Source organism: Burkholderia sp. Bp9142, from assembly GCF_003853415.1.
Taxonomy (GTDB): Bacteria; Pseudomonadota; Gammaproteobacteria; order Burkholderiales; family Burkholderiaceae; genus Burkholderia.
Genome location: NZ_QTPP01000001.1, coordinates 343,619 through 400,108, shown reverse-complemented (window position 1 = coordinate 400,108; position 56,490 = coordinate 343,619). Strand labels below are relative to the sequence as shown.

The following is a 56,490-nucleotide window of genomic DNA, read 5'->3' as shown; positions in this document are numbered from 1 at the left end:
CTCGCGTGGGGCAACGCGACCAACAACTTCGTCGGCCCCGCGTTCCTGCGCGTGCGCAACGCGATGCGCTACACGTCGCCGCGCTATGCGGGCTTCATGCTGCGCGCGATGGCCACGCGCGGCACCAACGGCGCGGCCGGCCAGCCGGCGACGCTCGGCGACACATACGGCGCGGGGCTCAACTACGTGCGCGGCGGGTTGTCCGTCGACGTCGACACCATGCAGCAGAAGTTCAGCCCGGTCGCCGCATCGACGCTCGGCGCAGCGAGCACGGCCGCGAACGGCAACTACACGCTCGGCGCGATCTCGTACGACTTCAACGTCGTGAAGATCGCCGCGCTGTACATGCGGCATCGCGGCGGCCCCGACGTCGCGGCCGCGATCGACAGCCAGAGCGCGTATCCGCACAGCGACACGATGGAACTCAGCGCGACGGTGCCGATCGGACGCGCATCGCTGCTGCTGAGCATCGGCCATTACCGGAAGGTCGCCGACAGCGACGGCAACGCCGATTCGTACGGCATCCGCTTCGACTATCCGCTGTCGAAGCGCACGGTGCTGTACACGGGCGCCGCGATGGTGCGCAACGGCGCGCATGCGCGCTTCGTCGTCAATGGCGCGGCGGGCGGCGGCGTCGCGGTCGCCAAGCCCGGTGCGACCGCCAGCTCGATCGTCGCGGGCATCCTCACGGCGTTCTGACCGCCGAGGGTGGCCCATGCCCGCCCGCGCCGCTACGCGCAGGCGGGCGGCTGCGGCGCGAGCCATGCGTCGAACGGCGCCTGCCGGCCGATATCGAACAACTCCAGCAGCAGCGCACGCAGCCAGCGATGGCCGGGGTCCGCGTCGAAGCGCCGGTGCCAGTACGCATTGACGGCCCATTCGCCGGCTCCGGCGATCTCGTACAGCGCGCACGGCTGCCGCGCCGCGAACGTGATCGCGATCGTCTCCGGCAGGATCAGCGCGTAGTCGCCATGTTCGAGCAGCGCCGGCACCACCATGAAATCGGGCAGCGCCGCCCGCACGCGCGGCATCAGTCCGTGCCGCGCCAGCAATTGCATCGACTGCGGATGCGTGGTCACCGCGACGAAGCGCAGCGTGTCCGGCGCGTCGCCGTCCAGCACGAAATCGTCGGGCAGCGCGACGCGCTGCGCGGTGCGGCGCGGCGTCAGCAGCACGCAGCGCTCGTGCAGCAGCGCGGTGCGCTGGAAGTGGCTCGACGCGTCCGCGAAATGCCCGAGCGCGAAGTCGATGCGGCCCGACTCGAGCGCGACGTTGAGCTGGCATTCGTCGACATGCAGTGTCTCGATCACCGCGCCCGGCGCGCGCCGGTCGAATGCCGCGAGCAGCGTCGGCAGGAACGCGCTCGCCGCGAAATCGCTCATGTGCAGCCGGAACACGCGCTGCGTGCTGTCCGGCGCGAAGCGCGAGCCTTCGTCGAGCACGTCCTGCAGGATCGCGAGCGCCTTGTCGACCGATACCGCGAGCCGCCGCGCGCGCGGCGTCGGCTCGACGCCGGTGCCGGTGCGCACGAACAGCGCGTCGCGGAACATCAGCCGCAATCGGCCGAGCGCGTAGCTGACCGACGGCTGCGTGACGCCGAGCCGCAACGCCGCGCGGCCGACGTGCCGTTCCGTATAGACCGCGCGAAACGTCTTCAACAGGTTCAGGTCGAGGTCCTGCACGCGCAGGCCGTCGGGCGCGTCCGCCTCGTGCGGCGCGGGTTCGTGGCGGGCCGGCGGCCGGCCGGTGGCGGCGTGCGTCATCGTGCTTGTCTCGCGGTGACTGAAGGCGCGTGGCCGTAACGCCGCGCATAGGCCTTCGCGAAATGGCCGAAGCCATGAATGCCGTGCGCGATCAGCACGTCGGTCACGCTGCGTGCGTCGCCGCGTTGCAGCGCGGCGTGCACCGCGGCCAGCCGGCGCTCGCGCACGTAGGCGGCCGGCGTGGTGTTCAGGAACGCGCGAAACGCGTGCTGCAGCGTGCGCGGCGCGACGCCCGCGACGGCCGCCAGTGCAGTGAGCGCGAGCGGTTCGCCCAGGTGCGCGCCGACGTGGTCGCAGGCGCGGCGCACGTGCGCCGGCAGCGGCGGCGTACCGCGCGCCAGCGCGTCGCTGTACGAATGCGGCAGGTGCGTGAGCAGCAGCGACATCAGCCACGCGGTGAGATCGGCGCCGAACGTCGTCGCCGATGCGCCGATGCCCGGCTGCGCGCCGAGCCGGCAAAGGTATTCGAAGGTCGGCGGCACGAGCGCGGCGCCCGCGCCGTTGCCGCCGGCGGCGGGATCGAAGTGCAGCGGCCGCGTGAGCGTCGCGTGCAGCATGTCCTGCAGCTTGCGTTCGAGCGCGCCGCGTTCGAGCCGCAGCACCAGGTTGCGGCAATCGGGGCTCGTGCTCAGGCGGCTTGCGAGGGCGGGCGACGACACGGTCAGCTCGCCCGGCCCGGCGCGCGCAACCCCATGTCCGGCCTGCAGCTCGCACGCGCCCGACAGCGTCAGCCGGAACAGGAAGTGATCGGCATCGTCGCCGAAGTCGATGCGCGTTTCGCGGCCGTAGCAGAGCTCGAGCAGCGCGCCGTGATGCAGCGGCACCTCGTACAGTTCCGCATGAAACGGATCGCGGCCATGCGCGGCCATCCGGTGCGGCCCGAGCCGGTGCGCGACCGCCCGTTCGACTTCGTCGGGCGCATGCAGCGTGCCGAGCCGGTTCGGCGCATGTCGGGAAAGGGCGATATCCATGCGGTGGCCTCGTGTCGGATGGGTTGGCGCGGCGCCGTACGCATCGCCGCGATTGTGTTGCGCGAATGGGCGTGCCGTTGCGCGTTTCGAAGCGACGCGCCGCGCGCCGCCGCGTAGTCTCGGAAACACTCACTCACCGGGAGACAACGATGAAGGTATGTGTACTGGGCGGCGGCCACGGCTGCCATGCGGCCGCGATCGACCTGTTCGAGAAGGGCCACGACGTGACGTGGTGGCGGCGCGACCGCGAACCGCATGCGCGGCTGCGCGAGCTCGGCGCGTTGCACGTGACCGACTATCGCGGCAAGCGCGCGGTGCCGCTCGGCGATGCGTCCGGCGCGATCCGCCTGACCGACGATCTCGCGGCCGCGCTGCGCGGTGCGCGGCTCGTCGTGGTGCCGCTGCCGGCCATCTCGCACGACACGCTCGCCGCGCAGGTCGCGCCGCTGCTCGAGGACGGCCAGGTCGTGTTCCTGCCGCCCGGCACGTTCGGCAGCGTCGTGTTCGCGCGCGCGGCGGCCGACGCCGGCAACCGGGCGCGCGTCGCGTTCGCCGAGACGGGCACGTTGCCTTACCTGGTGCGCAAGCACGGCGACAACGCGGTCGTGGTCAGTGCGTATGCGACGCGCCTGCCGACCGGCGTGTTTCCCGCGAACGCGGCCGGCTGGGCGTTCGACGTGCTGCGCGCGGGCTACCCGTCGGTCGAGCCGGTCGAGGACGCACTGTCCGGCGCGCTGATGAACGCGGGCCCGGTGATCCATCCGCCGCTGATCCTGATGAATGCCGGGCCGCTCGAGCACTTCGACGCGTGGGACATCCACAACGAAGGCACGCAACCGTCGATCCGCCGCGTGACGAACGCGCTCGACGCCGAGCGCATCGCGGTGCGCGAGGCGCTCGGCTACCGCGCGCCGCATTTCCCGCTCGCGGACCACTACGCGGCCGACGGCGACGAATGGATGTACGGGCGCGGCGCGCACGGGAAGCTGACCGACAGCGGCGACTGGCGCGAGAAGATCGATTTGCGCACGCATCGCTACATGCTCGAGGACACCCGGCTCGGGCTGTCGTTCATCGTGTCGTGCGGGCGCTGGGCCAACGTGCCGACACCGGTCGCGCAAGGGCTGCTGAGCGTCGCGTCGGCGGTCACCGGCCGCGACCTGTATGCGCAAGGGCGCACGCTGGACGGGCTCGGCCTTGCCGACCGGTCGCGCGGCGCGATGCGCGCGCTGCTGGATGCGGGGTACGCCGCATGACGGCCGCCACCGACGTGACGCAGGTGCACGTGCTCGGCGCGGGACGCATGGGGCAGGGGATCGCGCTCGTCTTTGCGTTCGCGGGTCTCTACGTGACGCTGATCGACTTCAAGCCGCGCGACGCGCAGGGATGGCGAGCCTTCGAGAATCGCACGCGCGGCGAGATCCTGCGGCCGCTGCACGCGCAGGTCGCGCTCGGCCGCATCGATGCCGCGCAGGCCGAGGCCGTCGTCGCGCGCATCGCGCTGGTGCCGCGCGACGATGCGGCGGATGCGGTGCGCGACGCCGGCATCGTGTTCGAAGCGCTGCCCGAAGTGCTCGACACGAAGATCGACGCGCTGCGCTGGCTCGGCGCGCATGTCGATGCGCGCGCAACGATGGCGTCGACGACGTCGACCTTCGTCGTCACCGAGTTGCAGCGCCATGTCGAGCATCCCGAACGGATGCTGAACGCGCACTGGCTGAACCCGGCGCTGCTGATGCCGCTCGTCGAGATCAGCCGCAGCGGTGCGACCGATCAGCGGGTCGTCGACACACTGGCCGCGCTGCTCGAACGCGTCGGCAAGAAGCCGGTGATCTGCGGGCCGGCGCCCGGCTATATCGTGCCGCGCATCCAGGCGCTCGCGATGAACGAGGCCGCGCGCATGGTCGAGGAGGGCGTCGCGAGCGCGGAGGACATCGACACGGCGATCCGCACCGGCTTCGGCCCGCGCTTCGCGGTGCTCGGGCTGCTCGAGTTCATCGACTGGGGCGGTTGCGACATCCTGTACTACGCGTCGACGTACCTCGCCGGCGAGATCGGCCCGCGTTTCGCGCCGGCCGACAGCGTCGTGCGCAACACGGAGGCAGGGCGCGACGGCGTGCGCACGGGCGCCGGGTTCCATGACTATGCGCAGGTCGATGTGCCGGCGTACATGCGGCAGCGGCTCGGCGAGTTCGCGCGGCTGCTCGATCATCTGGGGCTGGCGCCGGTGTTCGACAGCGCGCGGCGGGCATCCGGCACGTAGCCGTCGCGGCGCGGGCGCGGGTAGGGGGGCGTGCCGGCGATGCGTAGCGCGTCGCCGCGTCGCCGACCGCCGGCGGCTGCGCATTGTCCGGCCCGCGCGAGCGCGCGCCGCACTTTCACGTCGCGTCGCCGTGCGAGTCACCGGCGCGCGCGACACGCGTCTCGCGCATCACGCACAGCGTCGCGATGGTGATCGCGCCGAGCAGCACGAGGAACAGCGACACGGGCCACGATGCGTGATAGCGCGCGAGCAGCGCGGTCGCGATCAGCGGCGACATCCCGCCCGCGAAGATCGACGCGACTTCGTGCCCGAGCGCGACGCCCGAATAGCGCACCTCGGTGCTGAACAGCTCGCCGACCAGCGCGGGCAGCGTGCCGATCATCGCACCGTGGCTCACCGCCGTGCCGACCGTCAGCGCGAGCCACACCAGCGGCGTCGCGCGCGTGTCGAGCAGCCAGAAGAACGGGAAAGCGCATGCGACGAGGCTCAGCGCGCCGATCAGGTACACGGGCTTGCGGCCGATCCGGTCGGACAGCCGGCCCCACGCGAGCATCGCGCCCATTTCGACGACCATCGCGATCATCACGCCGGTCAGCATCACGCCGTTCGGGATGCCGACGTATTTGCCGTAGACGAGCGAGAACGCGAGGAAGATGTAGGCGCCGCCGTTTTCGGCGACGCGCAGCCCCATCGCGAGCAGGATTTCCTTCGGATGGCGGCGGATGCATTCGACGATCGGCAGATGCGTGTGCGCGCCGCGCTTGCCGGCCTGCTCGTAGTCCCGGCTTTCCGGCAGGTGGCGGCGGATATAGATGCCGATCGCGAAGATCGCGATGCTCGCGAGGAACGGCAGCCGCCAGCCCCAGGTGCGGAACGCGTCGTCGGGCAGCGCCTGCGCGGCGAGAAACGCGGCCGACGACAGCACGAAGCCGCCGCCGACGCCGAGCTGGCTCCAGGCGGCGTAATAGCCGCGCTGTTCGGGCGGCGCGTTTTCGCTGATCATCAGCACGCCACCGCCCCATTCGCCGCCGGACGCGATGCCCTGCAGCAGCCGCAGCGCGACGAGCGCCGCGGGCGCCCACAGGCCGGCCTGCGCATAGGTCGGCAGCAGGCCGATCGCGAAGGTCGACGCGCCCATGATCAGCAGCGTCCACACGAGCGACGCCTTGCGCCCGTAGCGGTCGCCGACGTGGCCGAACACGATGCCGCCGAGCGGCCGCGCGACGAAGCCGAGCGCGAACGCCGCGAACGCGGCGAGGCTGCCCGCGAGCGGCGAGGCGCCGGGCGGAAAGAACACGTGGCCGAACACCAGCGCGGCGGCCGTGCCGTACACGAAAAAGTCATACCATTCCATCGCGTTGCCGGCGACGGAGGCGATGACGATCCGGCGAAGCTGCCGGTCGGCGAGCGGCCGGGCGGCGCTCGGGGACTGCACGGTGTCGGTCGGGTACATGGCGGACTCTGAAGGGGGGCGGGCGCGTGCCGTCTTTGCGGCACTGCGGGCTAGTGTTGTCGGCACCGCCGCCCCGGTCAAATCCGCAGAAAAAGGGAAGTGTCATCACTCCCGCAAATGATGGTCGCGGCGCGCGCGGCCGTGCCCGCGGGCGCTCGGGCCGCTCACCGCTCGATCTGCCGGTTCCAGCGCGTATCCCACTGCGCGCGCCGCGCGTTGATCGCCGCCCAGTCGACCACCGTCACCTTGCGCACGAGATCGTCGACGCTGCCGAGGCTCTGCTGCATCGCGGCGGGCATCTTCGCGAGGCGGTTGGTCGGGATCTGCTTGCCGGCCTCCGCCGCCTTCGTCTGCGCCGGCGCGGACAGCAGGAACTGCGCGAGCTTCTGCGCGAGCTGCGGATCGGGGTTGTTCGCGACCACGCACAGGTCGACGAGCAGCAGCACCGGGCCTTCCTTCGGGTTCGCATACGCGACCGGGATGCCCTTGTCCTGCAGGTCGCCGACACCGGTCGGCGTCAGCGGGAACAGGCCGGCCTCGCCGGTCTGCACCATCTCCGAGATCTTCGCCGAGTTCGGGATGTACTCGACGACGTTCGGCCCGACCGTGCTCGCCCACTTGCTGAAGCCGGGCTCGACGTTCTGTTCGCTGCCGCCGAGCAGCCGGTTGATCGCGAGGAAGCCGTGCAGCCCGAACGTGCTGCTCGACGCGGACTGGAACACGACCTTGCCCTTGTATTTCGGGTCGGCGAAGTCCATCCACGACGTCGGCGGCGCCCAGCCTTTTTCCGCGAATAATTTCTTGTTGTATGCGATGCCGGTCATCCCGAGCTGCACGCCCGCGCCGACGTCGTCCTTCATCCGCGCGAACGGATACAGCTCCTTCAGCACCGGCGAATCGTCGAGCTTCTGGCACACGCCGAGGCTGACCGCGCGCGCCATCACGCCGTCGTCGAGGAACGCGACGTGGATCTGCGGCTTGTTGCGGTTCGCGAGCAGCTTCGCGAGCACGTCCGACGACGTGCCGGGCACGACGACGACCTTCACGTTGTTCGCCTTCTCGAAGTCGGGCAGCACCTGGCTCGTATAGGCCTTCTCCATCGGCCCGCCGTTCATGCCGATGTAGATCGTCTTCGTTTGCGCGAACGCGGGCGCGCCGGCGCCTGCGATGCAGAGGGCGGCAGCCGCCGCGATCGTTCCGAGCAGTTTCATCGTTGGGTCTCCTCATGAGGGAAAGGGGCGGTCGGCGCGGTTTGCGGCGCGAAGCGGCCGATCGAGAATGCTTCGAGTGGCGTGGCGGTTGCGCCGGCCGTGACGAGGTCGGCAAGCACCTCGCCGACGCCCGGCGCGAGCAGGAAGCCGCCGCCGGAAAAACCGAACGCATGCAGCAGGTTCGGCGTCGTGCGGCTCGCGCCGACGATCGGGTTGTGGTCGGGCGTGCAGCCTTCGACGCCGCTCCACGTGCGGATCAGCAGCGCGTCGCGCAATTCGGGCAGCAGCGCGCATGCATCGCGCATCACCGCACGCGTCGTGTCGACCGACGGCTGGCCGAACTCGCCGTCGCCGCGCCCGCGCCCGCCGCCGATCACGCAGTTGCCGCGCGCGACCTGCCGCGCGTACACGCCGCCGCCGTAGACGCCGAGGTTGTGCGTGATGAACGGCGGCAGCGGCTCGGTCACCCACATGTTCGGGTAGATCGGCTCCATCGGCACGGCTTCGCCGAAGCGTTCGGCGATCGTGTTCGCCCATGCGCCGGCCGAGTTGATCAGCCACGTCGCGGTGCACGCGCGGCCGCCCGCACGGACGTGAAAGCGCGTGCCGTCGTGCCGGACGTCGTCGACCGGCGTGTGCTCGAACACGTCGGCGCCCGCCGCGCGGGCCGCCCGCGCGAACGCGGGCGACACGACGCGCGGGTTCGCGTGCCCGTCGATCGCGCACAGCGAGCCGCCGAGCGCCGCGCGGCCGAGCCACGGGTAGCGGCGGCGGAACGCGTCGCCGCGCATCACCTGCAGCGGCAGGCCGTGCTCGCCCGCGAGTACCGCGTAGGCGTCGAGTGCATCGAGATCGGCGTCGCTGCGCGCGAGCCGCAAATGGCCCGACACGACGAACTCGCCGTCGATGCCGATCAGCTCGGGCAGGCGATCCCAGATGCGCCGCGCGCGCAACGCAAGCGGCAACTGTTCGGCGGGGCGGCCCTGGCAGCGCACGCCGCCGTAGTTCACGCCGCTCGCCTGCGCGCCGCAGTCGCGGCGCTCGAACAGCGCGACGCGCAGCCCGTGGCGCGTCAGCGCCAGCGCGGCCGACGCGCCGACGAGCCCGCCGCCGACGATCGCGACGTCGTAGTGACGGATCTCACTCATCGCGCGCCTCGTCGGGAATCGCCGCGACGTCGTCGCCCGCGAGCGCGGCGGAGATCGGGAACGGCTTCACCGGCGGTTGCGCACGCAACCGGCCGATGTCCGCCAGCGGGCGGCCGGTTTCGGCGGCGAGTACGAGCGCGGTCGCGTCGCCGCACATGCGGCCCTGGCAGCGGCCCATTCCGGCGCGCGTCAGCGCCTTCAGCCGGTTCAGCTCGGTCGCTTCGCCGCCGCGGATGCAGCGCCGCAGCGTGCCCGCGTCGATCTCCTCGCAGCGGCACACGATCGTGTCGTCCGGGCAGCGTGCGGCGAGCTCGGGCGGCGGCGCGAACGCCGCTTCGAGGCCGGCGCGGAACGCGCCGAGCCGGGCGAGCGTGCGCTCCAGCGTGGCCGCATCGGGTTTGCCGGCCGGCGGCGGCGATGGCGTCGCGATGCCGGCGTCGTCGAGCAGCGCGAGCGCCGCGCGGCGCCCGGACGCCTCGGCCGCGTCGGCGCCCGCGATGCCGGCGCCGTCGCCCGCGACGTAGATGCCGCGCACCGACGTGCGGCCGGCCGCGTCGCGTTCCGGCAGCCAGGCGCGGTTGAGCGGATCGAACCGGAACCGGCAACCGGCGAGATCGGCAAGCTGCGTTTCGGAACGCAGCCCGAAGCCGAGGCCGAGCGCATCGCAGTCGATCATCCGCGGCGATGCGTCGCCGCCGCCCGCATGCCACGCGAGCCCCGTGACGTGCCGCTCGCCGAGCACGCGTTCGAGCGTGACGCCCGTTTCGATCGCGACGCCATGCGCACGCAGCCAGCCGATGTAGTACAGCCCCTTCGCGAACGTGGACGGCATGCGCAGCAGCGCGGGAGCGGCCGCCGCCTGCTGGCGCAGCGGGCTCGTGTCGACCACGGCCGCGACCCGCGCGCCGGCCTTCGCGTACTGATACGCGACGAGATACAGCAACGGTCCCGTGCCCGCGAACACGATGCGGCTGCCGATCGCGCAGCCCTGCGACTTCAGCGCGACCTGCGCGCCGCCGAGCGTATAGACGCCGGCAAGCGTCCAGCCCGGCACCGGCAGCATGCGATCGGTCGCGCCGCTCGCGACGATCAGATGCGAGAACGGCACGGTCGTTTCGCGGCCGTCCTGCAGCGTGTCGACGCGGCCCGCGCCGCACGCCCAGGCGAGCGTGTCCGGCCGGTAGTCGACATGCGGCAGCAGCGCGGCCATCGTCCGGTGCACGGCGTCCGCCTTCGCGGCCTCGAAGCCGTACAGCACGCGCTTGCCGCGGGCGAACGTGCCGCCGGCCGGCGGCTGCCGGTAGATCTGGCCGCCCCAGCGCGCGTTCTCGTCGATCACGACGGGGCGCAGCCCCGCGTCGACCAGCGCCTCGGCCGCGCGCACGCCGGCCGGCCCCGCGCCGACGATCACCGGTCGCAATGCATCGTTCATGACGCGTCTCCGGTCATGGCGGGCTGCGCGCCGGTGAGAATCCGCATGCCTTCGGCGATCGGCGTCGAGCATGCGCGCACGCGCGTGCCGGCCTCGGTACGCACCCAGCAGTCCTGGCACGCGCCGATCAGGCAGAAGCCCGCGCGCGGCTTGCCGCTGAATTCGCTCACGCGCACGCGGCGCTGTGCGACGAGGATTGCGGTGAGCACGGTGTCGCCGGCGAGCGCGTGCGCCGGACGACCGTCGAGCGTGAACGCGACGGCGGCGCGCTCGCGTTCGGCGACGCGCACGAACTGTGCGCCGTCGTCCGCGACGTCGGTGGAACGGGAAACGGAAGTCATCATCAGTGTTGGCCGATCAGGATGCGGTTCAGGCCGTACACGCGATCGAGCAGCAGCATCGCGCCGGCGGTGATGAAGATGACGAGCGCCGATACCGACGCCATCATCGGGTCGATCGATTCGGTCGCGTACATGTACATGCGCACCGGCAGCGTGACCGTCTGCGGCGACGTGACGAAAATCGACATCGTCAGCTCGTCGAAACTGTTGATGAACGCCAGCAGCCAGCCGCCCGTGATGCCGGGCACGATCATCGGCAGCGTGATGCGGCGGAACGTCGTCCACGGATCGGCGCCGAGCGAGCACGCGGCCTGCTCGACGCTGCGGTCGAGGCCGGCGACGGAGGCGAGCACGAGCCGCATCACGAACGGCGTGATGACGATCATGTGCGCGACCACCAGCCACGCGAACGAGCCGGTCGCGCCGATCAGCGCGAAGAAGCGCAGCAGCGCGATGCCGAGCACGAGGCCGGGAATCACGAGCGGCGACAGCAGCAGGCCGTTCAGGAACGCGCGGCCGGGAAAGGTCGCGCGGCCGATCGCGAGCCCCGCGGGCAGCGCGATCGCGAGCGACAGCGTCGCCGACGCGAACGCGAGCTTCACGCTGTTGGCGAACGCGGTGACGAAGTCGGGATAGTCGAGGATCGCACGGAACCAGCGCAGCGACAGCCCATGCGTCGGCAGCGTCAGCGTTTCATCGGGCGTGAACGCGACGAGCACGACGATCACGAGCGGGGCGAGCACGAACAGGATCACGAGCGTATGGAACGCAAGGGCGAAGGGGCCGTTCTTTCTCATCGGGAAGCGCCTCCGAGGCTGCGCGCGTAGCGGCGTTCGAGCACGCGGTAGTAGGTGAGCATCACGACGAGGTTCGCGACCAGCAGCAGCACCGCGATCGTCGCGCCGAGTGGCCAGTTCAGCGAGCCGAGGAATTCGTCGTAGACGGCGGTCGCCGCGACCTTCAGCCGGCGTCCGCCGAGCAGGCCGGGAATCGCGAACGCGCTCGCCGACAGCCCGAACACCATCAGGCTGCCCGACAGCACGCCCGGCATCAGCTGCGGCACCACGATGCGGCGCAGCGTCGTGAACGGCGATGCGCCGAGCGACAGCGCCGCGTGTTCGGTCTGCGGGTCGAGCCGCTGCAGCGCGGTCCACACGGGAATCACCATGAACGGCAGCATCACGTGCACCAGCGCGATCACGATCGCGAACGTCGTGTATTCGAGCTTGTACGGTCCGAGGCCGACGAGCCCGAGCGCCTGGTTCACGAGCCCGCTCGTGTTCAGCAGCATGCTCCAGCCGAACGCGCGCACGACGACCGACACGAGCAGCGGAGCGAGGATCACGAGCAGGAACAACGAGCGCCACGGATCGCGCATTTTCGACAGCACGTACGCTTCCGGCGTGCCGATCGCGACGCAGATCGCGGTGGTCAGCGCGGCGATGCCGAACGTGCGCGCGAAGATCGTATGGAAGTACGGCGAGCCGAGCACCTCCGCGTAGTGGCCGAACTGGAACGCGGCGATCGGGCCGGTGGCCGGGTCGTAGCGGTAGAACGTGAGCGCGAAGGTCATCGCGAGCGGCACGAGCACGAGCGCGGCGAACAGCGCGAACGCGGGCGCGCACATCAGCCAGAGCGGTGCATGCGCACGCCACGTCGCGCGCGGCGTGCGGCCGCCGGTGGCGCGGGGCGGCGCGATATCGGCCGAGGCGGCGGTCGCGGCCGATGGCGCGAGTGCGGCCGGCGCGCCGTCGGTCGAGAGCGGGCGGGTAGGCTGTCCCATTCAGGCCTCCCGGCGCATCACGCGCACCGCGTCGCTGTGCCAGTCGACGCCAACCGGCGCGCCTTCCGCGAGCGGTTCCGCGCCTTCGTTCTGGCAGCACACCAGAACCTCGCCGAGCGCGCTGTCGACGCGGTACAGCCACTGGCTGCCGAGGAAGAAGCGGCTCGTGACGGTCGCGGCGAAGCGGCCCGCGCCGGGCGCGCACAGCCGCAGCTTCTCCGGGCGGATGCAGACCGACACGGCGTCGCCGACACGCACGTCGCGCTCGCGCGCCGGCAGGTGCGCGGTGCGGCCCGTTTCCGCGAGATCGTGGCCGAGATCGATGCGGATCGCGTCGCCGTCGTGCGCGACGATCATGCCGGGCAGCAGGTTCGCCTTGCCGATGAACTGCGACACGAAGTGGTTTTCCGGCCGTTCGTACGCGCGATACGGCGTGTCCGTCTGCGTGATGCGGCCGGCTTCCATCACGACCACGCGGTCGCTGATCGACAGCGCCTCCGATTGATCGTGCGTGACCATGATCGTCGTCGTGCCGATCTTGCGCTGGATCGCGCGCAGTTCGAACTGCATCTCCTCGCGCAGCTTCGCGTCGAGGTTCGACATCGGCTCGTCGAGCAGCAGCACCGGCGGTTCGATCACGACCGCGCGCGCGATCGCGACGCGCTGCCGCTGGCCGCCGGACAGTTCGCGCGGAAAGCGGTGCGAGAGCGCATCGAGCCGCACGAGCGCAAGCGCCGCGCGGATGCGCTCGGCGCGCTCCGTCTTGTCGACGCCGCGCATGTCGAGGCCGAAGCCGACGTTCTCCGCGACGCTCATGTGCGGAAACAGCGCATAGCTCTGGAACACGATGCCGAGCCCGCGGCGGTTCGGCTTCATGTGCGTGATGTCCTGCCCGTCGAGCGTGATGCGGCCGCGCGTGACGTCGACGAAGCCGGCGATCATCTGCAGCGTCGTGGTCTTGCCGCAGCCCGACGGCCCGAGCAGCGACACGAATTCGCCTTGTTCGACCGACAGGTTGACGTCGGCGACGGCGGTGAGCTCGCCGAACGATTTCGTCAGATCCGTAAGCGTGAGAAACGACATGGGGAGCTCCGGGTTCGCACACCGGATGGCCGGTGCGTCATTGACGCGGACTCTAGCCAGCCATATTTCGGTGCGTCAATTTCGAATTCTGCTCAACGAGATGAACTTTGAAAAAATTCCGCTCATCGGAATGGATTGCCGAAGCAGCGGCAAATCGTTCCGCTGGATGAAGGGCGGGCGGACCCTGAAACACGTGCGTCAATCCCGTGCACACCCGAATGCCGGGCGTATTTCGGCGGGGCCACAATGGCGATTCGCACATTCCGTTCAATGAAATCCTCGAGGAGAGCCGGCATGCAGGAACCCCAGTCGCCCGGAACGTCGCCTGCCGCGCGCCTGCCGTCCCCGGGCGAGGACGCTGCCGACACGGCCGGCGCGCCGGGCGCCGGCATGCTGCAGCGTGCGTTCGCGATCCTGCGCGCACTGGCCGGCATGCAGCAGGACGGCGTGCGCGTCACGCACCTCGCGAAGGCCGTCGGCCTCACGCAGGGCACCGCGCACCGGATCCTGCAATCGCTGATCGCCGAAGGGATGGTCGAGCAGGACGAGCAGTCGAAGCTGTACCGGCTGAGCGTCGACTTCTTCGCGCTCGCCGCACTGGCCGGCAACCCGAGCAGCATGCGCACGCTGTGCCGGCCCGCGCTGCTGCGGCTGTGCGCGAGTCTTGGCGAGACCATCTTCCTGCTCGTGAAGAGCGGCTTCGACGCGGTGTGTCTGGACCTGTGCGAGGGGCCGTTCCCGATCCGCTCGTTTACCGGCGACATCGGCGGGCGCATCGCGCTCGGCGTCGGGCAGGGCAGCCTCGCGATCCTCGCGTTCCTGCCGGAGGCCGAGCGCGAGGAGGTGATCCGCTTCAACGTGCCGCGCATTCGCGGGTACGGCGTGCTCGACGAGGTGTACCTGCGCACCGAGATCGAACGCGTGCGGCAGCTCGGCTACGCGGGCCGCAACAGCGGCGTGCTTGACGGGATGGCCGGCGTCGCGGTGCCGATCCTCGATCGCACCGGTTATCCGGTCGGCGCGCTGAGCGTCGGCACGCTGGCGTCGCGCCTCGGCGACGACCGGATGCCGATGGTCGTCGAACTGCTCAGGCGCCAGGCTGACGCGATCGGCCCGCGCACGAACCCGTTCGATGCCGCATTGCGGCGGCCGATGCACGGGCTATCCGGGAAAACCGGATAGACGGGTTGCGCGGCGCGATGTCGGCGATGCCGGCCCGGTTTTTTGGTGGTTTCGCCGTCGACGGACATGCTAGGATTTCCGTCAAACAACTTCGGAGACTGCCATGCCGTTCATCTGCGAAAACGTTGAATGTCGTGCCGTGCTGGCGCGCGGCCAGATCAGGTCTCTTCAGGACGACGCGGGATGGTGCTTCTACTGCCCGGACTGCAAGGCCAGGAACGAGTTGATGGCTATCGGCACGGCCGGCGGCTCCGTCGAGCTCGTTCAGCCGGAGCGGGCGAGCCCCCCGCACAAGGTCATCGCGACGGCCCGTCCACTGGACGACGGCAGATACGCGGCGCAGTTGTGCGTTCAGCGGGCGTTGGCGGTGAGGGGAACCTACGCAGCCGAAGAGCACTGGGAGCAGCTCGGTGTATTCCCCGATGCGCAGGAGGCCATCGCGCATGCGAAGTCGTTCGCGACGGACCTGCTGGAACGGGTGGCGTAGCCGCTGGCGGCACACCGGACGATCCACAGGTCGCCGGCAACGACACCGGGCGGCGGCTCGGGTGCCGTGCCGGCCAACCGGCCCCGAATCGGGCCGGTTACATCATGCCGCCGCCGCTTCCCGAAGATGGAATTGCGCGACCGCATCGCTCAGCCGCGCGCTCTGATCCTCGAGCGATAGCGCGGCGGCCGCCGCTTCCTCGACCAGCGCCGCGTTGCGCTGCATCGTCTGCTCCATCTGGATGACGGCGGCGTTCACCTGCTCGATCCCGGACGTTTGCTCGTCGAAGGCGATGCTCGTTTCGCCCATGATCGCGTTCACGCGCTCGACCGCGGCGACGAGCTCCGTCATCGCGGAACCGGCGAGTGCGACGAGACTGCTGCCGTCTTCGACGCGCTGCGTCGAATCGCCGATGAGTTCGCGGATTTCCTTGGCCGCCGACGCGCAGCGCTGCGCGAGCCCGCGCACCTCGGTCGCGACCACGGCGAAACCACGCCCCTGTTCGCCCGCGCGCGCCGCTTCGACGGCGGCGTTCAACGCGAGGATGTTCGTCTGGAACGCGATGCTCTCGATCACGGCGACAATGCCGGAGATCCGCGCCGAGCTGTTCGATATCGACGACATCGTTTCGACCACACGCTGCATCGCGTCTCCGCCTTTCGTTGCGATCCCGGCGGCACCCTCGGCGTAAGTGCGCGCATCGCGTGCGTTGTCGGCGTTCTGGCGCACGGTGGCGGTCAGTTGCTCCACGCTCGCCGCGGCCTGCTGCAGCGACACGGCCTGCTGCTCGGTGCGCGCGGACAGATCGACGTTGCCGCTCGCGATCGTGCGGGCGTCGCCGACGATCGTCTCCGTGCTCGTGCGGACCTGGGTCACGGTTTCGACGAGGCCGTCCTGCATTCGCTTCAGCGCATTCAGCAGATACGCCATTTCGTTTTCGCCGGGAATGGCGACCGTGCCGGTCAGGTCGCCTTTCGAAATCCTGTCGAAATGCGCGACGGCGAGATGGATCGGCGCGATGATCGCCTTCGCGAGCACGCGCTGCGCGACGAAGCCGACCGCCAGCGCGAACAGGGCGACCGCCGCCATCGCCCACACGATCCGCTGGAAGCGCTCGCCGGCCGCGTCGTAGCGAGCCTTCTGGCGGGCGACCTGGAACGATTCGAGCGCATCGATCGCGTCCTGGTAGGCGGTGAAGAGCGCCGGCGGCGCATTGCGGTGCGTGTCGAGGAAATCGAACGCGTTGTCGTGGTCGAGTTGCGACATCGCCTTCAGGAAAACCTGGTCGAGCAGCGTGCGGCGGCGGCTCTGCAGCGTATCGAACAACGTCTGCTCGTCGGCATCGCGCGCATGCAGGCGCGCGTAGGCGTCCAGTTCGTCGTTGCTCTGCTTGAGCAGCGTATGGATCTGCGCGATTTCCGTCTTCGCGGGCTGGCCGGCGCTGATGATCTGCGCGACGTCGCTCACGCGTTCGCGCAGCACGAGCATGCGCTCCGAACTGGTTTTCAGGTGCAGCAGCGACGCGGTGTCGTCGCGGTACATCGCTTCCAGCGAGCCGTTGCCGGCGTAGAGCGCGGCGATGCAGGCGCCGACCACCAGCACGAGTAGCACGGTATAGCCGGCGATGGTCGCGACGAGGCCGCCGCGGATGGTGAGTTTGCGCATGACGTTCCCTTGCCTGCGGCCCGAAGGGCGGCCGACGGCGGATGTGGCTTCCGGATCACGAACGACGATGGGCGCCGCTTCGCGATGCGGGGCGCCTGGACTGCAAACGGGTTAACGGCGGCGCGGAACGAAAGCTTTTGTCTGCATGCGACGTGAATTCGGAAGAATGCGACAGAAGGGGGCGCAAGGGGGGAAGGCGGATGCGCCGTCGCGGTGCGCGGCGGGTCGGCTGCAACGGGGGCGGCCGCATCCGCCACGATCGCGGCCGCCGCCTTCGCGCTGCCGTCAGCTTTCGGTCCGGAACCCCAGCGCCATGGCCTTCGCGCGCAGTTCGGCGAAGCGGTCGACCGCCGGATTGGTCGCCGGACTGGCCGCCATTTGCGACGAATCCATGCCGGAAACCGAACTGGACGGCGAAGCCGCGCTCGTCCCGGGGCACGTTCCGCCGAACGGTCCTGGCGGGACCGTGAACGCCGGCGCGTCCGTGCGCGGCGCGCCGTCAGTCATGGATATCGAACGAGAAGTATTTCTTCGCGATCCGTTGATACGTGCCGTCCTGAATCAGGCTGGCGAGCGCCTGGTTGATCTGCATGCGCAGCGCATCGTCGTCCTTGCGCACACCGATCGCCGACCCGACGCCGAGCGTCTTCGGATCGTGCAGCGGCGGCCCCGCGAATGCGAAGTTCGCACCCTTCGCGGTCTTCAGGAAGCGAGATCGGCCTGCACCGACGATTGCAGCGACGCGTCGAGGCGGCCGGAAATCAAATCCTGATAGACGAGGTCCTGCGTCTGGTAGGTGCGCACGATCACGCCCTTCGGTTCCCAGTACGTGCGCGCATAGGTTTCCTGCGTCGACCCCTGCTCGACGCCGACGCTTTTGCCGGCCAGCGACTCGGCCGTCGGCTGCAGGTTCGAGCCGCGCCGCGCGACGAGGCGCGGCGGCACGTTGTTGATCTTGTCGGTGAACGCGATCTGCGCGAGGCGCTTCTCGGTCACGCTCATCGACGACAGCACGCCGTCGAACTTGCGCGCCTTCAGCGCCGGGATCATCCCGTCGAATGCATTCTCGACCCACACGCAGCGCACCTTCATGCGTTCGCAGATCGCGTTGCCGAGATCGATGTCGAAGCCGACGAGCCTGCCGTCCGGCGCAAGCGATTCGAACGGCGCGTAGCTGGGGTCGACGCCGAGGCGCAGGACGGCCGGGTCTTTCGCGGCGGCGGCGCCTGCCGTGAGCGCGAGCGCGGCGGCGATGACGAGCTTCTTCATGAGTGTCTCCGTGACGGATTGATATCGTGGGTGGTGAAGCGAATGCGCGGCCGTTGGGCGTGACGGCCCGCGCCCGGCCTTGCGCGGGCGGCTGGACGATCGCCGGAAAATGCCGGCGGTCGTTCCGGTCAGGGCATCCGGTCGTGCGGTTTCAGCGCGCGGCGCCAGTGAGGCGCGCCATGCCGTGCCGGTAGCTGGCGGGCGAGAACACGGCGTTCAACGCGGCCATCGACGCGATCACGGCGAGATGCATCCACCACGCGATCGCGAAGCCGCCGCCCGCGTCGCGCAGCCAGCCGATCAGCCAGGGGCTCGCGGCGACGGTCAGGAAGCCGACGCCCTGCACGAACGCGGCGAGCGCGCCTGCAAGCCGCGCGTCGGACAGATGGTCGAGCGTGACGATCAGGCTCATCGAGAAGAAGCCGCCGAGCCCGACGCCGACGCTCGCGACCCACAGCCACGGCGCGAGCGCGGGCATCGTCGCGAAGCCGGCGAAGCCGGCGGCCTGCAACGCGAGCGTGAGCCACAGCATCGGCCGGCGATCGTGCGAACGTTTCGCGAGCAACGGCATCGCGAGCGCGCCGGCCGCCTGGAACAGCGCCATCCATGCGAGCAGGTTGCCGCTCGCCTGCGCGCTCATGCCGACGCTGCGATAGAACGCGGGCAGCCATGCGACGAGGCTCGCGTAGCCGCTGTTGCTGAGGCCGAAGAACAGCGCGAGCTGCCAGGCACGCGGAATCCGCACGAACGCGGCGACGGGCGCCGATGCCGCCGCGGCATGCATCGCGTCGCGCGGCGCCTTCGCGCGCCACAGCGCGAGCGTGACGAGCGCGGGCACGGCCCAGACGGCGAGCGACAGATGCCAGCCGCCGTGCGCGGCGAGCCACGGGCTCGCGACCGCGCCGAACGCGCCGCCGCCGACCAGCGCGGCCGAATAGAGCCCCATCGCGAGCGGCAGCCGGTCGACGAACCAGCGCTTTGCCAGACCGGGCGCGAGCGACTGCACTACCGCGACGCCCGCGCCCGCGACGATCGACGTGACGACCAGACCGGTGCTGCCGCCGGTCCACAGGCGCGCGGCGCAACCCGCCGCGATCAGCGCCAGCGCGGCGGCCAGCGCGCGCTGTTCGCCGACGCGCCGCGCGAGCCCGACGCCGATGCCGGCGACCACGCCCATCAGCACGAACGGCAGCGTGGTCAGCAGCGCGGCCGCACGAAAACCGAGGCCGGTGTCGGCGCGCACGAGATCGAGCACGGGGCCGAACGCGGTCAGGAACGGGCGCAGGTTGAGGCCGGCCAGCACCAGCAGCGCGAGCGCGCCGCAGGATACGGAAGCCACGTGCGGGCGGGGAACGGCTTGCGCGGTGCCGGGGTCGGTCATCGGAATGCTCCAGAAGGGGCCGGTGGCCCTGTGATGCGATGCCGAAAGGGTAAAGGCGCGCTTGCCCGGGTGAAAATTAAATATTCGACTGGATATCAGTGCGGAATGCGATGGCGCGCCGGGCGTGCCGCCGTTTCCGGCCGGCAGGCCCGACGCGCCAACGCTCAGACGGTAACGACGATCTTGCCGACCTGCGCGCCGGCTTCCATGTACCGATGGGCTCCGGCGATGTCGTCGAACGCGAACGTGCGGTCGATCGACGGCTTCAGCGCGCCGGCCGCGAGCCCGTCGACGATGAAGCGCTTCGCGCGTTCGAGCCGTTGCGCGTCGCCCGTGATCTCGGGTGCGACGCGGACAACGCATGCACGAACGGGGCGCGCGGAATATGCGCGCCCCCGGCCGTCCCCGTCCTTCAGTCGACCGGATGCAGGTCCTGCAGCAGCGTCGGCAGAAGTTCCGACACCGTCGGGTGGATGTGCATCGCGCGGCTGATCGTCGTGTAAGGCGCGCCGGCGGCCATCACGTCGAGCAACCCGTGCACGACCTCGTCGCCGGTCACGCCGAGGATCGACGCGCCGAGAATCGCATGGCTGTCCGCGTCGACGATCACCTTCATGAAGCCCTGGCTCTCGCCTTTTTCGACCGCGCGGCCGACGCGCGTCATCGGCCGCGTGCCGACCAGCAGCCGGCGGCCGGTCTGCTTCGCTTCCGCGAGCGTCATGCCGACGCGGCCGAGCGGCGGATCGACGTACATCGCGTACGCGGTGATGCGGTCCGATACCTTGCGCGGATCGTCGTCGAGCAGGTTCGCGGCGACGATCTCGTAGTCGTTGTACGCGGTGTGCGTGAACGCGCCGCGCCCGTTGCAGTCGCCGAGCGCCCAGATGCCGGGCACGTTGGTGCGCAGCTGGTCGTCGACCGTGATGTAGCCGCGCGAGTCGGTCGCGACACCGGCCTGCTCGAGCCCGAGATCGCCGGTGTTCGGCACGCGGCCGACCGCGAGCAGCAGGTGCGAGCCGGCGACCTCGCGGCCGCCGCCCGCACAATCGAGGCCGACCACGATGCCGTCGCCGTCGCGCCGCGCGTTCAGGCAGTTCGCGTCGAGCTGCACGTCGATGCCTTCGTTCGCGAGCACCTCGCGCACGGCCTGCGATACGTCCTCGTCCTCGCGATGGATCAGGCGCGAACCTTTCTCGACGATCGTGACCTTCGAGCCGAAGCGACGATACATCTGACCGAATTCGAGCCCGACGTAGCTGCCGCCGATGATCACGAGATGCCCGGGCAGGAAGTCGACGTCCATCATCGTCGAGTTGGTCAGGTACGGCACCGAGTCGAGGCCCGGCATCGGCGGGATCTGCGCGCGCCCGCCGACGTTGATGAAGATGCGGTCGGCCTCGAGCAGCTCGTCGCCCACGCGCACGGCGTCGGGGCGCTCGAATCGGGCATGACCCTGAAACACGGTCGTGTTGTCGAGTCCGCGCACCCATTGCTCGACGCCGTGGTTCGAGCGGCCGGCGATCAGGTCCTTGCGCGCCTTGACGGCCTTCATGTCGACGCTGACGGGGCCGACCGATACGCCATATTCTTCCGCGCGCCGCGCGAGCTGCGCGGCGTATGCGCTTGCGATCAGCGTCTTGGTCGGAATGCAGCCGGTGTTCACGCAGGTGCCGCCGAAGCGGCCGCGCTCGACGATCGCGACTTTCATGCCGGCGCCCGAGAGCCGTGCGGCGAGCGGCGGCCCGGCTTGCCCGGTGCCGATGACGATCGCGTCGAAGTGTTGCGTCATGACGTCCTCCTGCGCTGGTTCAACGTGGGAAGCGTGCACGCGCAAGCCGCATGCCGCGACGGCGCGTGCCCGAACGGCGACGAGCGTCCATGGTAGACCGGTTCGCGTGTGCAGGCGAGTGCTGCCCGGCGGGGCCGGCGCGCGTTGAAGGAGGGGCCGGCACCCGTGTTGCTGCGTGCGGCGTGCCGGTTCTATTCCTTGCGCATCCACTGATCGAACGACACCGGCTTGCGTGCATCGGCACGCACCGTGCTGACGAAATCGGGTTTGTCGGGGTCGAGCGGAAACGATTCGGTATGGATCTGGCTGGAAAACATCCAGCCATGCGTGCGCGGGTCGTAGCGGAACGTCACGTAATCGCTCCAGTGCTGGCCGCATGCAACGTCGTTCTGCACCGTGAAATAGCGCCCCTTCACGGCGATCCCGCCGTCGGCGGCATCTTCCGGATCGAACGGGTCGCATTGCAGCGCGTCGTTCGCGCGCAGCACGACGACATCGTTGCGCGCGGCGAGCCGATAGGTGTGGTCCGCCTGTTCCTCGTAGATCAGGAGCGGACGCGGCGAAGGCTGCTCGCGCGTATCGTTCGCGCGATGCACGACGACGAGCAGGTTGTGCAGCCCGTTGTCGAGTGCCGGCCCTTGCTGCGCGAGGAACGGCTGATAGCCGGCGGGCAGTTGCGCGGCGATCGACGGCGGCAGCGCCGGCGCTGCCTGCGTATGGCAGCACCACGCGGCGAGCAGCGAAACGAGGGCCCGACGGGCCGCCTCGGCCGGCGCGCGCATCACAGGTCCCGCCCGAGAAACGCGGTGCCAGGCACCGGATTGAATGCAACGGGCGGCGCGGGCGTGAAGCCGAGCGAACCATACAGCTGCCTTGCGGCGACGAATTCGGGCAGCACGTCGAGACACATCCGCGCATAGCCGGCCGCCTTCGCATCGCGCAGCAGCCGTTCGACGAGCTGCCGGCCGACGTTCAGCCCACGCGCTTCGGGGCGCACGTACACGCGCTTCATCTCGCACGTCGTCGCGTCGATTTCGCGAAACGCCGCGCAGCCGACGGCGCGCTCGCCGTGCCATGCGAGCAGCAATTGCCCGCGCGGCGCCGCGTATTTGCCGGGCAGCGCGGCGAGTTCAGGCTCGTAGTCCTGGAACGCGAGGCTGACGGTCGGGCTCGCGATGTACTCGCGGAAGATCGCTTCGACGACGGCGGCATCGTCGGGATAGCGGGCGGCGCGGATTTCGATCATCGGTAGCGGGGCGGGGTGGCGGGAACGGCAGCCAGCATAGCAGCGCACGGGCGCTTTCGGCGGCCCGCGAAGCGTGCCAGAATCATCGGCTTCACCGTCGGAAATCGACACGCAGGCGCCGGCGCTTCGGCGTCGCTGACAAGGAGACTTCGATGACTGCATCGGCTGCCGTACTCGCCATTCTGGCCGCGCTGTGGCTTGGCGCGATGATCCCGGGCCCGAGTTTCGTGCTGGTCGCCCGCAATTCGATCGGGCTGTCACGCCGCGACGGGCTGGCTACCGCGCTCGGCATGGGCGTCGGCGGAATCGCGTTCGGCGGCGTCGCGCTGGCCGGGCTCTACACGCTGCTGCAGGCGGTCGAATGGCTGTATGTGGGGCTCAAGGTGGCGGGCGGCGCGTACCTGATCTACATGGCGTCGAAGATCTGGCGCGGCGCCGACCGGCCGATCGCGATGGACGACCCGCAGGCCGTCGTCGCCGGCAGCGCGCGCAAGTCGTTCTGGACCGGCCTCACGACCCAGCTGAGCAACCCGAAGACGGCGATCTGGTACGGCAGCATCTTCGCGGCGCTGTTGCCGCAGCATCCGCCGCTGTGGTGCTACCTGGCGCTGCCGCCGCTCGTGTTCGGCGTCGAGTTCGGCTGGTACACGATCGTCGCGCTGTGCTTCTCGACCCGCCGGCCGCGCGAGCTCTACCTGCGCGCGAAGAAATGGGTCGACCGCGTCGCGGCCGGCGCGATCACGCTGCTCGGGCTGCGGCTGATCCTGAACGCGCCAAAGGCGGGGATCTGACGACGGGCGGTGCCGCCCGGGCGCACCGCCGTTTCATTCCCGCAGTGCATGCCGCCACGGCCGCTCATTCCGGCACATGGCGGCGCCGATCCACGGCCCCGACGCACGGCCCCCGCTCGACGCGCGCGCGTCACACCGCCGGAAACCGCTCGATCAGGGCCGCGAACAGGGTGTCGTCCGGAAACGCCGTCACTTCATACCGCACCGGCCGATGCGCGGTGGCCGTCATCAGGTCGCCGCATGCGTCGCGCAGCGCGGCCATCGGCACGTGGGCCGACTGCCGTGTCGCTTCGCGGTACAGCACGACGATGTCCGTCTCGGGCAGCAGCGTCGGCACGCCGTCGGTCCACACGCCGACGCTGAACAGCTCGCCGTTCTGCCGCCGGTACACGGTGTACGTGGCCACGAAGATGTCGGTGCCGTCCCGCTTGTGCAGGCCGTCCAGCAGCGTCCGCTGATCCTGGTAATCACCGGCGAGTTCGTCCACGCGCAGCGCGTGCAGCTTCGCTTCCAGCCCTGCCGGGATGAAATTCCGCCACGCGGCGCCGTCCCAGCGCAGCATCAGCGGCGGCAGCGGACGCGGTTGCGCGCGCGCCTGTTCGGCGAGTTCGACCATCGTCGCGAGCCCGGCCGCGTTGCGGTCGCCGGTGAGCAGCAGCACGGCCCGGTTCGGCGCCATCACGACCGGCGCGCCGGAGATCGGCTGGCGGTGCAGCAGGTCGGTCAGCAGCAGCCGCGCCGCGTCGTAGTAGTCGCCGAACTGCGACAGGAACACGCCGTCGCGCAACGCGGCCCACGGCGCGGAGGACGCGCCGCGCAGGTTGTCGATCGCGATGTCGCACGCAGCGTCGAAGCTGACGCCCCATTCGGCGAGCCGCGCGGTCGTCAGCCGCGCAACGCTGAATTCGCCGTCGTACGCGATGCCGATCTCGAGGTTCTCGCACAGCGGCCGGAACGCGACCTCCGACGCGCCGGGCTGTCCGGCGAGCTGCAGCGCGACCACGCCGCGCTCGGTCGCGCTGCGGATCACGGGGCGCAGCCGCGCGCGGACGTCCGCGAAGTTCGCCGGAATCTCGTGCTGCATCATCGCGTTCGCCTGGCGCTTCAGCGTCGCTTCGCGCTCGGCCGGCTTCGCATCCGCGTAGTCGCGGAACAGGTTGTGCAGGTTGATGATGTTCGACGAGACATCCGCCTGCACGAGGCGGCCCTTGTCGTCATCGTGAAGCCACTCGCGCGTGTCGCCGGTTGCGCGCAGCGCGGCGATCAGGCGTTCGGCGAAGTCCTGCCGGGTCGGCGATTTGCTGAAACGCTCGCGCAGGCGCGCGACGAAGTCGGAAATCATCGTGTGCGGTCGGGCGGGCCCGTCTGTTATCAGTCTGACGTTGTCATGGGCGGCGGCACCGGTCTTCCGGGGCGCTGCCTGCGACCCGCGGGTATCGGCCGGATATCCGTCACGCGTCCGGCGGACCGTGCGCCGGTTGCATGGCGGCGCGGGCCCGCTTGGGGGCGCGATCGCGTGGCGGGTGTCGCGATGGTACCGCACGTCCGTGACGAAATCGCAGGCGGGCGACCAGGGCCGGCCCGGACCGGCGCCGCCCCGGGCGGCCCCGGAAGGCGGCCGGGTGCGTCGCCAGGGCCGCGCCGGCGCGGTCCGCCAGCCTGGCGACCGGCGTGCGAGCCTTGTGCGGCGGGCGTTCGCGCCGGTTGCGCGGCATGCCGGGCCGGGGCGCTTTCCCGATTCTGGCGGTCGACTACCCGACGACGTGTAAACTGCTGCCTTTTTTGATGGTTTGCAGCATGGTGCAAGCTCCCCCGCGCCCGGCACTGAGCGGCCCGACGCTCGTCCGGCTGCTCGCGCGCCTGACCGATGCCGACGTCGCGGAATCCCGGCAGGCGCTGTCGGACCGCCTGAGCCAGTGGCTCGGCTGGACCGACGCGATCACGCTGTCGTCCGCGCTGAATGCGAACCCGCCCGGCGTCGCGGCCGGCGTGCGCGGTTACGATGCCGAGCGCGACTGCGCGCGCGTGCGCCACGACCTCGCGCAGGCGATCACGGCCGCCCACCGCCCGCGCCCGCGGCGGCGCCCCGGCGAGATGCCGCCGCCGCCCGCCGACACGGCCGACTTCGCGGACTTCCGCCAGCGCTGTCTGTCCCTGCAGCAGGAGATGGAGACCGCGATCGGCCAGTTGCGCGGCCGCTTGCGGGTCGCGCTCGCCGCGCGCTCGTCCGGCATGGCGAGGCTCGCGACGCTCGACGCGATCATGGAGCGCGTGCTCGGCGCGCGCGAGCGCAGCCTGCTGTCCGCCGTGCCCGCGCTGCTCGGCACGCGCTTCGAGCGGCTGCGCGACGCGGAGCGGCAGGCGCTGGCCGACGCGCAAGCGGCGGCCGACGCCGATGCCGACGCGCCATCCGCCGCGGCGCTCGCGCCCGGCACGTGGCTCGACACGTTCCGCGACGAGATGCAAAGCATCCTGCTCGCCGAGCTCGAAGTCCGGTTTCAAACGGTAGACGGGCTGCTCGCGGCCCTTCGTACCTGCTAATCCCTACGCTATGTCCAGAATTCGTCTTGATCTCGTTGTCTTCATCGCCGGTTTGCTCGCAGTGTGCTGGATCGGCGTCGGCTATGTCGCGTCGAACCCGCTCGCGACGGCCGTCACGCTGCTGATCGGCGCGTGCTACGTCGCCGGCGCGTGGGAACTGCTGCGCTACCGGCAGGCGACCGCCACGCTGTCGCGCGCGGTGGCCGGCCTGACCGAACCGCCGGCGCGGCTCGACACGTGGCTCGATACGCTGCCCCCGGGCCTGCGCGGCGCCGTGCGTGCGCGTGTCGAAGGCGCGCGCGTCGCGCTGCCGGGCCCGTCGCTGACGCCGTATCTCGTCGGCCTGCTCGTGCTGCTCGGCATGCTCGGCACGCTGCTCGGGATGGTCGTGACGCTGAAGGGCACGGGCGCCGCGCTTGAAAGCGCGACCGACCTCGACGCGATCCGCGCCTCGCTGATCGCGCCGGTGAAGGGCCTCGGCTTCGCGTTCGGCACGTCGATCGCGGGCGTCGCGACGTCCGCGATGCTCGGCCTCCTGTCCGCGCTCGTGCGCCGCGAACGGATCGACGCGGGCCAGCAGCTCGACGCGAGGATCGCGACGACGCTGCGCGTGCATTCGTCCGCGCACCAGCGCGACGAATCGTTCCGGCTGCTGCAGCGCCAGGCCGACGTGATGCCGGCGCTGGTCGACCGGCTGCAGACGATGATGACGACGCTCGAGGCGCGCAGCGTTGCGCTGCACGATCGCCAGATCGAAAGCCAGCAGGCGTTCTTCGATCGCACCGAGCGCGCGTATGCGGGCCTGGCATCGAACGTCGGCGATGCGCTGAAGGAAAGTGCCGCCGAGAGCGCGCGCGTGGCCGGTGCCGCGCTGCAGCCGGTCGTCGCGGCGACGATGACGGGGCTCGCGCAGGAGATGGCCGCGCTGCGCGACACGGTGACGGGTGCGGTGCAACGTCAGCTCGACGGGCTGACGGACGGTTTCGAGAAGACCACCGGGAACGTGACGGCCGTATGGAACCGCGCGCTCGACGAGCAGCGCCGCGCGGGCGACGCCGTCGCGCAGCAGTTGCAGACGACGCTCGGCCAGTTCACCGACACCTTCGCGCAGCGCTCGACGGACCTGCTCGACGGCGTCGCGACGCGCCTCGAATCGACCGAACGCCGCCTGTCCGACGCATGGCGCGACGCGCTCGCGCGTCAGGAGCAGGTCGGCGAGACGCTGGCCGGCCAGCATGCGCAGGCGCTGGGCGAAGCCGCCGCGACGTTCGAGCGGCATTCGGCCGCGACGCTCGACGCGATGCGCGAGTCGCAGGCGGGGCTGCAGACGCAACTGGCCGCGCGCGACGAGGAGCGCCTGTCGGCATGGCATGCTTCGCTGACCGCGATGGCCTCGAAGCTCGGCGACGAATGGCAACGCGCGGGCGTGCACAGTGCGGGCCGTCAGCAGGAAATCTGCGACGCGCTTGCACAGACGACGCGCGATCTGACCGCACAAGCGTCTACATTCGAACAACGCTCGAACGACCTGCTGTCGACGATCCGCGATTCGCATGCGGGGCTGCAGACGCAACTGGCCGCACGCGACGAAGAACGCCTGTCGGCATGGAACGGCTCGCTGGCGGCAATGGCGACGAAGCTCGGCGACGAATGGCAACGCGCAGGCGTGCACAGTGCAGGCCGTCAGCAGGAAATCTGCGACGCGCTTGCACGGACGACGCGCGATCTGACCGCACAAGCGTCTACATTCGAACAACGCTCGAACGACCTGCTGTCGACGATTCGCGATTCGCATGCGGGCCTGCAGACGCAACTGGCCGCGCGCGACGAAGAACGCCTGTCCGCGTGGAACGACTCGCTCGCCGCGATGGCTGCCGCGCTGCGCGACGAATGGGCGCAGACGAGCGCACAGGCCGCGACACGCCAGCAGGACATCTGCGACACGCTGACCCGCACCGCGAACGACATCACCGCGCAGGCGCAGGTGCACGCAAGCGACACGATCAACGAGATCTCGCGCCTCGTGCAGGCCGCGTCGGAAGCGCCGAAGGCCGCGGCCGACGTCGTCGCCGAGTTGCGCCAGCGCCTGTCCGACAGCCTGGTGCACGACACCGCGATGCTGGAGGAACGCAGCCGCCTGCTCGCGACGCTCGAGACGCTGCTCGGCGCGGTCAACCACGCGTCGACCGAACAGCGCACCGCGATCGATGCGCTCGTCAGCACGTCGGCCGACCTGCTCGATCGCGTCGGCGCGCGCTTCAACGATACCGTCGATGCCGAAACGCGCAAGCTCGATTCGGTGGCCGCGCAGGTCACGGCGGGCGCCGTCGAGGTCGCGAGCCTCGGCGATGCATTCGGTGCGGCCGTGCAGGTATTCGGCGAATCGAACGACAAGCTGCTGAATCACCTGCAGCGCATCGAGGCCGCGCTGGAGAAGTCGCTCGCGCGCAGCGACGAGCAGCTCGAGTACTACGTCGCGCAGGCGCGCGAGGTGATCGACCTGAGCATGATGTCGCAGAAGCAGATCGTCGAGGACCTGCAGCAGATCGCCGGTCGGCGGGTATCGGTCGGAGCGTGACGCATGCATGACGAAATCGACGACGGCGCGCCTTCCGCGCCGGTGTGGCCCGCGTTCGCCGACCTGATGTCGGTGCTGCTCGGCGCGTTCGTGCTGATCCTCGTCGGCGTGATCGGCATGCAGTTGCAGCTCACGTCGAAGCTCGAGGAAGCCGTGCATGCGCGCCAGCAGGAAGCGCAGCAGCGCAAGTCGCTCGAAGAGGCGCTCGCCGGGCCGCTCGCGGCCGGCCGCGTGACGCTGGTGAACGGCCGGATCGGCATCAGCGGCAACGTGCTGTTCGCACTGAACTCCGACCAGTTGCAGCCCGAGGGCCGCGATCTGCTGAAGACGCTGGCCGGGCCGCTGGCCGCTTACCTGAAGACGCGCGACGAGATCCTGATGATCAGCGGCTTCGCCGACGACCAGCAGGTGCGCGCCGGCAACCGGCTGTTCGCGGACAACTGGGAGCTGTCGGCCAAGCGCGCGCTGACGGTCACGCGTGCGCTGATCGACGCCGGTGTGCCGGCGCCGTCGGTGTTCGCGGCCGCGTTCGGCTCCGAGCAGCCGGTCAGCTCGAATGCGGACGATGAAGGCCGCGCGAAGAATCGCCGCGTGGAGATCGCGCCGGTGCCGCGCAAGACCGCATCGAGCGGAGGGAAGGCGAAGTGACGGACGACGCGACGCACGTGCGCGCGACGCTCGACGCGTGGCGCGAGCAGGGCGCCGACCGGCTCGATCCGGTGCGCTTCCATCGGCTCGATGCGCTCGAGAAGCGCGCGGCCGCGCTCGACGGCGACGCGCGCGTGTTGCTCGATGCGCGGCTCGCGACGCTGCTGGAAGGTTTTGCGGAAATCGTCGCGCGTGCCGGTGAAGCGGCAGCCGCGAGCGAGATGGCGCAAGCCACCGCGCAGGCGCCCGCACGCGGCGCGCTCGGCGGGCTCGTCGAGCGTCTCGCGCGCGATGCGCAGGCCGACCGGCGCGGCGTCGATCCCGAGCTGATCGACTATTTCCGCACGATGTGGTCGAAAGTCCGGACCGAACAGCAGTACCGCCAGTCGCTCGACCAGGTGCCGCGCAACGCGGGGCCGCTCAATTCGAGCAGCCTCGTGCATCGGTCGCTCGCGACGATGCGCGAGCTGTCGCCGGAATACCTGCAGCAATTCCTGTCGTATATCGATGCGCTGGCATGGCTCGAGGATCGGGCCGGCGGCGGCGCGCAGCCGGAGAAGGAAGCGCCGCGCGCGAAGGCCGGGAAGCCGGCGAAGCCAGCGAGGAAGACCACGCGCACCAGGGCGCGATAACGCGCGCTTTGCGCCGCGCCGGTCGTGGTCTAGCGACTCGGCGCCTGCTCGTCGATCGCCGCGCGCAGCGCGAGCAACGCATCGGTCAGCACCGCCGCGAACGGCGGATGCGCGGCGATGCCCGCCGCATCGAGCTGGCTGCCGAGGATCGGCAGCGTGATCGACGCGCGCTCGACGATGCACGCCGACATCACCGACAGCGTTTCGCGCAGCGCCGCGTCCGCATGCGTCGCGCGCGGCGACGCGTTCAATACCGCGACCGGCTTGTACACGATGGCTTCGCACCCCACGACCCAGTCCAGCGCGTTCTTCATCACGCCCGTCACGCCGTGCGCGTATTCCGGGCTCGCGATCAGCACGCCGTCCGCGGCGTTCAGCCGCTCGATCAGGTCGCGCACCGCGGCCGGCGACGGATGTTCGGCGTCGGGATTGAACAGCGGAAACTCGCCGAGACGCTCGAAGCGCGTGATGCGCATCCCGCGCGGCGCGACGCGTGCTGCCGCATCCAGCAGCGCCGCGTTATACGACTGCGCACGCAGGCTGCCGCACAGCGCGACGATGTCGATGCGGCGTTCGGAATCGGTTCGGGGTTCGGTAGCCATCGCGGAGCGTGTCGGCAGGTGGTTTGCGCGGCGGCGTCGCGCGGGTCCGACGGATTATCGCATCGGCGCGCGGGCGGCGTGACGCGCGTTGGCGGCGCCGCGCCGGTGAGGGCGTTCGCGTCCCTCCTGCTGAAACCTCACGTCCTGACACCTTGCAACAGCGACGTCCGTCATCCCGGTTGCCCGCGCCAGGGCGTCGAGCGTCCATCCATTGCCGAGCAACAACCGGCGCGTATGCAGCGCGCCGTGCACATGGTCCGCGACGGCTTCGCCGAGATAACGCAGCGCGCGGCCTTCGACGTCGACGAAGCCGTGCCGGTAGTCATGCGCGAGCGCGGTCCACAGCTGCGCCGCGCCGACCGACTGCCGTGCGCCGCTGATCAGGCACAGGCCCGCGTCGAGTCCCCATCGATACAGCGTCGTCGCGAGGCCCTTGCGTTGCGCGGATCCGCGCAGCCGCGTGTGCGGCGCGCGCAGGTAGCGGTCCGCGCGGCGCGGGAGTTCGGGCAGCCGGTTGAAGATCGTATAGCCGGCGAGCTGCCGGGCCGACGGATCCTCGACGTAAAGGAAGTATTCGCCGTCCGCCTCGCGGTGGCGGACGATCAGGCCCGAGCCGCCGAGCGCGACGGCCGGCAGGCCGTGCAGGCGATGGCCCGGCTGGTGCAGACGCGCATGGAGCGTGTCGAGTTCATCGTCGATGTCGTGCTGGGAATGCTGTACGTCGATACGCATGGCAAAAGGCGCCCGTCTCGGGCGCATCGAGAAAGGGGTTCATCGTTACAGGGAAAAGGCGTGAAAGCGGCCCCCGGGCTCGACGCGCGAGCCGGGGCCGCGAATCAGCCGGGGATGTGCTGGAAACCGGCGGCGATCGCGGCGAGGCCCGCGATGCAGAGTGCGAACAGGATCAGGACTTTGTGGATCACGCCTCTCTCCTCATGAATGCGCGGCGCCGAAGGGCGGTGCCGCGGAGACGGTGACGGCGGGCACGGCCCGCGCGGCCGTCGTGCGGGACGACGGTCGGAGGTCCGGGCGACAGGCGCGCGCGAACGGTCAGCACCATACGCGACAGGCATGGGGCGGGCAATCGGACTGCGGGAGAAAAGCGATGAAACGCGGGGAATCAGCGTGTTTCGCGACGATTGGTCGCAAGGGGGGCCGTCGCCATGCCGGGTGCAGGCCGGCACGCATCATTCGGATTCGGAGACGAAGCGCCTTTCGGTGGGCCATCGTCGACATTGCGTGGCCGCTCGACTGACAGCCGACAGCCGGCATCGGGCGCCGGGCCGGCGTCGCGCGCATCGTGCACGACAGGCCGGCCGACAGTGGCTGCGTCACCCCGCCTGCTGCCCCCCGAACGCCTGCCTGATCCGCGCGAACAACCCGTGCTGCGCGATCCATTCCGCATACGCGCGATAGTCCGGATCGCGCATCAGATGCCGTTCTTCCGTCTTGGCTCGCGTGTAGTAGATCAGGTTGACCGCGACGAGCCCCGCGCAGTGCATGAGCGCGACCTGCCAGCCGAGCGGCTCGACGAACGGCACCGACACCATCCAGTACGACAGGTTCTTCGTGATGTACGCCGGATGCTTCGTGAAGCGGTACGGGCCGGACGTGATGATCCCGCGGTTCGTGAGGTTCGAGAAACGCAGCCCGAACGAGATCGTCGACAGCGCGTAGGTCATCAGCAGCAGGATGATCACCGCGCCCCAGATCACGCGCAGCGTCGGCGCGGACAGCAGCCAGTTGTCCCAGAACAGCGAGCCTTCGTAGCGGATGTAGTTGTTCGAGATCAGCGACCAGAACGGCTGGTAGCACATCAGCGCGGCGACCCAGCCGAGCGTGGTCGGCTCGACGGTGCGCACGTGGCTGTCGAGGATGCGGAACGTGCACAGGTAGCCGACGGTGCCGAACATCAGGTCCATCGTGAACGACAGGTCGTACAGGAACACGAAGGTCGCAATCGTCATCGGCGCGTGCATCGCGAGCGTGAGCGATGCGCTCAGGTGATCGGCGTCCTTCGACAGGTAGACGGTCATCAGCGGCAGGAAGAACGCCTTCACGCCCCAGCCGGCGAGCATCTCGCGCACGGGCTGCCAGCTCGCGGGCTTCTCGCGGCGGAACAGGAAGCGGCCCCACAGCAGGTACGCGTCGTCTGTCTCGCGCTGGTGGCGGTCCATCCACGCGAAGTAGAACGGCGCGGCGACGATCACGTACGGCGCGAGCGAGCGCAGCAGCGACCAGAACGGCAGGTAGAACGCGCCGTGATATTCGGGCAGCAGCCAGTAGAGCATGCCGATGCCGGCGTAGATCGACGCCAGCGCGCCGAGGCGCGTCGCGACGCGGGCGAGCCCGAGCGGGCGCACGGCCTGCCGCGACAGTCCCGCGCTCGGGCGCAGGTAGACGCGCGAGATGAAGATTTCGTGCAGCGCGATCGTGCCGATGATCGCGAGGCTGGCGATGACGGCGCGCGTGGCCGCGTCGAGGGCCGGCTGGTCACGCGTGATCCACAGCGCGAAGAGGCCGGCCGCGATGCCGAGCAGGCCGGCGCGCAATGGCGTGGCGGAACGGGGCAGGCGGTCCCGGACCGCGGCGATGCCGTCGAGCGTGGAATTCATGATCGGATCCTCGTCGGGATGAGGGCCGGCGCCCCCGCTTGGCGGGTGGCGCCGGCCGTCGGCCGGGCTTTGGATTGGTATGTGCCCGGCCATTGGCCTGTGGTTCTGATACGTGAACCGTTACTTCTTCGGGGTGGCGCCGAGCAGGCCACCGAGCAGGTTCGTCACCGGCGCGAGCAGGTTGGTCGCGCCGCTCGTGGTGGTGCCGTTCGAACTGCCGGTCAGGCCGGCCGTGACGGTGCCGCTGCCGGACGGCGTCGTCACGGTGCCGGCCGCGCCGCTCGGGCTGGCCGTGCCGACCGCGCCCAACGCACCGGCCGTCGACGTCAGCGAACCCGTCAGCGTGCCGACCGGGCCGCTCGTCAGCGCACCCGTCAGCGTGCCGACCGGGCCGCTCGTCAGCGCACCGCCGAGGTTGCCGACCAGACTGCCGCCGGGCGTCGTGACCGTGCCGGTCAGGCTGGCACCGAGCGGCGTCAGCGAATTGACCAGGCCGGTGACCGGCGCCAGCAGGCCGCCGGCACCGGAGCCGCTGGTCCCGCTGGTGCTGCCCGTGCCGCTCGAACCGAGGCCGCCGAGCGCGCCCGTCACCGTGCCGAGCAGGCCGGTGATCGGCGCGAGCGGGCCGCCGCTGGTACCACTGGTCCCGCTCGTCCCGCTGGTGCCGCCCGTACCGCTCGAGCTGCTGCCGCCGCCGAGCCCGCCCGTCAGCGTACCGAGGAGGCCGGTAATCGGGGCGAGCGGGTTGGTGCCGCTGCTGGAGCTGCCGCTGGACAGCAGGCCGCCGGCCGACGTCACCGTGTTGCCGAGCTGGGACACGCTGTTGCCGGTGCTCGTGCCGACCGGGTTGCCGGTCGCGCTGCCGACCTGCGAACCGGCGAGGCCGAGGCCGCTGCCGAGCGTGCTCAGCAGGCCGCTGAGCGGGGCGCCGAGCATGGTCGCGTTGCCGAGCGTCTGCGTGGCGCCAGGCGTCGTGACGCCGCCGGTCAGCGTGTTCGTGATCGGGTTGATCACGCTGCCGAGCTGCGTCTCGAGTTGCTGGACCGGCGTGCTGTTCAGCGCCGTGTTGAGCGCCGATGCCGTCGAGTTGACCGCGGTGCCGACCGTGTTGACGAGATCGCCGACCAGGGTCGTCGCCGGCGCGAGCGGCGACAGCGGTCCGCTGCCGAGGCTCGTCACTGCGTTGCCGAGGTTGTTGACCGCGCCGCCGGCGCCGGTCAGCAGGCCGGTGGCCGACGTGAGCGTCGGGCCGAGCGGGTTCGGCGACACGCCGATCGAGCCGAGGCCGGCCGCGACGCCGTTGCCGAGCGACTGCACGCCGTTGCCGAGGCTCGTGACCGCGTTGCCGATGCTGGTGGCCGTCGTCGTGTTCGTGCCGGGAATCTGCACGCCGCCGATCTGCGACCCGCCGTTCGCGACCGTCGTGCCGAGTGCGGTGACGAGCGTGCCGGTTTGCTGGAGGACGTTGCCGAGCGGGGTGACGGAGGTGCCCGACGTGCCGGAAGTGCCCGATGTACCGGAAGTACCCGATGTACCGGAAGTACCCGAGGTACCGGAAGTACCCGAGGTACCGGAAGTACCCGAGGTACCGGAAGTGCCCGAGGTGCCGGAAGTGCCCGAAGTGCCGGAAGTGCCGGAAGTCCCCGAAGTCCCCGAAGTCCCCGAAGTCCCCGAACCACCGTTGGGGGACGCGCCCGACGAGCCGCCGCCCGACGAGCCGCCGCCCGAAGTGCCGGACGTTCCCGACGTTCCCGACGTGCTCGGCTTGACCGACGGCGTGACCGGCCCGTCGACCGAGCCGCAGCCATAGAGTGTGACGAGCGACAAGACGGCCAGCGATACCGTCGTTTTCTTGAAGTAATGGTGCATGGGTGGCCTCGACATTGAAAGTGTGTCCAGGTCACAACTGCAAATTCCGCGCCATGAAATGTTCCGCGCAACGCCTCCGCGTTTTGTTGCGGAAATCGGGAATATCGGCGCGAATTAAACGGACGAATGGCGGTTTCGCGAGGCGGGCGCGCCGGGCGGGCCGGCGTGCTCGTGGCGATGTTCCCGCAAGGCGCCGTAACGCCGCGTCCGATGTTACGTAGCGTTCGACCCGGCGTTCGGCGGGTGACGCAACCGGCCGCGACCCGAGGGCTGCGTCTTTGACGAAACGCCCGCGCACCGTGAACATGACGCAAACCCACCCGGCCGCGGGCGACGCCGAAGCGGCCACGACTTCAGACAGGACACCGACATGAGCGAACACGACAGGGAACAGGGCAAGGCGCGACGCACCGACGTGATGGGCGAGGCGTTCGTCGAGCGCGCGATGCGCGACCTCGACGGCTTTTCGCGTCCGCTGCAGAACTGGCTGAACGAACACGCGTGGGGCAGTACCTGGCAGCGTGGCGGTATCGACCTGAAGACGCGCAGCCTCTGCACCTGCGCGATGCTGGCGGCGCTCGGCCGCGGCACGGAGCTGAAGGGCCACGTGCGGGGCGCGCTCAACAACGGCGCGAGTCTCGTCGAGATCCGCGAGGTGCTGCTGCACAGCGCGCTGTACGCGGGCGCGCCGGCCGCGGTGGAAGCGTTCCGCAGCGCGCGCGAGGTGATCACGGAACTCGGGCTGACGCTGCCCGACGACGAAGCCTGACCGGCGCGCCGTGACCGGTGGCCGCGCCGCGGCCCCGGGGCGCCGCCATCATCCGCGCGACTGCCCCGTCCACCCGATCACGATCCATGCTCGACGTGCGCGCCCTGCGCCGGCACATCGACCGGCGCGGCGGCGACGTCGAGCAGCCAGTCCGCCGTTGCGTCCGGAATCGTGACCGGCAGCATGTGTCCGCCTTCGACGACCGTCAGCCGCACGCGCGCCGACTTCTTCGCCAGCGCCTCGCCGTGCGTGCGCCAGTTCAGGATCGGATCGGCGCGGCCGTACAGCACGTCGACCGGCAGCGAGAGGTCCGCGTAGCGGTGCTCCATCGCGGGCAGGTCGACGGGCGCCGACAGCAGGTCCGTCGCGGTCGCATAGAACACATGCGGGCGCAGCCCGAGCAATCCGCCGCCCTTGACCGGGAAGTCGCGCGGCACGGCTTCCGGCGCGAACACCTGGGTGACGGCCTTGCGGCCGGTGAGGATCGTCAGCGGGATCGCGAAGGTCCACGACACGAAGCGGCGCACCAGCGGCGACGGCAGCATCAGCGGCTTGAACGGCGCCGGCGGCTCGGTCTGCTCGTGCGACAGCGGCGCGATCAGCGCGAGCCGGCTCACGCGCTCCGGGTGGTTGAGGCCGACCGCGAGCGCGATCGCGCCGCCGAGCGAGTGGCCGACGAGCACCGGCCGGTCGAGCTTCAGCGCGTCGAGGAACGCGGCGATCGTGCGGGCCTGCGCGAATACGTTCGCCTGCGAACCGGCGCCGCGCAGCGAGCGGCCGGCGCCGGGCCGGTCGACGAGGATCACGCGATGATGCTGCGCGAGCCGCGTGAGCGGCAGGTACGCGAAGTTGCGCCACTGCCCGGCGAGCCCGTGCACGAACACGAGCGGCGGGCCGCTGCCGTACTCGACGTAGTGGATGCGATCGCCGCCGATGTCGACGAAGCGGCCTTCGGGCGGAAACGCGCGCGTCACGCGGCGCGCGATGTAGCCGGAAAACAGCGCGAGCGCGGCGAGCACCGCGACGACGCCGAGCAGCACGTTCTGGATCAGATGAAGCGTAGGGCTCATGTCGGCCTCAACGGGTTTCGAGTACGGGTTCGGCAACCGGCGCGGCGGCCGGGCCGGCTTGCGCGCGGCGTTCGAACCGCATCGCCGAATCGGCGAGCCCGCTGAACTTCAGCGACGCGAGATCGAGCACGTAGTTCTGGTGGAATTTCCAGGGCTTGCGGTGCCCCTGCTTCGGCAGGATGCCGGCCGCGCGCTGGATGTAGCCCGAGCTCAGGTTCACCGCCGGCACGTCGCCGAGATCGCCGGCCCCGAGCCGCGGCACGCAGGTGTCGTAGCCGTTCGCGCGCATGTGGTTGAGCAGCCGGCACACGTAGCGCGCGATCAGCTCGGCCTTCAGCGTCCACGACGCGTTCGTGTAGCCGAACGACGACGCGAGGTTCGGCACGTCGCTGTACATCATTCCTTTATAGGACACGGTCTGCGGCAGGTCGACCGCGCGGCCGTCCACCGTGACGCGCGCGCCGCCGAGCATTTTCACCTTCAGCCCGGTCGCGGTGACGATCACGTCCGCGTCGAGCTGCTGGCCGCTCTTCAGCTTCAGGCCGGTCGGCGTGAAGCGCTCGATCTCGTCGGTGACGATCGACGCGCGGCCCGCGCGGATCGACTTGAACAGGTCGCCGTTCGGCACGAGGCACACGCGCTGGTCCCACGGCATGTAGCGCGGCGTCAGATGCTTCGCGACGTCGAAGCCGGGGCCGAGCTGCCTGCCTGCCGCGCGGATGATGAACTGCTTCGTCCGCTCGGGCTTGCGGCGCGACACGTTGTACAGGTACATCGTCAGCAGCACGTTCTTCACGCGCACGAGCCGGTGCGCGAGCCGCGACGGCAGCACGCGGCGCAACGCGTTCGCGATCCTGTCGCGCGCGGGCAGCGACACGATGTAGGTCGGCGAGCGCTGCAGCATCGTCACGTGCTGCGCCTCGGCCGCCATCGACGGCACCAGCGTGACCGCCGTCGCGCCGCTGCCGATCACGACGACGCGCCGGTTCGCGTACGCGAGGTCCTTCGGCCAGTGCTGCGGATGCACGATGCGGCCTTCGAACGCGTCCATGCCGGCCCAGTCGGGCAGGTAGCCGCCGTCGTAGTCGTAATAGCCGCTGCACATGTAGAGGAAGCGGCACGTGTAGACAAGCGTGTCGACCGCGCCGTCCCGCGTGCGCTCGACGCGCACCGTCCAGCGCGCCTGGTTCGAGTCCCAGTCGGCCGCGACCACCTTCCGGCCGTAGCGGATCGTCTTGTCGATGCCGTACGCGCGTGCGGTGTCGCGGATGTAGTCGAGGATCGTCTGGCCGTCCGAGATCGCCTTGTCGCTGTGCCACGGGCGGAAGCTGTAGCCGAGCGTGAACATGTCGGAATCCGAACGGATGCCGGGATAGCGGAACAGGTCCCAGGTGCCGCCGATCGTGTCGCGCGCCTCGACGATCGCGACGCGCGCATAGGGGCAGCGCTTTTTCAGGTGGTACGCGGCGCCGATGCCGGACAGGCCGGCGCCGACGATCAGCACGTCGAGGTCGTGGCCGTCGTCGCAGGCGGACGGCGCGTCGCGCCGGTCGGTCGTCGTCGAGGTCATGCCGGGTCCTTGGTCGGTGTGGCCGGCAGCGCGGCCGACGGGTGCGCGCGTTCTCCCGCGGGGACTTCCTTCGGGCGCAGGTTGCGTGCGCGGGCGCGGCGCACGTGGCGCAGCATCAGCCGCTGGTAGCCGGCGCCGAGCAGGCGCGCGAGCTTGTCGAGGCGGCGCGCATCGGCGCCGACCAGCACGCGGCGCGCATTGCGCTCGACACCGGCGAGAATCTGCCGCGCGGCGTCGTCGGCCGTCGTCGCGTTGATCAGGCGGTTCGCCTGGCGGCGGTGGGTCGCTTCGTCCTGGCCGGTGAGCGCGTGAATGCTGGTGTCGACGCGGCTCGCGTCGACGATGTGGGTCGCGACGCCGCCCGGATGCACGCAGGTCGCGCTGACCGGCGCGCCGTCGAGTTCGAGCTCCATCCGCAGCGCCTCGGTGAAGCCGCGCACCGCGAACTTGGTCGCGTTGTACGCGCTTTGCGTCGGCATCGCGATGAGCCCGAACAGGCTCGACGTGTTGATCACGTGCCCGTCGCCCGACGCGCGCAGATGCGGCAGGAACGCCTGCGTGCCGTGCACGACGCCCCAGAAGTTGATGCCGACGATCCATTCGAGATCGGCGATCCGCGCGGTCTCGGCGCTCGCGGCCAGCGACACGCCCGCGTTGTTGAAGACCAGGTTGACCTTGCCGTGTTCGGCGCGCACGAAGTCGGCCCACGTGAACACCGCGTCGCGGTCGGCGACGTCGAGCCGCCGCGTGCTCGTGCGCACGCCGTGCTTCGCGCACGCGGCCGCCGTGCCGGCGAGCCCGGCATCGTTGACGTCGGCGAGCGCGACCTCGCAGCCGCGCCGCGCGAGCTCGACCGCGAGGCTGCGGCCCATGCCCGAACCGGCGCCCGTGATCGCGGCGACCTTGCCGGAAAAACCCTTCATCGTCGTTCCTCCCGTTCCGCTTGCGCCGCGCCGGCGGCGCGCTTATTGTGGTGTTGTTCGTCACCACTTTAGTTTTCGGGTGTCCTGATGTCAAATAGCGAAATGGAGAAAGCACTCGAAACGGAAAAACGGGGGCGGGCGTACGGCGGTGTCGCGCCCGAGGTACGGGCCGCCGAGCGGCGTGACGCGCTGATCCGAGCGGCGACGCGCGTGTTCGGCACGGTCGGCTTCCGCAAGGCGACCGTGCGGTCGATCTGCCAGGAGGCGAAGCTCAACGACCGCTATTTCTATGCGGCGTTCGACAGCACCGAGGATCTGCTGCGCTGCACCTACCTGCATCACGCGCAGCAACTGCACGACGCGGTCGCGCGCGCGGCGGCCGAGCGCGGCGGCGACCTGCGCGAGCGCGTCGACGCGGGGCTCGCGGCGTTCTTCGCCTTCCTGCGCGACCCGTGCGCGGCGCGCGTGCTGCTGCTCGAGGTGATGGGCGTGAGCGCGGATACCGACATGACGTACCAGCGGATGCTGATCGACTTCGGCAAGCTGATCATGGCGATCGGCGCGGCGCGCGAGGCCGTGACAGCCGCCGAGCGTACCGAACAGCGGCTCGTCGGGCTCGCGCTGGTCGGCGCGATGACGAACGTCGGCGCGGCGTGGCTGCTGACCGGGTATCGCGATCCGGAGGCGCAGATGGTCGCGAGTTGCAGGAAGGTGCTGCTGGGGACGTTGCGGGAAGCGGGGTAGCGCACGGCAAGCGGGTGGCGCCGCCGCAGCCAGGAGGCGGCGACATGCCGACTGGCGCGACCCGTAACCGGCCGCGTTGCGCAGCGCCCCGGACGCTTCAACCCGCCGGGCGTTTCGATCGCGCCGTGCGCGCCGGTGCCGCTGGCCCCGTATCCCCGATCCTCGCCTTCATCGCGTCGATGAACGCGCGCACCTTCGGCGACGGCAACCGCGTCGACGGATATACCGCATGAATCCCGGCCCGCGCCGAGCGCCAGGCGGGCAGCAGCCGGACCAGCCGGCCGGCCGCGACGTCCTCCGCGATCGAGAAATCCGTCAGGAGCCCGAAGCCGCCGCCCGCGAGCGCGATCGCGCGGCAGGCCGTCGCGGTGTTCGACACGACCGGCGCGACGCAGCGCACCGATGCATGGCCGCCGCTCGTATCGTCGAGTTCGAGCGTATGCGGGCGCGACAGCGTCGACAGCATCACGAACGGCAGCGCGGCGAGCGCGTCCGGGTCGCGCGGCAGGCCGTGCCGCGCGACGAATGCGGGGCTTGCGACCAGCCATTTCTCGTATTCGCCGAGCTGCACCGCGCGATAGTTCGAATCCGCGAGGCGGCCGATGCGGATCGCGACGTCGAGATTGTCCGCGACGAGATCGACGATGCGGTCGTTCGCGATCAGTTCGACGTCGAGCCCCGGATGCGCGTCGCGCAGCGCGACGACGGCCGGCGCGACGACCAGCGCGCCGTAGTCGATCGGCACGCTCACGCGCAGCGTGCCGCGCAGCGGTCCCGTATCGGACGATACCGCGTCGAGCGCGCTTTCGGTTGCACGCACGATGTCGCGGCACGCGGCGTAGAACGCGCGCCCCGCATCGGTCACGCTCAGCCGCCGCGTGGTGCGTACCAGCAGGTTCGCGCCGACCTCGGATTCGAGGCGCTGCATGTGCGTGCTGACGACCGTCTTCGCGAGCCCGAGCCGTTCGGCCGCGGCCGTCAGCGAGCCGGCATCGACCACCGCGACGAAGATCGCCAGCCGGTTCAGGTTCACGTCACGCAGATCGGCCATCGTCGATTGTCCTATGAGAGAGGATAATGTTTCATCGATTATCCGTCTTCTGGGTGTGAACGGCGAGCGCTACGCTGAGGGCCGTTCGTCGCCGATTCCCGGCGGCGCGAGATCCAGGAGCCTTTCCATGCCAGCCGCCAGCAAGCCTGCCCGTCCGGTTCGCGTCTATTCGTTTCCGCTGTCCGGGCACGCGCATCGCGTCCGGCTGTTCCTGTCGCTGCTCGGGCTGCCGTTCGATATCGTCGACGTCGACCTCGCGGCCGGCGCGCAGCGCAAACCCGCGTTCCTCGCACTCAATCCGCTCGGCCAGGTGCCGGTGATCGACGACGACGGCACCGTGCTCGCCGATTCGAACGCGATCCTCGTCTATCTCGCGAAGCGCTACGGCGACGCGCACTGGCTGCCCGACGATGCCGCCGGCGCGGCGACCGTGCAGCGCTGGCTGTCATACGCGGCCGGACCGATCGCATCGGGGCCGGCGGCCGCGCGGCTCGTCACCGTGTTCAGCGCGCCGCTCGATCACGACACGGCCAAGCGCACCGCCGCGAAGGTGCTCGCCGTGATCGACGGCGAGCTCGCCGGCAAGCCATTCGCCGCGGGCGCGCAGCCGACGATCGCCGACATCGCCGCCTACACGTACATCGCGCACGCGCCGGAAGGCGGCGTGTCGATCGAACCGTATCCGCACGTGCGCGCGTGGCTCGCGCGCGTCGAGGCGCTGCCGGGCTTCGTCGGCATGCAGCCGACCCGCGCCGGCCTGCTTGCCGCCTGACGCGCGGCCACGCTTTTACCGGGAGAACGCGATGACCGCGCCGACCGCCGCCGTACCGGGCTGGGAACTCGACGCTGCGCCGTTTCATGCGGGCGAGCTCGCCGTGCAGCAGCGCGCGGGCGTGACGGAGGCCGCGGGCGCGGCCGGCCGGCGCGGGATCCGCCGTTTCATGCCGGACCAGCACCGGACGTTTTTTGCGCAGCTGCCGTTCTTCGTGCTCGGCGGTGTCGATGCGCACGGCCAGCCGTGGGCGACGCTGCGGGTCGGGATGCCCGGCTTCGTGACGACGCCGGACGCGCGCACGCTGCGCATCGGCGGCGATGCGCTGCCCGGCGATCCGCTGGCCGGCGCGTGGCGGCCGGGTGCGCCGCTCGGCGGGCTCGGGATCGAGTTCGACACGCGCCGGCGCAATCGGGTGAACGGCGTCGTGCGTGCGGTCGACGGCGGCGCGCTGACGATCGCGGTCGAGCAGAGCTTCGGCAACTGCGCGAAGTACATCCAGGGCCGCAAACCCGCGTGCGTGCCGCGTGAAGGCGATGCGTCCATCGAGGCCGACGTGTCCGACCGGTTGAGCGACGCGGACCGCGCGCTGCTGGCGCAGGCCGTTACGTTCTTCGTCGCGAGCGCGAACACGTCGGCCGGCGCGGGTGCCGCGCGCGGCGCGGACGTGTCGCATCGCGGCGGCATGCCGGGCTTCGTGCGCGTCGACGACGCGCGCACGCTGACGACGCCGGATTTCAGCGGCAACCGCTTCTTCAACACGCTCGGCAACCTGCAGCACGATCCGCGCGCGGGGCTGCTGTTCGTCGATTTCGACAGCGGCGACCTGCTGTATGTCGCCGCGGAGGCGGAGATCGTGTGGGACGGGCCGCTCGTCGCGTCGTTCGACGGCGCGCAGCGGGTCGTGCGGTTTCATGTGCGTGAAGTGCGGCGCACCCGGGGCGTGCTGCCGTTCCGGTGGTCGACGGTCGAGCGGGCGCCGCAGTTTGCGGCGATGGCGGCGGGTTCGGCTTTCGCGGGTGCGCAGGCGGCGTCTGCGTTCGCGTCGGCATCCGCATCGGCGTCGGCATCCGCATCGCCGTCGGGATGGCGCCCGCTGCGCATCGCGAAGGTTGTCGACGAAGCGCACGCGATCCGCTCGTTTCATTTCGAACCGGCGGACGGCGGCGCGTTGCCGGCCTACGAAGCCGGGCAGCATCTGACGCTGCGCGTCGCGCTGCCGGGCGGCGACGCCCCGGCGATCCGCAGCTACACGTTGTCCGATGCGCCCGGCGCGCCGCATTACCGGATCACCGTGAAGCGCGAAGGACGCGTGTCGGCCTGGCTGCACGACCATGCGCGTGCCGGGATGACGCTCGATGCGCAGATGCCGCGCGGCCGCTTCACGTTCGACGTCGCGAGCCCGCGTCCGGCCGTGCTGGTGTCGGCCGGCATCGGCATCACGCCGATGTTCGCGATGCTGCGCCGCGCGCTGGCCGATGGCACACCGTCGCGCCGCGTCGTGTTCGTGCACGGCGCGCGCGAAACGGCCGACCGGCCGTTCGCGGCGGAACTGACGCGCATCGCGGACGCCGACGCACGCGTATCGCTGCACTGGTTCGACAGCCGGCCGCGGCACGACGGCGCGGCGCGACCGGGCCGTATCGACGTCGCGCAACTGAAGCGCGTCCTGCCGTTCGACGACTACGATTTCTACCTGTGCGGGCCGTCCGTGTTCATGCGCGATTTGTACGACGGATTGCGCGCGTTGAACGTGCCGGACGAGCGTATCCGTTTCGAGGCGTTCGGATCGTCGAGTGTCGTGCGCAGTGCGACCCGCGCGACGGGCGCACCGTCGGTTGCAAGCGTGCCCGTCGTGTTCCGCCGCACGGGGCGCGACGTTGCATGGACGCCCGCCGACGGCACGCTGCTCGAATTCGCCGAAGGCCACGGCGTGGCGGTGCCGTCCGAATGCCGGTCCGGGTCGTGCGGCACGTGCGCGACGCGCGTGCTGTCCGGTGCGGTCGATTACGTGCAGGCGCACGATGCGGCGGTCGAGCCCGGCTGCGCGTTGCTGTGCGTCGCGCGGCCCGTCGAAGGGGCCGTGGCGCCGCTCGTGCTCGACCGCTGACGTGCAGGCGACGACCATGCGGCACGCGGTCGCACAACGCGTGCTGCGCAAAAAACGCGCGCAACTGCTTCTTTTTCCGGAGGCCTGTCGGATCGACGATAGCGTCAACCGATAGAGAAGAGGAGCAACACCATGAAACTGTTCAGCATGATCCGCCTGGTTCTGTGGAGTTTCTTCGGCGTACGCAACAGCAAGGCGCACGCGTCCGATCTCGCGAACGTCAACTTCACGCTGCTGCCGTTCGTCGCGATCGTGCTCGCGGTGCTGGTCGGCGCGGTGATCTACGGCGTCGTCCATCTGGTCGTCGATCCGACCGTGACGATGCAGGGGTTCTGATCGTCGCAGGTGCCGCGCGCGGGCAGTCTTCCGGATTGCCCGGCGCGACACGCGAGGCGGCAGCATTGCCGCGCAGGTCGTCCCGGCCGATCACGTTTCGCTATCCCCGTCTCCCGTTCCGCTCGATTCCACGGTCCCGATCCCCGCCCCGGGGTAAAATGCGCGCCACGCCGCGATGTCGCGCGCGACGGGCATTCCGCCGTTCAGAAGAACGGCGCACGCACATGCCCGGTCGCCCGCACCGGGGCGTTCGAAGCGTCCCCCGCACGACAAGACCGCGCGATGCAGCCGGCCGCCCGACCCGCACCCGATCCACGGATCGGCGGCCGCGTCGGCGCCCGTCGCGTCACCTGAATCAGACGTCCCATCCTGCGCATTCCCGATCGATCGGCCCGCATGCGGCCGGAACGTCCGGTTTGTCTGATGACTGTCGTGCCGACGTCCGTGCCCGGCGATCCGCCAGGACCGTCGCGGGTTCATGCGCGAGGGCGCGCTTCGCAGCGGCGTAACGTGTTTCGAGTGTTTCGACAGGGTCGAGTGGCGAGTTTTCCATCCAGAACAATGACGGTGAATAGAACAACAGGGGCGCCCGCACGGCGGCGGCGCGCGAAGGTCGGGCTTGGCGTCGGTCTCGGCATCACGCTTTTCGCGGCGCAGGCCGCCGCGGCACAGAACGACGCGCCGGCTGCTTCGGAGGTCGATGCGGCCGGCAGCGCGACGCTGCCGGCGATCGCGGTCAGCGGCGAGCGCGGCGGCGCGTTTCGCGCACGCGAAGCATCGGTCGCGGGGCTCGACGACGCGCCGCTGCGCGACACGCCGGCCTCCGTCAGCGTCGTCACGCGCGCGCAGATCGACGACCAGCAGGCGAAGCGCCTGAGCGACGTGCTGCGCAACGACGCGTCGGTCGTCAACGACTACGCGCCGGTCGGCTACTTCGAAGGCTTCGCGATCCGCGGCTTCCCGGTGGATCTCGCGAGCGCGATCCGGATCGACGGGCTGACGGTGTCCGGCGAGCAGAACGTGCCGCTCGAGAACAAGGCGCGTGTCGAGCTCCTGAAGGGTCTGGCCGGCATCGACAGCGGCGTGGTCGCGCCGGGCGGCGTGATCAACTTCGTGACGAAGCGCTCGGCGAACGTCGCGAGCGTGACGACGGGCGTCGACAGCCGCGGCTCGACGTCGGCGGCCGTCGATCTCGGCCGCCGCTTCGGCCCCGGCAACCCGTTCGGCTTCCGGATCAATGCCGCGAAGGAGAACATGCACTCCTATATCGACGGTACCGACGGGCGGCGCACGTTCGGCTCGATCGCCGCCGACTGGGACATCAGCCCGCGCGCAAGCCTGCAGTTCAACGCCGAATTCCAGCAGTGGATCCAGCGTTCCGCGCCCGGCTACCAGCTGCTCGGCGGCACCGTCGTGCCGTCGGTCAAGACGACGTCGAAGGCGCTCGGCACGCAGCCGTGGGCGAAGCCGGTGACGACCGACGCGCTGAACCTGAACGCGCGCTTCGACTACCAGTTCAACGACGACTGGAAGGCGTATATCGCCGCGGGCCGCAGCCGCACGATGATCGACGACAACAGCGCGTTCGCGTACGGCTGCTATTACGCGGCGAGCTGCGCGGCCGGCACGACGTCGCCGTTCTTCTTCGGTGCGAACGGCGACTACGACGTGTACGACTTCCGCAGCCCCGGCGAATACCGCCGCAACGACGACCTGCGCGCGGTCACCACCGGCAAGTTTGCGACGGGCCCGCTGCGCCACGAGCTGACGCTCGGCGTGAGCGTGCAGCGCCGCGTCGTGCACATGGCCGATGCCGTATACGACTACGTGGGCAGCGAGAATATCGACGGGCCCGACGTCGCGTTTTCACCGTCACCGAATACGCCGGGGCCGTCGTATCCGCGGCTCGACGCGTGGCAGTACGGCGTGTTCGGGCTCGACCGCATCAGCATCGGCGAGCACTGGCAGGTGCTCGCGGGCGGCAAGGAAGTGCTGCTGCGCCAGCGCAGCTGGGACAGCGTCGATGGCGACGCGACGCACACCGACCGTTCCGTGTTCCTGCCGCAGGTCGCGCTCGTCTACAAGCCGGTGAACGTGCTGTCGCTGTACGCGTCGTACAGCAAGGCGCTGTCGCTCGGCGACCAGGCGCCGGTGCGCGCGACCAACGCGTATGCGTTCATGCCGCCGGTCGAATCGCACCAGTTCGAGCTCGGCGCAAAATACGACTGGCTTGACCGGCTGAGCCTCACGGCCGCCGTGTTCTCGATCAGCAAGCCGTTCCAGTTCGCCGACCCCGACGCGTCGGGCGCGAGCTACACGTTCGTGCAGCGCGGTACGCAGCGCCACCAGGGGATCGAGCTCGGCGCGGCCGGGCGGCTCACCGAGCGGCTGTCGCTGACGGCCAGCGTCGCGGCGATCCGTGCCCGCGCCTACGATTCCGGTTCGCCGGCCTACGAAGGGCACCAGATCATCAACGTGCCCGCGCTGCGTGCGTCGCTGTACGCGGACTATGCGGTGCCGCACGTCGCGGGCCTGAATCTGCTCGGCGGCGTCGAATACAGCGGCGCCCGCAACGCGAACGAAGAGGGCACCGCGCGCGTGCCGTCGTGGTTCGTGTTCAATTTCGGCGCACGCTATACGATGAAGATCGGCGGCCATCGCACGGTGCTGCGCGTGTCGGTGGACAACCTGTTCAACAAGTTCTACTGGCGCGACGCGGGCGAGCAGCAGGGCGACGCGTACCTGTTCCCGGGCGCGCCGCGCACCGCGCGCGTGTCGCTGACCTATGATTTCTGACCGGCCGGCACGGGCCGCCTGAACGGCGGCGCCGGCAGCACCACAGGAGAGCACGAACGATGTCCCCCCTCGAAATCGCCGGCGTGATCGTCAGCGCGCTCGCGATCTGGCTGACCGCGAAGCGGCGCATGCTGTGCTGGCCGGTCGGGCTCGCGTCGGTCGCGCTGTACGGCTGGATCTTCTTCGACGCGAAGCTGTATTCCGACATGCTGCTGCAGGGTGCGTTCGCGGTGCTGCAGGTGTACGGCTGGCGCCGCTGGATCGGGCAGCGTACGCTCGAGGCGAACGGCGGCGCGGCGCCGGAAGGCGACGTCGCGCCCGTCACCGGCGTGCGGCCGCGCCAGATGCTGCCCGACCTGCTCGCGGCGGTCGTCGGCAGCGCGCTGCTCGGCGGGATGATGGCGCGCTGGACCGATGCGGCGTTGCCGTTCGTCGATGCGTCGCTGACCGCGTTCAGCCTCGTCGCGCAATACTGGACCGCGCGGCGCTACATCGCGTCGTGGGGGCTGTGGATCGTCGTGAACGTCGTCTACGTCGGGATGTTCGTGTTCAAGGAACTGTATCTGACGGCCGGACTCTATGCGCTGTTCATCGCGCTCGCCGTCATCGGCTGGCGCGACTGGAGCCGGACCGCCGATGCGCTGCGCGCGACGGCGCGCCCGGCGGGCTGATTCACGGCCGATTCAACTACGGAGCGACCTCGTTCATGTCATTTCCACTCGAGCCGGACGGGCCGGTATCGCGGGACGTTGCACCGCCGCAGTTCGGCGTCGACGGCGAGCAGGCCGAACGCGACTGGCCGCTGATGACGCACGACGAGGTCGCGGCGCTACTCGCGCGCATCGACGGCGCCGGCGAACCGGCGCGACTGACGTGGCACAGTCCGCGGCAGTTCGCGGCGGCCACGCTGGTGCGGATGACGGACGGGCGCGCGCTGTTCGTCAAGCGTCATCACGTGAGCCTGCGCGACGTCGCGGGGCTGGAGGAAGAGCATCGTTTCATCGCCCACCTGCGCGAGCGCGGGATGCCGGTGGTGGACGTGCTGGCCGATCGCAACGGTGCGACGGCCTTTGCGTCCGGCGACTGGACGTACGAGGTGCATGTCGTCGCGCCCGGTGTCGACTCGTATCGCGGCGTGATGTCGTGGCAGCCCTTCACGCATCCTTCGCATGCATATGCGGCCGGGCGCGCGCTGGCCGGGCTGCATCGCGCGTCGGCCGGTTACGATGCGCCGCCACGGCCCGTGCGCACGCTGCTGTCGAGTTTTCGCGTATTGTCGTCCGCCGATCTGGCGGGCGCGCTCGAACGCTGGGTCGACGCGCAGCCGCTGCTGGTGCGCGCGCTCGGCACGCGCGACTGGCGCGGCGATGTCGCGGAGGCGATCGGCCCGTATCACGCGCGCCTCGTGCCGCTGTTGCCCGCGCTGCCGCCGCTGTGGACGCATGGCGACTGGCATGCGTCGAACCTGCTGTGGACCGGCGCAGGCCCCGGTGCGCAGGTGCGCACCGTGCTCGACTTCGGCCTGTCCGATCGCACCTGCGCGGTGATGGACGTCGCCCTTGCGATCGAGCGCAATACGGTCGACTGGATGGCGCCGCCCGATGCGCGTCGCGTCGAGTACGAACAGATCGATGCGCTGCTCGACGGCTATGAATCGCTCGAACCGCTGAGCGACGACGCATATGCGGCACTGGTGGCGATGTTGCCGATCGTGCATACGGAGTTCGGGCTGTCGGAGGTCGCGTACTTCGGGTGCGTCATCGATGCCCCGGCGATCGTCGACATCGCGTACGACGGCTATCTGCTGGGGCACGCGCGCTGGTTCGGCGAACGCGACGGGCGGCAACTGCTCGACTGGCTGGTGCAACGCCGGCGCGCGAAGCAGGGCATCGCCTGATTCTTGAGAGCACCCTGATAGCTTCACCAGTTAGGCGATTGATATGTCGCTCGAATCGAACATCGAAATCTCGTCCGGATAGATTCGATGGACCGTCTCACGCGAGCGTTGGCGATGCGCAGTTCAACGCAAGCGCGGCGGCGATAAATGAGCAACTTTCATGTCAATGGCCCGTACAGCAGTTGTTGAGGCAGCCGGGGCTCACTTGAACGGTGACTTCACGGGTTTCCGACGTTGATTCGGTTGCGCTATTGGTTGGATAAATTTGCGTTTTTATCTGAAATGGTGCGTTTATCAGGCCATCGTCTATGATGACTTTCGCTACCGCGGAAGCGCGTTTCGTTGCAAGTTGATCGGGGGTGGTTTCATTTTTGGACGCACTTCCAATAATATCGATCCAGTTTTGAATCGGGTGCTTGGAGTTGATTTTCGAAACCCATTGTCCGATTCGTATTTTCTCGGATGCGGCGATTTCGTGACTGTTGGGTGAAAATGAAACGAAAAATTGTTGTGATGGGAGGTTTTGTGATCCTAGGCATTCTGCTGTAGCGTTCGTGGGAAAAAATAATAAAACTGTAGCAGTCGCGAGTAATGTTGTAATCAAGATTCTCATGCTGAATCGACTCCCTTAATCTGCAAATAAATCTTCGCCGTAGATCACGAATCCGGTGAGTGTATCCGCATTTCTCAGTGCCAGGTCAGGATTGGCCCTTGCCCATGCGGCCGCTGTGGGGTCGAGCCCGTAACGATGGTCGCTGCTACCGAAGGTGTCAACGAAATGTGTTACTTCATGAATGAGCGTGGATAGGCGGGAATCTCCGTACATATTCTGGTCGCGCAAGCCGGTACAAAATTTCATGGCGATACTTATCAGTCTGCGCTCCGTGTTGGGCCCGCAAACGTGAGCGGCTTCGTTATCAATGTCGCTCATATTCGGGACGCAACCTAGCATTTTATCGAGATTCGGATCGCTTCGAACGAAGTGGTGTGGCGTTAGCGTTTTAAGAACGGAAAGGTGTCGTGAGAAGCCACTGATAAGATATTGTCGTGTATTTTCGTCGCATCGATTGAACCAATAGATCATTCTCTCTTTGGTTCTTTCGTCATGTCGCTTCAGATCGGCGATCCTGCGCTCAACTAGAATTATGGACCATTTGAGTAGTCGCTTTGCCATAATTCTAAATTCTCTGTTGGTCATGTCAGGGCAAATGGGTGTCGTGTTGATGTAAATATGAACCATCGATCCCGGATTCGTGTTGGTGACGGCCCCAGAGTGAACGAGAAACCATTCTTTGTCTTCGCCGGTATCAAATTTGTACTCGTCATGATCGGAGAAATTGTTCATTGCTTCAAAGTCTCGCTGTGTAGATTTTCAAGGATGCCGCACGATCTTGAGGTCGTAAAGCAGCATGGCTTCGTTCGTGTTACCGGAACCTTGGACAGTCATATTTTTGATCGAAGATGTCTATAGAACTCGTTCGAAATTTCGGAGTGAAATAATTTTTTATGATTCTGACGTGACCGAATTGAATCATCGAAAACGATGCGACGAGTTCGATGAAATGTGACGGCATCATCGGATTGCACGCGAGCGTTTAGACGTTACGTACAGGTGGCTATCTGGGCAGATAGGCAGGCTGATTCGGCGAGTACAACGCGCCCGACATGACGGAAATATCATCTTCGGCTCATGTTCGCACTGCACCCGATCCGTAGCATCGGTTGCGAACCGTTATCGCAGAACCGAACATGCTCAAGCTCACCTTCGCCGTGGCCGTCGTCTTCGCGATGGCCGCGACGGCCCATGCGCAGTCGCCGCAGGTCGCGGTGCCGACGCCGGTCCCGGCCCCGGCGGCTTCAGGCACCGCACCGCCGTCCGACGCACGGTCTTCCCCATCGCTGACGCTGTCCGATGCGCTCGCGACCGCGGCCCGCAACAACCCGGCGCTGCGCGGTGCGCGCGCCGACGTCGATGCGTCGGCCGGCACGCTGATGCAGGCCGGCGCGCGTCCCAATCCGGAAGTGTCGTTCCTGCAGGAAGGCTTCAGCCGCGCGGAGCGCACGTCGACCGCGCTGATCAACCAGACCATCGAACTCGGCGGCAAGCGCCGCGCGCGGCTCGACGTCGCGTCGTACGGCCGCGAGGCCGCGAACGCGTCGCTCGACGAGCAGGGCGCCGCCGTGCGCGCGGACGTGATCGCCGCGTTCTACGGGCTGCTCGCCGCACAGCGCCAGTTCCAGGTCACCGAGGAATCGGCCGCGATCGCCGCACGCTCCGCGGATCTCGCGGGCCGCCGCGCGCAGGCCGGCAAGGTGTCGCCGGTCGAGGCGACCAAGGCGCAGGTGGCGGCGGCCGGCGTGCAGATCGAAGTCGTGACCGCGCGCGGCCGCGTCGACGTCGCACGCGAAAAGCTGAATGCGGTGCTGGGCGAAGCAGGCAGCGACCGGCGCATCGCGCTCGGCGATCTGGAAACGGTGCCTGCTGTCGAATCGCTGTCCGCGCTGACCGCACGGCTCGACGATGCACCGCTCACCCGCGTCGCGCGCGCGGAGATGCTGCGCTCGAACGCGGCCGTGTCGCTCGAACGCGCGCGGCGCATCCCGGACGTGACGGTCAGCGCGGGCATGAAGCGCGTGACGACCGGCGGCGTCCCGGACAACCAGGCAGTGGTCGGCGTGTCGATTCCGATTCCGCTGTTCAACACGAACCGCGGCGCGCTGCTCGAAGCGACGCACAAGGCCGGGCGCGCGAACGCCGATCTCGACCGCGAGCGCGCGCGGCTGCGGCTCGCGCTCACGCAGGCGTATGCGAACTTCGACGCGGCCGCGCAGGAAGCGCGGCGGCTGAAGACCGACATCCTGCCCGGCGCACGGCTCGCGCTCGACGCGATGTCGCGCGGCTACGAGCTCGGCAAGTTCAGCTTCCTCGATGTGCTCGATGCGCAGCGCACGCTGTTCCAGGGGCAATCGCAATACGTGCGTGCGCTCGCCGACGCACATGCGGCACGCGCCGACATCGGCCGGCTCGTCGGCACGCCGCTCGCGGCCGTCGCGCAATAGCCGCGCTTCTCACCTGAAGGATCATCATGTCACGCAGCAGAATCTTCATCATTGCGGCGGCCGTGCTCGGCGGCGCCGGGATCGTGCTCGGCGCGCTCGCCGTCACGCGAGGCGGCGTGTCCGCGCCCGCGGGCACCGAAGCCGCCCAAGCGGCCGACGGCGCCGGCACCGGCTCGCACGGCGGCGTCGTGCTCACGCGCGGCACACTGTCCGTCGAGATCGTGATGACGGAAAAGCCCGGCGACGCGCGGCTCGTCGTCTATCCGTTCATCGACGGCAAGCCGGTCGACAAGGGCGTCGCCGTGTCCGGCACGCTGGTGCGGTACGACCGCTCGCACGAACCGGTGCGGTTCGACGCGGCGGGCCGGAAGTTCGTATCGGCGCAGCCGATCGCGAAGCCGCACGTGTTCGACGCGACGATCGACGTGAAGGCCGGCAACGAGGCCGCGTCGTTCCCGTTCGCCCGCGCGGACGGCGCGATCGCGCTGACCGACACGCAGTTGCAGACGTCGAAGATCGCGCTCGCGAAGGCCGGCCCCGCGCAGATCGCGACGCCGTTCCAGCTGCCGGGCGAGATCCGGTTCAACGAGGATCGCACCGCGCACGTCGTGCCGCGCGTGGCCGGCATCGTCGAGCAGGTGCCGGTGTCGCTCGGGCAGAACGTCGTGAAGGGGCAGGTGCTGGCCGTGATCGCGAGCACCGATCTCGCGGACCGGCGCAGCGGGCTGCTGACGGCCGAACGCCGGTTGTCGGGCGCGCGCGCAACCTATGAACGCGAACGCACGCTGTGGCAGGAGCGCATCTCGGCGGAACAGGATTACCAGCAGGCGCAGGTGCAGCTGCGCGAGGCCGAGATCGCCGTGCAGAACGCGCGGCAGAAGCTGGCCGCGCTGAACGCACCGGCCGGCGCGGGCGCGCTGAACCGCTACGCGCTGCGTGCGCCGTTCGCCGGAACGATCGTCGAGAAGCATGCGACGCCCGGCGAAGCGATCGCCGCCGACGCGAGCATGTTCGTGATCTCCGACTTGTCGACGGTGTGGGCCGAGATGGCCGTGCCCGCGCAGCGGCTGAACGACGTGCGCGTCGGCCGCGATGCGACCGTCAGCGCGACCGCGTTCGAGTCGCGCTCGAGCGGCCCGATCGCGTATGTCGGCGCACTGCTCGGCGAACAGACGCGCACCGCGCCCGCCCGCGTCGTGCTGCCGAACCCCGACGGCGTGTGGCGCCCCGGGATGTTCGTGAACGTGTCGGTCGACGCGGGCAAGCAGGCCGTGCCGCTCGCGGTCGCGAGCGATGCGCTGCAGGACGTCGACGGCACGCCGTCGGTGTTCGTGCGCTCGCCGAAGGGCTTCGTCGCGCAGGCCGTCGAGACGGGACGGCGCGACGAACGCGCAACCGAAGTGCTGAAGGGGCTCACGCCGGGCCAGGAATACGCGGCATCGAACAGCTTCGTGCTGAAGGCAGAGCTCGGCAAGGGGAGTGCGGAACATGAATGAGCCTGACGTGCGCGCCGTTGCGCGATTTGCCGCCCGATTCACAGCCCGATCCCCGGCCCGATTCGTGGCACGACGGACGGCTCGATTCCCGGCCCGCCGCATCATCGGCCGGGCTGCCCGTCCGGTGCGGGCGACCGTTCCCCGCTTCAAGGAATCCCGCCATGTTTGAGCGCCTGATCCGCTTTGCGATTGCGCACCGCTGGCTCGTGATGCTGGCGATCGCGGCCGTGGCCGCGCTGGGCGTGTTCAGCTATCAGCAGCTGCCGATCGACGCGGTGCCCGACATCACGAACGTGCAGGTCCAGATCAACACGGCCGCACCCGGCTATTCGCCGCTGGAAGCCGAGCAGCGCATCACCTATCCGGTCGAGACCGTGATGGCCGGGCTGCCTGGCCTCGAGCAGACGCGCTCGATTTCGCGCTACGGGCTGTCGCAGGTCACGGTGATCTTCAAGGACGGCACCGATATCTACTTCGCGCGGCAGCTCGTCAACGAGCGCATCCAGGAAGCGAAGGACAAGCTGCCGGCCGGCATCGCACCCGCGATGGGCCCGACGTCGACCGGTCTCGGCGAGATCTACCTGTGGACCGTCGAGGCTGATGCGGCCGCGCGCAAGCCCGACGGCACGCGCTACACGGCGGCCGATCTGCGCGAACTGCAGGACTGGGTCGTGCGCCCGCAACTGAGAAACGTGCGCGGCGTGACCGAGGTGAATTCGATCGGCGGCTACGTGAAGGAATACCGCGTCGCGCCGAACCCGGCGAAGCTGATGTCGTACGGGCTGACGCTCGCCGACGTCGTGCGTGCGCTCGAACGCAACAACGACAACGTTGGCGCGGGCTACATCGAGAAGCGCGGCGAGCAATACCTGGTGCGCGTGCCGGGCCAGGCGCGCACCGTCGACGACATCGCGAACATCGTGCTGACCAACGTCGGCGGCGTGCCGGTGCGGATGAAGGACGTCGGCGTGGTCGACATCGGCCGCGAGCTGCGGACCGGCGCCGCCACGTCGAACGGCGAAGAGGTCGTGCTCGGCACGGTGTTCATGCTGATGGGCGAGAACAGCCGCTCGGTCGCGAAGGCCGTCGCCGCGAAGATGGACGACGTGAACCGCACGCTGCCGGCCGGCGTGAAGGCGATTCCCGTCTACGACCGCACCGTGCTCGTCGAGAAGGCCGTCGCGACGGTCAAGAAGAACCTGCTCGAAGGCGCGATCCTCGTGATCGCCGTGCTGTTCGTGTTCCTCGGCAACATCCGCGCGGCGCTGATCACCGCGCTCGTGATCCCGCTGTCGATGCTGATGACCTTCACCGGCATGGTCAACGCGAAGGTCAGCGCGAACCTGATGAGCCTCGGCGCACTCGACTTCGGGATCATCGTCGACGGCGCGGTCGTGATCGTCGAGAACTGCGTGCGGCGGCTCGCGCACGCGCAGGCCGTCGCCGGCCGGCCGCTCACGCGCGACGAGCGCTTCGCGGAAGTGTTCGGCGCGTCGCAGGAGGCGCGCCGCGCGTTGATCTTCGGGCAACTGATCATCATGGTCGTGTACTTGCCGATCTTCGCGCTCTCCGGCGTCGAAGGGAAGATGTTCCATCCGATGGCCGTGACCGTCGTGATGGCGCTCGCGGCGGCGATGGTGCTGACCGTCACGTTCATTCCGGCCGCGGTCGCGCTGTTCATCGGCGAGCGTGTCGAGGAAAAGGAGAACCGGCTGATGGGGTGGGCGCGGCGCGCGTACGAGCCGGTGCTCGCGGCGTTCATGACGCGCCCCGCGCGCGTGATGCTCGGCGCCGGCGCGATCGTGCTGGTCACGCTCGGGCTCGCGACGCGGCTCGGCAGTGAGTTCATCCCGAACCTGAACGAGGGCGATCTCGCGGTCGCTGCGCTGCGGATTCCCGGCACGAGCCTGTCGCAGTCGGTCGAGATGCAGAAGGCGATCGAGAAGACGCTGAAGACGCGCTTCCCGGAAATCGAACGCGTATTCGCGCGCACCGGCACGGCCGAGATCGCGGCCGACCCGATGCCGCCGAACCTGTCGGACGGCTACATCATGCTGAAGCCGACCGACAAGTGGCCGGACCCGGACAAGCCGCGTGACCAGCTCGTGCGGGAGATCGAGGAGGCGCTCGAGGAACTGCCGGGCAACGCGTACGAGTTCTCGCAGCCGATCCAGCTGCGCTTCAACGAGCTGATCTCGGGCGTGCGCAGCGACGTCGCCGTGAAGATCTTCGGCGACGACATGGCCGTGCTGAACCAGACCGGCGAACAGATCGCGGCCGCGCTGCAGAAGGTGCCGGGCGCGTCCGAGGTGAAGGTCGAGCAGACCACCGGCCTGCCGGTGCTGACCGTCAACCTCGACCGCGACAAGCTCGCGCGCTACGGCGTGACGGTTGCCGACCTGCAGGACACGGTGGCCGCGGCCGTCGGCGGTCAGAAGGCCGGCACGCTGTTCCAGGGCGATCGCCGCTTCGACATCGTCGTGCGGCTGCCGGACGAACTGCGCTCCGACATCGAGGCCATCAAGCGGCTGCCGATTGCGCTGCCCGCGCCGGCTGCCGGCGCCAGCGCGCCGCTCGCGCAGGCACCGTACGTGCCGCTCGCCGAGCTCGCGACGATCGAGGCCGCGCCGGGCCCGAACCAGATCAGCCGCGAGGACGGCAAGCGACGCGTCGTCGTCAGCGCGAACGTGCGCGGCCGCGACGTCGGCTCGTTCGTCGCCGACGCACGCGAGCAACTGCAGCAGGACGTGCGCGTGCCCGCCGGCTACTGGGTGTCGTGGGGCGGCCAGTTCGAGCAGCTGCAAAGCGCGAGCGAGCGGCTGAAGCTCGTCGTGCCGCTCGCGCTGTTCATGGTGTTCGTGCTGCTGTTCGTGATGTTCAACAATGTGAAGGACGGGCTGCTGGTCTTCACCGGCATTCCGTTCGCGCTGAGCGGCGGCGTGGCGTCGCTGTGGCTGCGCGGGATTCCGCTGTCGATCACCGCGGCGGTCGGCTTCATCGCGCTGTCCGGCGTGGCCGTGCTCAACGGGCTCGTGATGATCTCCTTCATCCGCAACCTGCGCGACGACGGGATGCCGCTCGACGCGGCCGTGCGCGAAGGCGCGCTCACGCGGCTGCGGCCCGTGCTGATGACCGCGCTCGTCGCGTCGCTGG

48 protein-coding genes and 3 pseudogenes (2 of these 51 only partly in view) are annotated in these 56,490 nt (G+C 69.6%); 21 read left to right on the top strand and 30 right to left on the bottom strand.

What is annotated here, in order from left to right; translation table 11 throughout:
- A protein-coding gene (locus DIE22_RS01830) for a porin (protein ID WP_124604269.1) crosses the window boundary here: on the top strand, positions 1–699 show its 3' portion. It extends 432 nt beyond the left edge of the window; the window shows 699 of its 1,131 coding nt (coding positions 433–1,131); its start codon lies off the left edge, out of view; the stop codon is at positions 697–699.
- Between the two features lie 32 nt (positions 700–731).
- On the opposite strand, the gene DIE22_RS01825 is transcribed toward DIE22_RS01830, so the two are convergent.
- Entirely contained in the window at positions 732–1,763 is a 1,032-nt protein-coding gene (locus DIE22_RS01825; RefSeq protein WP_124604267.1) for a LysR family transcriptional regulator, read from the bottom strand.
- Complete coding sequence (locus DIE22_RS01820; protein WP_124501439.1) at positions 1,760–2,734, bottom strand: AraC family transcriptional regulator; 975 nt, start codon at positions 2,732–2,734, stop codon at positions 1,760–1,762. The genes DIE22_RS01825 and DIE22_RS01820 overlap by 4 nt, the downstream gene beginning before the upstream one ends.
- 149 nt (positions 2,735–2,883) lie before the next feature.
- Here DIE22_RS01820 and DIE22_RS01815 point away from each other — a divergent pair, with 149 nt between their 5' ends.
- Positions 2,884–3,990 (top strand): NAD/NADP-dependent octopine/nopaline dehydrogenase family protein, encoded by a 1,107-nt coding sequence (locus DIE22_RS01815; RefSeq protein ID WP_124604265.1) that lies wholly within the window; start codon positions 2,884–2,886, stop codon positions 3,988–3,990.
- Positions 3,987–4,997 (top strand): 3-hydroxybutyryl-CoA dehydrogenase, encoded by a 1,011-nt coding sequence (locus DIE22_RS01810; protein WP_124501441.1) that lies wholly within the window; start codon positions 3,987–3,989, stop codon positions 4,995–4,997. Before DIE22_RS01815 ends, DIE22_RS01810 begins: the two co-directional genes overlap by 4 nt.
- A gap of 115 nt (positions 4,998–5,112) precedes the next feature.
- Here the strand turns inward: DIE22_RS01810 and DIE22_RS01805 are convergent, their stop codons facing one another.
- The 8 genes from DIE22_RS01805 to DIE22_RS01770 all read right to left on the bottom strand — a co-directional run bounded on the left by DIE22_RS01805 (position 5,113) and on the right by DIE22_RS01770 (position 13,448).
- Positions 5,113–6,450 carry an MFS transporter gene (locus DIE22_RS01805; RefSeq protein WP_124604263.1) on the bottom strand — a complete coding sequence of 446 codons (1,338 nt, stop codon included), beginning with the start codon at positions 6,448–6,450 and terminating at the stop codon, positions 5,113–5,115.
- Positions 6,451–6,614: 164 nt separating this feature from the next.
- Positions 6,615–7,661 (bottom strand): ABC transporter substrate-binding protein, encoded by a 1,047-nt coding sequence (locus tag DIE22_RS01800; RefSeq protein ID WP_124604261.1) that lies wholly within the window; start codon positions 7,659–7,661, stop codon positions 6,615–6,617.
- Positions 7,658–8,809: an FAD-binding oxidoreductase gene (locus tag DIE22_RS01795; protein ID WP_124604259.1), complete on the bottom strand. Its 1,152-nt coding sequence runs from the start codon at positions 8,807–8,809 to the stop codon at positions 7,658–7,660. The genes DIE22_RS01800 and DIE22_RS01795 overlap by 4 nt, the downstream gene beginning before the upstream one ends.
- Entirely contained in the window at positions 8,802–10,241 is a 1,440-nt protein-coding gene (locus DIE22_RS01790; RefSeq protein WP_124604257.1) for an NAD(P)/FAD-dependent oxidoreductase, read from the bottom strand. Before DIE22_RS01790 ends, DIE22_RS01795 begins: the two co-directional genes overlap by 8 nt.
- A complete protein-coding gene (locus tag DIE22_RS01785) occupies positions 10,238–10,585 on the bottom strand; it encodes a (2Fe-2S)-binding protein (protein WP_124501446.1) in 348 nt (115 codons plus the stop codon). The genes DIE22_RS01790 and DIE22_RS01785 overlap by 4 nt, the downstream gene beginning before the upstream one ends.
- Entirely contained in the window at positions 10,585–11,379 is a 795-nt protein-coding gene (locus tag DIE22_RS01780) for an ABC transporter permease (protein WP_124501447.1), read from the bottom strand. Before DIE22_RS01780 ends, DIE22_RS01785 begins: the two co-directional genes overlap by 1 nt.
- Positions 11,376–12,365 carry an ABC transporter permease gene (locus tag DIE22_RS01775; RefSeq protein WP_124501448.1) on the bottom strand — a complete coding sequence of 330 codons (990 nt, stop codon included), beginning with the start codon at positions 12,363–12,365 and terminating at the stop codon, positions 11,376–11,378. The genes DIE22_RS01780 and DIE22_RS01775 overlap by 4 nt, the downstream gene beginning before the upstream one ends.
- On the bottom strand, positions 12,366–13,448 hold the full coding sequence (locus DIE22_RS01770; protein ID WP_124604255.1) for an ABC transporter ATP-binding protein: 1,083 nt from the start codon (positions 13,446–13,448) through the stop codon (positions 12,366–12,368).
- A 294-nt stretch (positions 13,449–13,742) separates the two neighbouring features.
- Here DIE22_RS01770 and DIE22_RS01760 point away from each other — a divergent pair, with 294 nt between their 5' ends.
- Both DIE22_RS01760 and DIE22_RS01755 read left to right on the top strand, forming a co-directional pair.
- Entirely contained in the window at positions 13,743–14,630 is an 888-nt protein-coding gene (locus DIE22_RS01760; RefSeq protein WP_124501450.1) for an IclR family transcriptional regulator, read from the top strand.
- 103 nt (positions 14,631–14,733) lie between these two features.
- Complete coding sequence (locus tag DIE22_RS01755; RefSeq protein WP_124501451.1) at positions 14,734–15,117, top strand: hypothetical protein; 384 nt, start codon at positions 14,734–14,736, stop codon at positions 15,115–15,117.
- Positions 15,118–15,219: 102 nt separating this feature from the next.
- Here DIE22_RS01755 and DIE22_RS01750 read toward each other — a convergent pair whose 3' ends face one another.
- The 9 genes and pseudogenes from DIE22_RS01750 to DIE22_RS01715 all read right to left on the bottom strand — a co-directional run bounded on the left by DIE22_RS01750 (position 15,220) and on the right by DIE22_RS01715 (position 22,467).
- Positions 15,220–16,782 carry a methyl-accepting chemotaxis protein gene (locus DIE22_RS01750; RefSeq protein ID WP_124604253.1) on the bottom strand — a complete coding sequence of 521 codons (1,563 nt, stop codon included), beginning with the start codon at positions 16,780–16,782 and terminating at the stop codon, positions 15,220–15,222.
- 285 nt (positions 16,783–17,067) lie between these two features.
- A pseudogene (locus DIE22_RS01745) lies at positions 17,068–17,277 on the bottom strand (phosphoesterase); the annotation flags it as partial.
- 4 nt (positions 17,278–17,281) lie between these two features.
- Positions 17,282–17,857, bottom strand: coding sequence for a transporter substrate-binding domain-containing protein (locus DIE22_RS01740; protein WP_409410180.1), 576 nt, complete (start codon positions 17,855–17,857; stop codon positions 17,282–17,284).
- Positions 17,752–18,051 (bottom strand): annotated as a pseudogene (locus DIE22_RS39280) (transporter substrate-binding domain-containing protein); the annotation flags it as partial. The gene DIE22_RS01740 and the pseudogene DIE22_RS39280, both read right to left, overlap by 106 nt.
- Positions 18,052–18,202: 151 nt before the next feature.
- Positions 18,203–19,432: a cyanate transporter gene (locus tag DIE22_RS01735; RefSeq protein WP_124604251.1), complete on the bottom strand. Its 1,230-nt coding sequence runs from the start codon at positions 19,430–19,432 to the stop codon at positions 18,203–18,205.
- 164 nt (positions 19,433–19,596) lie between these two features.
- Positions 19,597–19,773 (bottom strand): annotated as a pseudogene (locus DIE22_RS01730) (zinc-binding dehydrogenase); the annotation flags it as partial.
- Positions 19,774–19,844: 71 nt separating this feature from the next.
- Positions 19,845–21,221, bottom strand: a complete 1,377-nt coding sequence (locus tag DIE22_RS01725) for an FAD-containing oxidoreductase (RefSeq protein WP_124604250.1) — start codon at positions 21,219–21,221, stop codon at positions 19,845–19,847.
- Positions 21,222–21,412: 191 nt separating this feature from the next.
- The gene (locus DIE22_RS01720; RefSeq protein WP_124604248.1) at positions 21,413–22,003 is read right to left on the bottom strand and encodes a hypothetical protein; all 591 of its coding nucleotides are present in this window, start codon (positions 22,001–22,003) and stop codon (positions 21,413–21,415) included.
- Positions 22,003–22,467, bottom strand: coding sequence for a GNAT family N-acetyltransferase (locus DIE22_RS01715; protein ID WP_124501457.1), 465 nt, complete (start codon positions 22,465–22,467; stop codon positions 22,003–22,005). Before DIE22_RS01715 ends, DIE22_RS01720 begins: the two co-directional genes overlap by 1 nt.
- Before the next feature lie 152 nt (positions 22,468–22,619).
- Here DIE22_RS01715 and DIE22_RS01710 point away from each other — a divergent pair, with 152 nt between their 5' ends.
- On the top strand, positions 22,620–23,258 hold the full coding sequence (locus DIE22_RS01710; RefSeq protein WP_044845331.1) for a LysE family translocator: 639 nt from the start codon (positions 22,620–22,622) through the stop codon (positions 23,256–23,258).
- A 130-nt stretch (positions 23,259–23,388) separates the two neighbouring features.
- Here DIE22_RS01710 and DIE22_RS01705 read toward each other — a convergent pair whose 3' ends face one another.
- Entirely contained in the window at positions 23,389–24,600 is a 1,212-nt protein-coding gene (locus tag DIE22_RS01705; RefSeq protein ID WP_124604246.1) for a hypothetical protein, read from the bottom strand.
- Positions 24,601–25,055: 455 nt separating this feature from the next.
- Here DIE22_RS01705 and DIE22_RS01700 point away from each other — a divergent pair, with 455 nt between their 5' ends.
- The 4 genes from DIE22_RS01700 to DIE22_RS01685 are packed head-to-tail and all read left to right on the top strand — an operon-like array spanning position 25,056 to position 29,657.
- Positions 25,056–25,799 (top strand): DUF3348 domain-containing protein, encoded by a 744-nt coding sequence (locus DIE22_RS01700; protein ID WP_124501459.1) that lies wholly within the window; start codon positions 25,056–25,058, stop codon positions 25,797–25,799.
- A gap of 10 nt (positions 25,800–25,809) precedes the next feature.
- On the top strand, positions 25,810–28,377 hold the full coding sequence (locus DIE22_RS01695) for a DUF802 domain-containing protein (protein WP_124604244.1): 2,568 nt from the start codon (positions 25,810–25,812) through the stop codon (positions 28,375–28,377).
- A 3-nt stretch (positions 28,378–28,380) separates the two neighbouring features.
- Complete coding sequence (locus tag DIE22_RS01690) at positions 28,381–29,025, top strand: OmpA family protein (protein WP_124501461.1); 645 nt, start codon at positions 28,381–28,383, stop codon at positions 29,023–29,025.
- The gene (locus DIE22_RS01685; RefSeq protein WP_124604242.1) at positions 29,022–29,657 is read left to right on the top strand and encodes a DUF2894 domain-containing protein; all 636 of its coding nucleotides are present in this window, start codon (positions 29,022–29,024) and stop codon (positions 29,655–29,657) included. The genes DIE22_RS01690 and DIE22_RS01685 overlap by 4 nt, the downstream gene beginning before the upstream one ends.
- 29 nt (positions 29,658–29,686) lie before the next feature.
- Here DIE22_RS01685 and DIE22_RS01680 read toward each other — a convergent pair whose 3' ends face one another.
- From DIE22_RS01680 to DIE22_RS01665, 4 genes are all read right to left on the bottom strand, one after another.
- Entirely contained in the window at positions 29,687–30,259 is a 573-nt protein-coding gene (locus tag DIE22_RS01680) for an NADPH-dependent FMN reductase (protein ID WP_124501463.1), read from the bottom strand.
- A gap of 54 nt (positions 30,260–30,313) precedes the next feature.
- On the bottom strand, positions 30,314–30,991 hold the full coding sequence (locus DIE22_RS01675) for a histone acetyltransferase (protein ID WP_185640521.1): 678 nt from the start codon (positions 30,989–30,991) through the stop codon (positions 30,314–30,316).
- A 599-nt stretch (positions 30,992–31,590) separates the two neighbouring features.
- Complete coding sequence (locus DIE22_RS01670) at positions 31,591–32,874, bottom strand: isoprenylcysteine carboxylmethyltransferase family protein (protein ID WP_124604238.1); 1,284 nt, start codon at positions 32,872–32,874, stop codon at positions 31,591–31,593.
- Positions 32,875–32,994: 120 nt separating this feature from the next.
- Positions 32,995–34,743: a collagen-like triple helix repeat-containing protein gene (locus DIE22_RS01665; RefSeq protein ID WP_185640520.1), complete on the bottom strand. Its 1,749-nt coding sequence runs from the start codon at positions 34,741–34,743 to the stop codon at positions 32,995–32,997.
- A 370-nt stretch (positions 34,744–35,113) separates the two neighbouring features.
- Here DIE22_RS01665 and DIE22_RS01655 point away from each other — a divergent pair, with 370 nt between their 5' ends.
- Entirely contained in the window at positions 35,114–35,512 is a 399-nt protein-coding gene (locus tag DIE22_RS01655; protein ID WP_124495939.1) for a carboxymuconolactone decarboxylase family protein, read from the top strand.
- A gap of 77 nt (positions 35,513–35,589) precedes the next feature.
- Here DIE22_RS01655 and DIE22_RS01650 read toward each other — a convergent pair whose 3' ends face one another.
- From DIE22_RS01650 to DIE22_RS01640, 3 genes are read right to left on the bottom strand one after another with little or no spacing between them, the layout of a single operon-like run.
- Entirely contained in the window at positions 35,590–36,582 is a 993-nt protein-coding gene (locus DIE22_RS01650; RefSeq protein WP_124604232.1) for an alpha/beta fold hydrolase, read from the bottom strand.
- Between the two features lie 7 nt (positions 36,583–36,589).
- Entirely contained in the window at positions 36,590–38,152 is a 1,563-nt protein-coding gene (locus DIE22_RS01645; protein ID WP_124604230.1) for an NAD(P)/FAD-dependent oxidoreductase, read from the bottom strand.
- Positions 38,149–39,075, bottom strand: a complete 927-nt coding sequence (locus tag DIE22_RS01640; RefSeq protein WP_124495933.1) for an SDR family NAD(P)-dependent oxidoreductase — start codon at positions 39,073–39,075, stop codon at positions 38,149–38,151. Before DIE22_RS01640 ends, DIE22_RS01645 begins: the two co-directional genes overlap by 4 nt.
- An 87-nt stretch (positions 39,076–39,162) precedes the next feature.
- Here DIE22_RS01640 and DIE22_RS01635 point away from each other — a divergent pair, with 87 nt between their 5' ends.
- On the top strand, positions 39,163–39,819 hold the full coding sequence (locus tag DIE22_RS01635) for a TetR/AcrR family transcriptional regulator (protein ID WP_124604228.1): 657 nt from the start codon (positions 39,163–39,165) through the stop codon (positions 39,817–39,819).
- A gap of 97 nt (positions 39,820–39,916) precedes the next feature.
- On the opposite strand, the gene DIE22_RS01630 is transcribed toward DIE22_RS01635, so the two are convergent.
- A complete protein-coding gene (locus DIE22_RS01630; protein ID WP_124495929.1) occupies positions 39,917–40,870 on the bottom strand; it encodes a LysR family transcriptional regulator in 954 nt (317 codons plus the stop codon).
- Positions 40,871–40,997: 127 nt separating this feature from the next.
- Here DIE22_RS01630 and DIE22_RS01625 point away from each other — a divergent pair, with 127 nt between their 5' ends.
- The 6 genes from DIE22_RS01625 to DIE22_RS01600 all read left to right on the top strand — a co-directional run bounded on the left by DIE22_RS01625 (position 40,998) and on the right by DIE22_RS01600 (position 48,781).
- Complete coding sequence (locus tag DIE22_RS01625; protein WP_124604226.1) at positions 40,998–41,642, top strand: glutathione S-transferase family protein; 645 nt, start codon at positions 40,998–41,000, stop codon at positions 41,640–41,642.
- 31 nt (positions 41,643–41,673) lie between these two features.
- Positions 41,674–43,752 (top strand): pyridoxamine 5'-phosphate oxidase family protein, encoded by a 2,079-nt coding sequence (locus DIE22_RS01620; RefSeq protein ID WP_124604224.1) that lies wholly within the window; start codon positions 41,674–41,676, stop codon positions 43,750–43,752.
- Positions 43,753–43,884: 132 nt separating this feature from the next.
- Positions 43,885–44,088 (top strand): DUF2970 domain-containing protein, encoded by a 204-nt coding sequence (locus DIE22_RS01615; RefSeq protein WP_006750787.1) that lies wholly within the window; start codon positions 43,885–43,887, stop codon positions 44,086–44,088.
- Between the two features lie 561 nt (positions 44,089–44,649).
- A complete protein-coding gene (locus DIE22_RS01610; protein WP_124604222.1) occupies positions 44,650–46,884 on the top strand; it encodes a TonB-dependent siderophore receptor in 2,235 nt (744 codons plus the stop codon).
- Positions 46,885–46,943: 59 nt separating this feature from the next.
- Complete coding sequence (gene pnuC / locus DIE22_RS01605; RefSeq protein ID WP_124604220.1) at positions 46,944–47,555, top strand: nicotinamide riboside transporter PnuC; 612 nt, start codon at positions 46,944–46,946, stop codon at positions 47,553–47,555.
- Between the two features lie 35 nt (positions 47,556–47,590).
- A complete protein-coding gene (locus tag DIE22_RS01600) occupies positions 47,591–48,781 on the top strand; it encodes a phosphotransferase enzyme family protein (RefSeq protein WP_124604218.1) in 1,191 nt (396 codons plus the stop codon).
- Between the two features lie 163 nt (positions 48,782–48,944).
- Here DIE22_RS01600 and DIE22_RS01595 read toward each other — a convergent pair whose 3' ends face one another.
- Complete coding sequence (locus DIE22_RS01595) at positions 48,945–49,394, bottom strand: OmpA family protein (protein WP_124495917.1); 450 nt, start codon at positions 49,392–49,394, stop codon at positions 48,945–48,947.
- Between the two features lie 15 nt (positions 49,395–49,409).
- On the bottom strand, positions 49,410–50,126 hold the full coding sequence (locus DIE22_RS01590) for a M35 family metallo-endopeptidase (protein ID WP_124604216.1): 717 nt from the start codon (positions 50,124–50,126) through the stop codon (positions 49,410–49,412).
- Positions 50,127–50,530: 404 nt separating this feature from the next.
- Between DIE22_RS01590 and DIE22_RS01585 the strand changes: the two genes are divergently transcribed.
- From DIE22_RS01585 to DIE22_RS01575, 3 genes are all read left to right on the top strand, one after another.
- Positions 50,531–51,841: a TolC family protein gene (locus tag DIE22_RS01585; RefSeq protein ID WP_124604214.1), complete on the top strand. Its 1,311-nt coding sequence runs from the start codon at positions 50,531–50,533 to the stop codon at positions 51,839–51,841.
- Positions 51,842–51,867: 26 nt separating this feature from the next.
- Positions 51,868–53,337: an efflux RND transporter periplasmic adaptor subunit gene (locus DIE22_RS01580; RefSeq protein ID WP_124604212.1), complete on the top strand. Its 1,470-nt coding sequence runs from the start codon at positions 51,868–51,870 to the stop codon at positions 53,335–53,337.
- Positions 53,338–53,498: 161 nt separating this feature from the next.
- Positions 53,499–56,490, top strand: the 5' portion of a protein-coding gene (locus DIE22_RS01575; RefSeq protein ID WP_124604210.1) for an efflux RND transporter permease subunit. It continues 221 nt past the right edge of the window; the window shows 2,992 of its 3,213 coding nt (coding positions 1–2,992); its start codon is at positions 53,499–53,501; its stop codon lies beyond the right edge, outside the window.

Excerpts from the sequence above, each read along its gene's own strand:
- DIE22_RS01825 (WP_124604267.1), bottom strand. The coding sequence starts at position 1,763 with ATGACGCACGCCGCCACCGGCCGGCCGCCGGCCCGCCACGAACCCGCG.
- DIE22_RS01675 (WP_185640521.1), bottom strand. The coding sequence starts at position 30,991 with ATGCGTATCGACGTACAGCATTCCCAGCACGACATCGACGATGAACTC.
- DIE22_RS01590 (WP_124604216.1), bottom strand. The coding sequence starts at position 50,126 with ATGAACAATTTCTCCGATCATGACGAGTACAAATTTGATACCGGCGAA.
- DIE22_RS01700 (WP_124501459.1), top strand. The coding sequence starts at position 25,056 with ATGGTGCAAGCTCCCCCGCGCCCGGCACTGAGCGGCCCGACGCTCGTC.
- DIE22_RS01695 (WP_124604244.1), top strand. The coding sequence starts at position 25,810 with ATGTCCAGAATTCGTCTTGATCTCGTTGTCTTCATCGCCGGTTTGCTC.
- DIE22_RS01640 (WP_124495933.1), bottom strand. The coding sequence starts at position 39,075 with ATGAAGGGTTTTTCCGGCAAGGTCGCCGCGATCACGGGCGCCGGTTCG.
- DIE22_RS01810 (WP_124501441.1), top strand. The coding sequence starts at position 3,987 with ATGACGGCCGCCACCGACGTGACGCAGGTGCACGTGCTCGGCGCGGGA.
- DIE22_RS01635 (WP_124604228.1), top strand. The coding sequence starts at position 39,163 with ATGTCAAATAGCGAAATGGAGAAAGCACTCGAAACGGAAAAACGGGGG.
- DIE22_RS01680 (WP_124501463.1), bottom strand. The coding sequence starts at position 30,259 with ATGGCTACCGAACCCCGAACCGATTCCGAACGCCGCATCGACATCGTC.
- DIE22_RS01595 (WP_124495917.1), bottom strand. The coding sequence starts at position 49,394 with ATGAGAATCTTGATTACAACATTACTCGCGACTGCTACAGTTTTATTA.
- DIE22_RS01615 (WP_006750787.1), top strand. The coding sequence starts at position 43,885 with ATGAAACTGTTCAGCATGATCCGCCTGGTTCTGTGGAGTTTCTTCGGC.
- DIE22_RS01800 (WP_124604261.1), bottom strand. The coding sequence starts at position 7,661 with ATGAAACTGCTCGGAACGATCGCGGCGGCTGCCGCCCTCTGCATCGCA.
- DIE22_RS01760 (WP_124501450.1), top strand. The coding sequence starts at position 13,743 with ATGCAGGAACCCCAGTCGCCCGGAACGTCGCCTGCCGCGCGCCTGCCG.
- DIE22_RS01790 (WP_124604257.1), bottom strand. The coding sequence starts at position 10,241 with ATGAACGATGCATTGCGACCGGTGATCGTCGGCGCGGGGCCGGCCGGC.
- pnuC (WP_124604220.1), top strand. The coding sequence starts at position 46,944 with ATGTCCCCCCTCGAAATCGCCGGCGTGATCGTCAGCGCGCTCGCGATC.
- DIE22_RS01780 (WP_124501447.1), bottom strand. The coding sequence starts at position 11,379 with ATGAGAAAGAACGGCCCCTTCGCCCTTGCGTTCCATACGCTCGTGATC.
- DIE22_RS01735 (WP_124604251.1), bottom strand. The coding sequence starts at position 19,432 with ATGACCGACCCCGGCACCGCGCAAGCCGTTCCCCGCCCGCACGTGGCT.
- DIE22_RS01600 (WP_124604218.1), top strand. The coding sequence starts at position 47,591 with ATGTCATTTCCACTCGAGCCGGACGGGCCGGTATCGCGGGACGTTGCA.
- DIE22_RS01755 (WP_124501451.1), top strand. The coding sequence starts at position 14,734 with ATGCCGTTCATCTGCGAAAACGTTGAATGTCGTGCCGTGCTGGCGCGC.
- DIE22_RS01815 (WP_124604265.1), top strand. The coding sequence starts at position 2,884 with ATGAAGGTATGTGTACTGGGCGGCGGCCACGGCTGCCATGCGGCCGCG.
- DIE22_RS01625 (WP_124604226.1), top strand. The coding sequence starts at position 40,998 with ATGCCAGCCGCCAGCAAGCCTGCCCGTCCGGTTCGCGTCTATTCGTTT.
- DIE22_RS01820 (WP_124501439.1), bottom strand. The coding sequence starts at position 2,734 with ATGGATATCGCCCTTTCCCGACATGCGCCGAACCGGCTCGGCACGCTG.
- DIE22_RS01750 (WP_124604253.1), bottom strand. The coding sequence starts at position 16,782 with ATGCGCAAACTCACCATCCGCGGCGGCCTCGTCGCGACCATCGCCGGC.
- DIE22_RS01725 (WP_124604250.1), bottom strand. The coding sequence starts at position 21,221 with ATGACGCAACACTTCGACGCGATCGTCATCGGCACCGGGCAAGCCGGG.
- DIE22_RS01690 (WP_124501461.1), top strand. The coding sequence starts at position 28,381 with ATGCATGACGAAATCGACGACGGCGCGCCTTCCGCGCCGGTGTGGCCC.
- DIE22_RS01775 (WP_124501448.1), bottom strand. The coding sequence starts at position 12,365 with ATGGGACAGCCTACCCGCCCGCTCTCGACCGACGGCGCGCCGGCCGCA.
- DIE22_RS01670 (WP_124604238.1), bottom strand. The coding sequence starts at position 32,874 with ATGAATTCCACGCTCGACGGCATCGCCGCGGTCCGGGACCGCCTGCCC.
- DIE22_RS01710 (WP_044845331.1), top strand. The coding sequence starts at position 22,620 with ATGACTGCATCGGCTGCCGTACTCGCCATTCTGGCCGCGCTGTGGCTT.
- DIE22_RS01650 (WP_124604232.1), bottom strand. The coding sequence starts at position 36,582 with ATGAGCCCTACGCTTCATCTGATCCAGAACGTGCTGCTCGGCGTCGTC.
- DIE22_RS01580 (WP_124604212.1), top strand. The coding sequence starts at position 51,868 with ATGTCACGCAGCAGAATCTTCATCATTGCGGCGGCCGTGCTCGGCGGC.
- DIE22_RS01645 (WP_124604230.1), bottom strand. The coding sequence starts at position 38,152 with ATGACCTCGACGACGACCGACCGGCGCGACGCGCCGTCCGCCTGCGAC.
- DIE22_RS01715 (WP_124501457.1), bottom strand. The coding sequence starts at position 22,467 with ATGATCGAAATCCGCGCCGCCCGCTATCCCGACGATGCCGCCGTCGTC.
- DIE22_RS01585 (WP_124604214.1), top strand. The coding sequence starts at position 50,531 with ATGCTCAAGCTCACCTTCGCCGTGGCCGTCGTCTTCGCGATGGCCGCG.
- DIE22_RS01785 (WP_124501446.1), bottom strand. The coding sequence starts at position 10,585 with ATGATGACTTCCGTTTCCCGTTCCACCGACGTCGCGGACGACGGCGCA.
- DIE22_RS01805 (WP_124604263.1), bottom strand. The coding sequence starts at position 6,450 with ATGTACCCGACCGACACCGTGCAGTCCCCGAGCGCCGCCCGGCCGCTC.
- DIE22_RS01705 (WP_124604246.1), bottom strand. The coding sequence starts at position 24,600 with ATGATTTCCGACTTCGTCGCGCGCCTGCGCGAGCGTTTCAGCAAATCG.
- DIE22_RS01630 (WP_124495929.1), bottom strand. The coding sequence starts at position 40,870 with ATGGCCGATCTGCGTGACGTGAACCTGAACCGGCTGGCGATCTTCGTC.
- DIE22_RS01655 (WP_124495939.1), top strand. The coding sequence starts at position 35,114 with ATGAGCGAACACGACAGGGAACAGGGCAAGGCGCGACGCACCGACGTG.
- DIE22_RS01610 (WP_124604222.1), top strand. The coding sequence starts at position 44,650 with ATGACGGTGAATAGAACAACAGGGGCGCCCGCACGGCGGCGGCGCGCG.
- DIE22_RS01795 (WP_124604259.1), bottom strand. The coding sequence starts at position 8,809 with ATGAGTGAGATCCGTCACTACGACGTCGCGATCGTCGGCGGCGGGCTC.
- DIE22_RS01620 (WP_124604224.1), top strand. The coding sequence starts at position 41,674 with ATGACCGCGCCGACCGCCGCCGTACCGGGCTGGGAACTCGACGCTGCG.
- DIE22_RS01770 (WP_124604255.1), bottom strand. The coding sequence starts at position 13,448 with ATGTCGTTTCTCACGCTTACGGATCTGACGAAATCGTTCGGCGAGCTC.
- DIE22_RS01665 (WP_185640520.1), bottom strand. The coding sequence starts at position 34,743 with ATGCACCATTACTTCAAGAAAACGACGGTATCGCTGGCCGTCTTGTCG.
- DIE22_RS01720 (WP_124604248.1), bottom strand. The coding sequence starts at position 22,003 with ATGCGCGCGCCGGCCGAGGCGGCCCGTCGGGCCCTCGTTTCGCTGCTC.